The sequence below is a fragment of the Siphonobacter curvatus genome, assembly GCF_002943425.1.
GTDB classification, from domain to species: Bacteria; Bacteroidota; Bacteroidia; order Cytophagales; family Spirosomataceae; genus Siphonobacter; species Siphonobacter curvatus.
Map to the genome: position 1 here is coordinate 1 of NZ_PTRA01000011.1, position 57,671 is coordinate 57,671.

Genomic DNA, 57,671 nt, shown 5'->3' on the forward strand with positions numbered 1-57,671 from the left:
CATAACTAGTACTTAATATAACGTTAGAGATTACCAACAAATGAAATTAGAACTTAGAGATTCTCTTAGAGGAGGGGTTGATAAAACTATTAAGCAAATCTGCTGGGTAAACTTCGACGATGGCTCGGAAAAAGGGGCAGAGCCTTCAGAACAAGTATTGATTAGTTTCGAAGATTCCGAAGTACTGCTGGTGATTGAAGATGCTCTTGATGGGGAACGTATAGATGTATGCTTAGAAAAGACTTTGATGGCAAACAAAGTAAAAGAGTTAACAGTACTGGGTCGATGTAAAGTCTGTGAAGTTTCTGGTAGTGAGATGGAGTATCAATTAATTGGAAAGAAAGTAGATCAGATCCTCTATGCTAAAGACCAAAAGGAGTTTGTTATTAATGGCCATACCATAAGCGGTAATTTAGACAAATTTGTAGGAATACAGATTCTGTGCGGGTCTCTAAGATGGATGATCTTCAATAATGGAGTGGGCATATACTCAGGTATCAACGCTCCATATGTCCCATGTTTTGAAGAGACTTACGAATGGTTTAATNATTTTACAAACGACCCTCGGCCAAATGTGAAGTGTCTGCACTCGCACGCAAGTACCTACCCGAAAATCCGGCATTTCTCTACCTTCTCACTCAAGCCCTCTTTGTCGAGGCACAATATATATTAGATAGCTAAGTCAGATAGATGGAAGCCTTTTCAAGGGCAGAATTGGGTGTAAACAGGGCTCTCGGGAGACAAAACAACCCACCCGTCGAGCAAAAACGACTTAGCTATATAGTCCACTGTGTCTATCAATTATAAGAAAGCCTACTCGTTATCACGGGTAGGCTTCATCATTGGATGAATAGTCAGATCAGGGTAATGGTTTTTTAGAGATATAGATGACGCCACGGTGGCCATTGCAGAAGCTTATATTGCCTGGTCCGCCACAAACGGCTGCTGATCCAGACAAATAGAGCCGTTGCTGTGAATCCATATAAATGCTTTGAAGCTGATGCTTCTGGGGGAGAAGTATTTTTTGTCCCTGTGGGGTTTTAAAGCCCGGCGTCTCCAGATAATAATTCGGGCAGGAGGTGCATACCGCCGTAAGTTCCTGATCAATGCTGTAAACTAGTCCATTGGCAGTTTTAGTTTGATTGCGAGGAACGGCTATGCTTTCATAGGCTCTCCTGCTAAAGCTTTGGGTCCAGGTCTTTCCTCCATCTATGCTTTGGAATTGCGGGTTCACGGCGTACGCAATACTGTTGAGAGCATATCCCCTTTGAGCCGTAAGTGCATACAGAGTATCTGCAGAAGAAGTAATACCAAACACCCCACTTCCTGGTTTGTAATCGCTTTCCTGCCAGGAATTGCCCCGGTCCTGCGTATAATAGATCTTATAACCCGTAGTGATAAGCAACGTACTGTCAATGTTGCCAAAGACACCCCACACTTCCCGTTCTTCGGGAGCGGTCAGAATCAGCCAGTCTTCCGTTTCACGAGGTTTAAATTCGGGTTCAGGCTCGGCGGGTGCGTTGCGTTTGCAGGCAGAAAAGGTTAGCAAAAGTAAGCTAAAGAGGTAGAGTCGTTTCATGAGTAGAGCGGTTGAATGATTCAAGGCCAGAAAGCTACTGCTCAACCTCTAATCAGCCAAGCGGGCTATACGTTAAAAGAAGTTAAGGCCTTATGATGAGCTAGAAACGCAGCTTTTGAAGAGAGTGAAAAATATTTCTTGATTTATTTGTATGGTATTCATACAAATAGCATATCTTTGACATATGCAAACATTTACAAGTGTTGAGGAGGCCTTCGAATGGTTTCTTGAGAACATCTACAAAAACCTTCCCCCTGATGAAAAGAAAGGCGAGCTAACTGCAGCCTGGAGAAATTATACACACAAGTTAGGAATCTCTCAAAAGAAGATGGTGTCGATTCTTGAGAGATATGGGTTCAGTATTAACGTTAGAACCATCGTCACCTATAAACCCGACTAATTTTTTTTGACCTGTTTTTGTATGAAAATCATACAAATTAAATCTTAAACAACTTACCATCATGTACAACAAATTCCATTTCACGTTTCACCTCCGCACCGACGGTATTGCTGACAAGGGATTTCCCTTCATCTACGCCAAGGTGATGCTCACTGGTACCCGGGTAAACCTAGGTTCCATGGGAATCCGTGTTACCAAAGAGAATTGGGACACCCGCTCCCGTCGATTGAAGTCCAGTGATGTTACTTCCATCGCTCATAATGCAAAGCTGGATACCCTCGAAAGTCAGGTACGCTCGGTTGTATTATATGCTGAATCGCGGCAGGAACGGGTGACCCTGAGCAACTCAAGAGAGCTCTTCGTCCAGCCTCAGCCCGTCAGTCTGACGTCTTCACGATGATAGACAAATACCTGGAATGGTCGGAAAAGTCAACCGAGAAAGGGCATTATGCGGTATTGACTCACAAAACCCGCAAGGAAAAGCTTACCCTATTGAAGTATTTCCTGGAAGATGAAAAAAAGACCAAGCTTCTGGTAGAGGAAATTAAACCCGTTATCATGGAGCGGTTCGTTAACTGGATGCTCTTGAAACGTAATGCCAAAAAGGTCTACGCTCAGAAAAGCCAGCAGTTCATTAAAACCTTCGTGCTATGGTGCTGGCGAAACGGGCATATCGACATCAACCCGCTCGATAGCTACGCAGTCAAAGTAGATAAGACCCCTAATCTAGAGTACCTTTCCGAGAAAGAGCTTACGCTACTGGCGACAATGGAGTTTCCCGTACGCCTGCAAGAAACGGTCGATTGCTATCTGTTTGCCTGTCATACGGGCCTCGCCTACGTAGACATGAAGCTTTTAAAGGAGGCTAGTATCGTCGAAGAGGGCGGTCGGCAGTATCTGAAAGGATCTCGGGAGAAAACGGACACGAATTACTTCGTTCCCCTATCAAAGGTGGCCAGAAGTATTATTGAAAAATATGGTAGCGTAGCTAATCTGCCCTTACGCTCTAACAAGGAAGTTAACCGCATGCTCAAGGTGGCTATGGCACAGATTGGGGTTGATCGCCGGATCTGGTTCCATACAGGACGCAAGACCTTTGCGATGCGGATGCAAAACCAATTCCTTTTGTCCGACGAGACCACTGCGGCTATGCTGGGCCACAAGTCTACGAAGGAGCTCAAAACCTACCGCAACATTACCAAAGAGCGTGTCATGAATGAAGTAGCCAACATTGATTTCTAGTATCTCTTTTCCATTTTACCACTCCAAACCACCCATGGCCACGAAAAACGCCTCCCTTTCAGCTGAACAGTCTAAAGCTGCCGAAGTCATCTTCCAGAAAGCAAAGACCATGCGGGAAGACTATGACTTTCCTTCCCTGCAGCGCCACCTGAACCGGGCTCATACCTGGTACGCGGCCTCAAACCTGTATGCAAACCTTGAAGACGACGAAAGACAGCATGCAGCCGAGTATCATCTGGCGGTAATGGATCTAATTGAAATCATCTGCCGACACGTTGAGGACCCAATGACGACTAGTCACGTATAATACTTCCCGTTCAAAGTAATCCATCTCTTTTTCAACGCTTTCCCTCATCACTGCCCTGCGGTGATCCAGGCAAGCTATGCTCTAAACAATTGTAAATCCTCTCTAATACCATGAAAAACCAAGCTAAAGTATTCCGCTCCATCTGCCCCCGTATCGTCGCTCTCGGTGGCTTACAACAACCCTTCGCTTCATATCACCCGGGCCGTGTAGCTAACAGGCCACATCAGCCTTCCAGCCGAGTTCTATGAGAAGTACAAAGACGCCGAGGTCTTTCAAAAGGGAGTGCCCCGGGTAGAGTTTCACCACGCTGAGGGCATGATCCATTTGACAGCCGGCGAAGGGGAAGAAGCGGTTTGGGTGGTGGGCCATTTAACGCGGCACCGCATCTTCGATGATCTCAAGCTTTATACTTCCGAGTGGATGACCTGCCAAGAAGCCGATGAGTACTTCACTAATCATCAGGAGTACTTCGGCCCCGAGCGGGAAGGCTTTGATCTGGTCTCGGATATGCTCAATCGCAAGAGCCTATCTGATCAGTATGAGTTTGATGACGTCAAGTTGCACCTGCCGATCTTTAACGAGGTGCCGGTAGACATGAAAAAGGGCTGGCATTTGTGGCTGGAGATTGAGATCCGGCCCGATCTTAAGGATGTACCCCACGTGCGGTTTATGTCATCTTCTTTTTCGGATACGGCTACCCGTTTGAAGGCCCAGGTGTTCGCTGAGCAAAAAGAGCGATTAAAAGACCTCGTCTGCATGGACCTCTACTAAATCATCAATGATCAGCCTTTTAGGGCTTCTCTAGGAGGCTGATCTTTCTTAAACCTCATAACTACTTACTTCAATGGAAAACATGCCGCTTAGCCAGCAGGAACAGCAGGACGCTGTCAAAGTCTATCAGATTGCCAAAGCATTTATTAGTAGTCACGCCTCCCGGGAAGTGCAGGAGCATTTAGGACAGATGTTTGGCTGCTATGTAGCCGCTACCCCTACTGTATACCTTCATGAGGTTTCAGCCCATGACGTTGCCCAGACGTTTATGGACGTGAGTCATCTCATCAAGCAGCTTACGGACTGGATCCCGGACCTGCACGCAGAGGATTACAGGGAGATGGGACAGAGTCAGGTCCAGGCTGCCGCTTAGATTTTATAGTGGGGAAGTTACCTAAACCCGTCTGGCATTGCTGGGCGGGTTTTATGTTTAACGGTAGATGTTTCTAGATCCCCAGGTAGTCTTTGGCATACCACCGGGAAGAATGGTAAAGTGATAATGATCCGTCTCCGCCTGAGGATTGGCTTGCTCTACGGCTTTGATAAAACGCTCGAAACGATCATTATAGATGTTGGGTAGTACGCGCACCGATCTGTTTGATTGGTGAGCAGAAGAAGAAGTGTAGACAATCTTCCAATAAGGCACGTTCTTGTTGTTAGCTGTCTCAGTGAGTCGAATAGCCTGGACGAATGACAAGGGAATCTTCTTGTTCTTTACATAAAAGAAAGTCTCATCAAAGCCAATGTAAGTGTCGGAGAGAGCATATAGATAACAGGCGATTGCTATAATCAACGGAAATAAGGTAGCATAGGTTTCTATACCTAAAGGCAAAAAGAGTAGTTTAATCAGAAAAGTACAGATACTAGGAAGGGCGACAAGGAGAGCTGTGAATTTGAAATGCTCTCTAGATCGGTTAAGCCGAAATGGCATAGGTTTGGATCAAAATAGGTACAACAGCAATACGTCTGGCAAAGATGAGATTCCTAGAAGCCTTTCTATACTATTTTACACCAGTGGCTGTTTCAATGTTAGACTACGCGGTGGATCAATCTGGTGAGCGGTTGATCTTTGAATACCCAGGCATTGGCGTAAGCTTCAATATTGTCAGGTATGCGGGTCTATATCTGGTCCGAGTAGACGGTCAGGAAATCTTCAACAATCCAGATCCATTAGAAGTCGTGGATTTTATCATGGTCACTTAAGTCATCAGCCGACATTAGAAACGGATGCTATATTGCGTTCCCAACTCTAATAAGACTCATGCGTAAGCCTTCAGCGATTAAGTACTTCACCCTTTCATTACCAATTCTAATCAGCTTACTCGTCTCCTGTGGGAAGGGCAGTAAGCCAGTCATCACGCCAGAAAGGCCCGATCCAAGCTCGACCACTACTATTCTAGGTTTTCCCTCTCAAAGCACCGAGGAGGCTTCGGTATGGACTGCTGAGCAGCTTCTCATTAAAAAGGAGTATACGGTGTCTTATCTGTTGCAGAAAGGTATTCCCCGCTGGGTGGGCTGGCACTTGCAAACCTCGGACCTGGGAGACGTAGACCGTCAGGATGATTTCCGCCTGGATGAAGAGCTGCCCACTACGGCGGTACGCGTTAGGCCTACGGATTATACCGGCTCCGGTTTTGACCGTGGTCACCTCTGTCCATCGGGTGATCGGACGTCTAGTGTAGCGGCTAACTCGGCTACTTTCTTAATGACGAACATGATTCCGCAGGCTCCTGCTTTAAACCGGGGTGTCTGGAATGATTTGGAAGAATATTGCCGGACCAAGGTGAAGCTAGGATATGAAGCTTATATCTATGCCGGGGGACATCAGGAGGGCGGGACGGGCTCGAATGGAACCGCCAATACGATTGCTAATGGCAAGATCAGCGTTCCTCAGTTTTGCTGGAAGGTAGTCCTCATCATGCCTGAGGGTACGGACGATCTTAAGCGCATCGCTAGTGAAAAGGTTGAAGTCATTGCCGTTCTCATTCCGAACAGCCAGGACGTTGCTGGCACCGGGTGGCGGAGGTGGCAACTGACCGTGAGACAGCTGGAGCAGGTGGCCAAGCTTAACTTCTTTTCGGAGCTACCTCAGGCAGTGCAGGATAAGATTGAGAATTAACCATATACCCATTTTAATAACCTAACCTTTCCCATGAAGAAAGTATCCCTTCTACTAGTACCCTTTGCCCTTTTCCTTCTTTGGTCATGCAAAAAAGATAAGGAACAACCTGTCTCATTTCCTAAATACTGGATCGTTAACTCTGTCACCCCTAAAGGTATCTATAGACTTTTCTATGACAATAAGGAGATTACCGATCAGGCAGCAATTAACAAGTTTCTAAGCGACTCATCTACCCATTTAAAGGGCCAGTATCTGAACCGGAAAGTCTATATGGAAACGCATCGAGCCCTAGGAGATACAATTTTTACTATGCCCAAAGCAGACTCCATGGTTTTAAATAAGTTGGTAAAATATAATGTGTCTCTTCATAACCATACCTATACATTTAAAGGCAAAGAAGTGATTGTGATCAACCCAAACGAAGATGTTGCGAAATCGTTAAGCTTTTTAAAATATAAGAATATCACGAATGGTTGTGTCCCCAATAAAATTTGTACGGGTCACGAATCATTCATTTCTACAGGCGACGATAAAGTAATGCAATTGCCTGTCATAGCCTTCACGCTTAAGTATTCCGAAGGGGTATTCAGTCAAGCTGGAATAAATGCATTTGATGAAACGTTCCCGCTCAAAATGCCAAAGAGAGATACGTTACTAATTCGAGAATACGTCTATGAACTCAAAGCCAAATAGGGTCTCCTCAAAATTGAGGGCTCTGATAATGAGGCGGTTCACCTAAAGGTGAAGGCCCTCGACATCAGGTCAAAACTCTATCAAGCAAGCTCGGCAGTAGTCGGGCTTGTTTTGTTTAGGGAGCACTACGGAGATTTTCCGTTATGGGATTATTACAGGACAGACACTGCCTACAATATACGTATGATTGAGGATGTAATGGACTTCCTACTATCTTTGCTTCAACCCGTTGTCCACTACTGCTCTTTATGAAGTTCTTTTCCGCCGTTTTCTTAGTTATAGCTCTGTGTTGCGCATTCAGTGCCTGTAAAAAAGACAATTCTCCTGTTGAAGTCGAAGCCGAACCTGCTACCAATCAAACGGTTTTCATGTCTGATTTCGATGGTGGAATTTATGCGTTCAATGCCCAGACCGGAGAAGCCTTGTGGGAAAAACATGTTGATAATGCAGTCCGTGATGGTTTTGTGGTCACCAATAAGCTAGCTTATGTGCCTAAGCATGATGATTCCATTGAGGCTTATGACGTGAATACAGGTGAGATGAAATGGCAGGTGAAGCTGGAGGAAGCCAGTTTCTTTTCAAACAATGTGATCGTTATTGACGGCATCCTCTGTACGAGTGGACATAATTACTTAATCGGATTGGATGCTACTACGGGTCAGCAAAAGTGGCGAGTCAATTCGTTTTCAGGGGGGAATCTTTACGCGAAGGACGGCATGCTCTATGTGGAATCAGGCCCCGAGTTAACGGCCATCGAGGCATCCAGCGGCTCTATTAAATGGCGGCTGGCTCATGAGAAGTACCCTCAAGTACCCTATTGGATGGATGAAACCCTCTACGGGTATGCTACGGTAAGTGAGAGAGACTCTTCCAGCTACCAACATCCCTTTAAGATTCATCCGTTCATTATTTCATTTGATTTAAAGAAAGGAACGCTTGCCTTAAACCAAAGAATTCCGGATAAGTATCATCCGGGTCGACTATTTGCTACCTCTCCTGATCGAGTGTTTATTAGTTACGGAGCCACCTCACCGGGCCGTCTGAGCTCCTGGTCAAAGAAAGGAATGGAACTGATGTGGGATGTACCCATAACGCTAGCTATAGGCTTTCCTAGCCCTTTCTATTCCCAATCCTACTTATATACGGGAAATGAACAGGGCATTCTGTATCGAATCAGTGAGAAGTCAGGCGAATTCCAGGAACTATGTCGGCTCCCTGGTAGAATTGGATCGAGCCCGGTGGTTGCTAACGGTGTAATCTATGTAGGGAGCGGTGATACAGAAACCGTAGTAGAGCAATTGTATGCCATTGAAGAGGCAACTGGTAAAGTCAAGTGGTCTGTTCCTATCAAAGGGTGGATCGCCAAGGTATCTCCGGTAGTGCTTGATTCCAACGGTAAGATGCATTACTATTCCGCGTCTGCAATGCCAAAATGATAGGATCGAGTGACGCAAGTGCTGAAAGTGACGCTCAAACAAAATCTTTTTTCGTGGAGCTGATGAGGCAGTAGGTCTATACTAAAAGGGTTATTGCCTGTAAATCAAGCGTGTAACTTTTAAGTGAAATGCTTAATGGTGGGGTGTAGCCAAAATTGGCGACTCCCAGAGTGTCAAAAGTGCCACAAATGCCATACACTATTTATGATCGTAGTTTATGGGAATGACAATAATGCCAGGAATGCCAATAGTGTTACACCTTTTGATAGCAAGAGGGAGATAGGTCCTATTCAAACCAATATTTTCTGACGTGAGCAATTGCACCAGACGACTTTTGTCAGTTTAGTCGGCACCCCCTTGGCGTATTTTGATGAAATTTCCCGACTCTTCTCCCCTCTTCCTCTCGTTCGCAGATAAGCCTCTAAAATCGGATGTTATGCAAATAAAGCAAAAAGCCACTTACGTGTGACCGTAAGTGGCTGACTTTGAAGCTCCCGAAGCTGGGCTCGAACCAGCGACCCTCTGATTAACAGTCAGATGCTCTAACCGACTGAGCTATTCGGGACTGCGTTGAAAGCGAGTGCAAAACTAAGGCATCAAACAGCCGAACGCAAGTATTTTGTGAAAAAAAATTAATTAAATGTTCCGCGAGCGTGTGTATACTGGTCGTATTGCTCCTGGTATTTTCTTCTAAACTCCAGAGGATCACTGATTCGCGTGAAAACCTGGCGGGTTTCTCCCGTACCGTGAATTGAAACCGTTCCGAAGCCTAGCATCCGTCCCCAGATGCTCTGATCGACCTGAATGCTTTCTACTTTGTTCAAGTTTAACTCAATCGTTTCGCGAGAGATGAAACCCGTTTTAATCACCAACCGTTTGTTGGTAATTACAAATTCGTCGGACGAACGCTTGATCCAGGCTGCGATAGTAAGTGTAAATAACGAAGCCCAGGTAAAGAAAATAGTCCAGTGATAAGTGGTTTCAAACACAACCTGCTCGTCTTTGATCAGGTGATTGTTTACGTAGCTACCCATACTATTCTGTTGTTTTTTGTAATGAGGATGTTTGCCCTACAAAAGTAGAGGGGAATGCTTCTGGTTCAGTACGTTGCCTAAAAATCTAGTGCTAGAAAGGTACGTATACGACTTTCTTGGTCTCAAAAAACTCTTCCGTGAAATAATCGGACAGCTCATAGACCGTCGTTTTCTTTCCCAGTTCCTGAAGTTCCTCGGTTAAGTCTCCCCCTTTCAGGTATAAAATTCCGTTCTTGAGATCGTTAAACTGGTTTTTATGGACTTTCGTCTTCACCCAGCCGTAGAAAGGCTTTAGTCGTGTTACGGCCCGGCTCACGATAAAATCGTACGCCGCCGCGGGGACCAGTTCCGCCCGTTTTTGCTCCGCCCGCAGATTGGTCAGTCCAATGGCCTTGGACACTTCTTCTACAACGCGAATTTTCTTGCCAATACTGTCCACCAGATGAAATTGCGAATCGGGGAACAGAATCGCTAGCGGAACACCCGGAAAACCGCCTCCCGTGCCTACGTCCAGAATCTCGGTCATGGGCTTGAACGGCATCACCTTCGCAATGCCTAGTGAATGTAGAATGTGCCGTTCGTAGAGGTTATCCACATCCTGCCGGGATACCACGTTGATCTGTTCGTTCCAGAACCGATACAATTCACCCAGTTGCCCAAATTGTTCTTCCTGCCGGGGCGTCAGGTCAGGAAAGTATTTTTTTATGATTTCCATGAGATTAATAATCAAAATATAGATCGTAAAATGCGTCAGGACTTAGCCTAAATCCGGCCTTCCGCTCATTTCCAGGTAATTTTCTTCTTGAAAAAAGTAGATACAAAGCCCATTCCAAGTAGATACCACGTTAGCAGGCCGTCCATAACTGGAATCATACCGGAGCTAAGCCGATTGCCTAGTCTTTGGTTAACCCGGCCCCAAAGGTACCAGACTCCCAGCGTACGCAAAGCAAAGATACCACCCGTCCAGGCCAGCATTTCGGTATTTCGCTCCCATAGGAAATAAACGAAATTTCCCAGAAACAATACCCAGCAGGCCAGATGGGAGAAAGCCAGTAAACCCAACAGCAACTGATCCCGTCGTTTGTAGTGCCCGCCTACCGATACATGTCGCCGTTTCTGGTGAAACCACGCCGCCCAGCTCTGCTTGGGAATGGAGTGCGTAAAACTGTCGGGATGTAGGCATACGGCTGTGTTGGAAGCCGTGGCCGCTTTGTTGATAAACAGATCATCGTCACCTCCCAGCACGTTCAGAAATCCGTTGAAACCCTTATGCTTCAGAAAGAGCGATTTTCGGTACAACAGATTTCGGCCTACCCCCATATACGGATGTCCGGCCAGAGCGAAGGAAACGTATTGCAGAGCCGTATAAAAGGTTTCAAACTGAATGAACGTATTGAGAAAGCCCGGCTCCTGCTGGTAGGGAGAAAACCCCAGTACAATTTCTTTGTCCGCACGCAGTTGCGAAACCATATGCTGGATCCACCGTGGGGAGGCTGGACGGCAATCCGCATCCGTTAGTAAAATGATTTCGTGCGTAGCCGCCTGGATGCCCCGCGTAAGGGCGTATTTCTTCGAAGCAATGTGAGCGGGCGTATGGTCGATATGGATCACCCGCAGGCGTTCGTAAGCCTCACATTCGAGCTTCAGAAACGGAAAGGTCCCATCGGCGGACTTGTCGTTGACAATAATGATCTCAAACGTTTCGTACTGCTGGGCATGTAGGATCGGAATCAGTTCCCGTAGATTCTCCAGTTCATTCCAGGCACAAACGACCACCGAAACGCCGGGAAGGCTTTCAGAGATAGCATTTGGTATCATATAAAAGGCCGTTTTCGAAAAAATCAGCAGGTAGAGCAACTGAATTCCAACGGCAATACCCAAAAGAATGAAAGCAATCACGGGAGGGTGTCTGTCAAAGCGGCCGCAAAAATAAGCGTTTCTTACGGAATTCGTAAGAAACTAGGGTGGCCCCCTGATTGTTAGTACCTTTGCGTTTTTTTAGGAAGAAGCATATGCAGTTTGAAGTCATAAAACAGGATCAAAAGGCTCGGGCCGGAACGATTCAGACCGATCACGGTACGATTGAAACCCCGATTTTTATGCCCGTAGGAACGGTGGCGAGTGTAAAGGCGGTGCATCAACGGGAATTGAAGGAAGACATTAAGGCCCAGATCATTCTGGGAAATACGTACCACCTGTACCTGCGACCCGGCTTGGAGGTACTGGAACAGGCGGGCGGTTTGCATAAATTTAACGGTTGGGATCGGCCCATCCTGACGGATTCGGGTGGTTTTCAGGTTTACTCGCTGGCGGGTACGGGACGCAAGATTGACGAAGCGGGTGTGAAATTCAAATCGCACATCGACGGTTCTACGCACGTCTTTACGCCCGAAAGCGTTATGGACATTCAGCGGACCATCGGGGCCGATTTCGTGATGGCCTTCGACGAGTGTACGCCCTATCCCTGCGATTACGGGTACGCCCGCCGCTCAATGGAATTGACGCACCGCTGGCTGCAACGCTGCTGCGATCGCTTCGATACAACGGAGCCCAAATATGGTCACTCGCAGGCCCTTTTTCCAATTGTTCAGGGTAGTACGTATCCGGACTTACGACGACAATCGGCGGAGTTTATTGCTTCGCTGGGACGGGAAGGAAATGCCATTGGTGGGCTTTCGGTGGGTGAACCCGCCGAGGATATGTACGAAATGACCGACCTGGTTTGCTCCATTCTGCCGCAGGACAAACCCCGCTACCTAATGGGCGTGGGTACGCCGGCGAACATCCTCGAAAGTATTGCTCTGGGTATCGATATGATGGACTGTGTACTGCCCACTCGCAACGCCCGGCACGGCATTTTGTACACGACGCAGGGAATTATCAACATCAAAAACGAGAAGTGGCGGAAAGATTTTAGCCCCATCGATGAAGGACTGGGTGGATACACCAGCACGTTTTATTCCAAAGCGTACCTGCGACATTTATTCAAATCCGACGAATTGCTGGGACCACAAATTGCGAGTGTGCATAATCTTACCTTTTATTTGTGGCTGGTGAAAGAAGCCCGCCTGCAAATCTTAAACGGTACGTATCTGCCCTGGAAAAACCAGATGGTAGAACAGATCATGCGGCGTTTGTAAGGGTGAATCTTTTCCCAAAACGAAACAGGAAGGATGCATTCATCGTATATCTGCTAACGTCTGCCTCCTTTCTATAAAACGGTTGAGCAACGGAATTAACTTCTATTTTTGCGACGCCTGATGTTAACTTATCAACCTGGGAATTGTCAGCAATTCCATTAAAATGAGCTTATGAGAAGTATACGCTGTCTGTCTTTAGTCGTACTTACGGGAATGCTAGCCGGGAACGCCGGAGCTCAAACCGACCCTTACCGTCCCAATGCGTTATACGAAGGTCCAAATAAGCTGAATACGTGGTCCATAAGCGTACGCGGTGGATCGCCCCAGTTTTACGGAGACTTACGGGAGTACGATTTTTGGCCAGCTCCGCACCCGAAAGAATACCGCCCAGCCTCGGAACGGGGGGCCGTAGGTTTTGGACTGGATGTGAATAAACAGCTTTCGCACCTATTTGGAGCCAGTCTGAAGCTCGATGCGGGTAATCTTCGCGGAGCTAAAAGCCGGATTTATAACTCGTATTTCCGGGCCGAATACTTCCAGACCGCTTTGGTAGGAAACATCAACATGAAAAGCCTGCTGTTTGGTCCCCGCAAACTGAATCGCTGGAAGATTGACCTGCACGCTGGTTTTGGGGTGTTATGGTTTAAATCTACGGCTTACGAAATCGGAACGGGTCGCATCAAGCGGATGTCGAATATTACGCAGGAAATCGTCGATAGGGATGGGCCCAACGGACCCTACGCGGGTCTGGACGTATCTCCCAAGAAGCGCTCCAATGCGGTGGTATTTCCCGTTGGACTTGCCATTGCCTACGAACTTTCGCCCCGATTTGATATTGGTATTGATTTCGTCCTGAATAACGTCAATACGGAAAAACTGGATGCTACCGTTGGGGGCGACAACACCAGTATGTACGATCGGGCGGGTAATCGCGGAAACATTCAGGATTACAAACGCGGAAATTCCGACCTGGATAAATTCGCCACGCCTTACCTGACGCTGACGTACAAGTTTGGAAAAAATGCGATCAAGGTAGGTCGTGACAAGGTTTGGGATTCGGCGAAAGGCACTTATAACCTGCGGTACACCGATCCTCGCCTGCTGTATAAGCCGGAGAGAATTCTTAGCATGTCGGAAATCGATTCGATTGCCAAAGCCAACCGGCCCAAGGACATCGATCCTCGCCTGTTGATCGATTCGGATAATGATGGCGTATCGGATTACTTTGACAAACAACCAGATACGCCCGCAGGTAGCATCGTTTCCGGAGCGGGGGTTGCCATTGATTTCGAGCAAATCGTTAACTCACTGACGCCGGGTCAGGCCTGTCTGGAAATTTTTGCCAACGTGAATTTTGATTCCGACAAGAGCGTCATTCGACCCGAGTATAACGAAATGTTAACGCGTATCGTCGAGCTGCTCAATCGGACCAACTGTCGTCTGCAACTGACCGGTCACGCGGATCGTCGCTCTTCAGATCGCCATAACATTACCCTTTCTGAACGTCGGGTACAGGCCGTGAAAAACTACCTCATCAAAGCAGGGGTAGCGAATCCGAGCCGCATCCTTACCGAAGCGTACGGTGCCTTCAAACCGATTGGAGACAACACCACCAAACAAGGTCAGGAGAAAAACCGTCGGGTGGAATTACGATTCTTACCCTAAAAGTTATCCACATTACAACTGTGGATAACTGAAAAAAGGAAGCCTTTCGGGCTTCCTTTTTTTGTGGATAAGTATAAACAATACTACTGAATGGTATCGAACCCGCAGTACGGAACCAGTACCTCAGGAATGCGGATGCCTTCCGCAGACTGATTGTTTTCCAGCAAAGCAGCCAAGATACGTGGCAGAGCCAGAGCAGAGCCGTTCAACGTGTGCAACAATTGAGTCTTTCCATCCACCTTATACCGCAGTTTCAGACGATTGGCCTGGTAGTTTTCGAAGTTAGACACAGAGCTACATTCCAGCCAGCGTTGCTGAGCCGCAGACCATACCTCGAAATCGTACGTCAATGCAGAGGTAAAGCTCATATCACCGCCACACAGGCGAATAATCCGGAAAGGTAAATTCAGCTTCTGTAACAAACCTTTTACGTGTTCCACCATTTCCTCCAGAGCCTGATAAGATTCTTCGGGCTTGCGAATCTGTACCAATTCCACTTTGTCGAACTGGTGCAGACGGTTCAGACCGCGTACGTGGGCTCCCCAGCTACCAGCTTCCCGACGGAAGCAGGGCGTATAGGCCGTGTTTTTAACCGGAAGCTCCTGATCAGCTACAATGGTATCGCGGTAGATGTTCGTAATGGGTACTTCAGCCGTCGGAATCAGGTACAGATCATCGTCGCTGGCGTAGTACATCTGACCTTCCTTATCGGGTAGCTGTCCCGTACCAAAGCCTGACTCCTTATTGATCAGAATGGGCGGTTGAATCTCCAGATAACCAGCGTCCGCGGCTTCGTTCAGGAAAAAGTTAATCATGGCCCGTTGCAAACGAGCGGCTTTGCCCTTATACACCGGAAAACCAGCTCCGGTGATTTTATTACCCAGCTCGAAATCAATGATGTCGTACTTCTTGATCAGCTCCCAGTGGGGCTGGGCATCATCGGCCAGTACGGGTTGCTCACCCCAGGTGTACACTTCTACGTTTTCTTCGGGTGTACGGCCTTCCGGAACGCTTTCGTGAGGTAAGTTGGGCAACTTGACCAGTTCATCCTGTAACACGGATTCCGCCTGCCGCAGTTGTTCTTCCAGTTCTTTGGAACGGGTTTTCAACAGAGCCGTCTGTGCTTTCGCAGCCTCGGCTTCGTCTTTTTTGCCTTCTTTCATCAGGCCGCCAATCTGTTTGGCTAGGGCATTGGACTGGGCCAGCGTAGCATCGAGATCGGCCTGCGTTTCGCGGCGTTTCTGATCCAGCGTGAGCAACTGCTCAATGGCGGCTTCGGGTTCTTTGAAGTACTTTTTCTTTAAACCGGCAATCGTTACTTCTTTATTTTCCCGGATGAAGTTGAGTTGTAACATAATCAAGTCGGCACAGGGCCATTAAAATCGTTTGGAATGACGAACAAAAACAACGCGGATGACACTGAATGCACTAAACGAATCTACGTTTAGGTTCGGCGTCATCCGCGGTTGCTGCGTATCGCCTTAAAGGATCAGGGAGCCGTAAAAATACCCTTCATCGCGTCTTCGTAGTGAAAGAGACGCTCATTGAGTACGTTCAAAGCTTCGTTTTTGTATTTACCATCCACTAAAATGGTAATGTTATGCTCGGAGCCACCGTACGAAATCATCCGGATTGGGATGTTTTTCATGGCTTCGAGTACTTTCAGGGCCACGCCTTCTTTGTCAGCCGAGAAATTTCCGACGATACAGATGATCGTCTGGTTGTAATCGTGGTCTTCCAGATCGGCAAACTGCTTCAGTTCAGCCGTGATTTTCTCCAGGTTTTCTGGGTTATCAATGGTAACCGAGACGGATACTTCCGAAGTAGTTATCATATCCACGGGTGTTTTGTACTTTTCAAACACCTCGAATACGCGACGCAAAAAGCCGTAGGCATTCAGCATACGCGTCGAATGGATATAGATGGCTGTAATACCATCTTTGGCCGCAATAGCCTTGATTTCCCGCTCGCTCGACTTCGTCGCAATCAGCGTACCGAAGGCGGCTGGCTCCATCGTATTCTTCAAGCGTACCGGAACGCCGCGTAATTTGGCGGGCGTGATGGTACTGGGATGGAGGATTTTGGCACCGAAATACGCCAGTTCTGCGGCTTCTTCAAAGGTCAATTCCCGAATCGGGAACGTCTTCTTTACGATCCGGGGATCGTTGTTGTGCATGCCATCGATGTCCGTCCAAATCTGAATTTCATCCGCCCGGATGGCTCCACCAATCAGGGAAGCCGTATAATCCGAGCCACCGCGTTTGAGGTTATCGATTTCACCGCGAGGGTTCCGGCAGATAAAACCCTGGGTAATGATGAGCTGCTTATCAGGATGCTGGTCGAGCATTTGCCCCAGAGCTTCTTCCGTATGCGAAAGTACGGGCTCGTTATCGGCATCGATCAGCATGAAATCCAGAGCCGGAAAGAGTACTGAGCTTTCTCCCTGCTCCTGCAAATAGGCTTCGAACATCTGCGTCGAAAGAATTTCTCCCTCGGCCACGAGTTCTTTTTCCTGCTTGAGCGTAAACGGACGAATCGACGTAACCGACTGGATAAACGAAAATTCTTTTTCCACAATCGCCTGACCGTTGGCTAAGCCTTCGGGCGTTTGGTAGAGTTCCTCAATGAAGGCGTCGTAATGAGCCCGCAGTTCGGCGATTTTCTGGGCCAGTTCTTCGTCGTTACCCACTTTGGCCAGTTCTCCCATCGCAAGCAGGGCATTGGTCGAGCCGGATAAAGCGGAGAGAACAACAATTTTTTTGCCGTTATCGGCTGTAATCAGGTTTCGAATCGAGTGCATCCGTTCGGGTTTCCCGACGGAAGTACCACCAAATTTCCAGACTTGCATGAGGTACGTATAGTTAAAAAAGGTTTTGTTGTAAAGTTTGAACTGGATTGAAGGCTTACGTAGGTTTGAGGTAGTTTAAAGTTTGAAAGGGTTCAAGGTTTTCAAAGCCTTGCCAAACGTGAAATCACTGAAACGTTCAAACCTCAGACCCGCCTAAAAAGAAACCCCCAGCATTTTAATGGCCGTGATGGCAGCTTCGTCGCCTTTGTTGCCGTGTACACCACCCGCCCGGTCCAGGGCCTGCTGTTGATTGTTGGGCGTCAGCACACCGAAGATGACGGGTTTGTTGTATTGAATACTTACATTGGTGAGGCCCTGAGCGACGGCGTGATTGATGTAATCGTTGTGTTTCGTTTCACCCTGAATCACACAACCCAAACAGATTACCGCATCAATGTGCGAGGCCTGAGCCGCCAAAGCCGCTCCAAAACTGAGTTCGTAGCTACCGGGTACGGTGCGTACGTGGATAAACTCTTCGTTGGCTCCGTAATTGACCAGCGTCTGGTATGCTCCGTTGAAGAGAGCATTGGTTACTTCACTGTTCCATTCGGCCACCAGAATGGCAAAATGTTTTTCGCTAATATCGGGCAGGTTTTCAGTTGAGAAAACGCTCAGGTTTTTAAGTTCAGAAGCCATTTGTCACAGAAAGAGAAAGTGATACACTAACGATAGACAACAAAAAAGGGATGCGACCATATGGCCTCATCCCTTTCATTTTTAGTGCGATATCGCCCCAAATTACTCGGAAGCCGGCCCTTCTAAGATGGCCTTGTATTTCTTCGCAGTTACATACTCAGCCGATTGAGGGTAGTTCTCAATAATCTTCGAGTACGAATCGATGGCTTCCTTGTTCTGATTAGCTACTTCGTATGCCGTAGCCAGTTTCAGCAGATACGTCGGGGTAAAGAATTTGTTCGGCTTGTAATCAGCCGCTTTTTTGTAGTAATCAATGGCGTTTGACGCGTCCTTTTTCTCCAGATACGCATCACCAATCAGAGCATACGCCCGAGCCTGAATCAGGAGGTCGTTGCTGCTAAAGTCTTTCAATTGCTCAATAGCCTGGTCGTACTTGCCTTGTTTCAGCAGAGCTACACCAGCGTAAAAACTCGCCAGTTTACCAGCTTTCGTAGAGCCATATTCATCCGCAATGGCCGTCAGTCCCTCTACACCAGGACCGCCTTTCAATGCTTTATTCAAAGAATCTGCTTCAAATTCATTGACTGCCGGATACAGGATGGCAGAAGCTTCTGCGTTTTGTGTATCCTGCCAATACTGATAGCCAAAAAATAGCCCGACTGCTGCAATGGCTGCAGCAATAATGCCGTATACTACTTTCTGATTTTTATCAAAAAAAGACTGGGCTTTTCCGAACTCGCCCGCTAGTCCTTCGGGGCTTTCCAGGAACTCCAAGCCACTGTTTTTCTTTGCCATTGTTAGGTGCTATTGAAATTGGAACGCAAAAGTAAGCAACCCAGCGGATAGCTCAAACGATTACGTCTAAAGATTTAGGCGTATCTGCAAAATAGTTCCAACAAGATGTAACAGTTTAGCGTTTAGTACTTTCTACGCTAGTATTGCCATAAGCCGGGCAATTGTTCTTACGAGCACACGAGGCCAGCGATACAAGTGTTAGAAGAACCAGCAGGTAAGCGGATTTTTTCATGGAATTGGATGCGGATAAATACGTTTGTGAATGCTTAAACCTCAGCAAGTTACAAATTATTTTGAATAAATACGGCAGGAATCGTTTCCGGGTTTCCTGCCGTATCATTTTCCTATTTTTCCTGTTGCTCGACCAGTTCCGGATTTTCCTGGGCCCGAGCCTGCATTTCAGCGGATTCGGCAATGCCTTCCTTCGGCTTCAAGCCATAGCCCAAAATCTGTAGCATACTTTCGTGCGTTTGCTGGGGAGCAAACAAACGGCTGGTGATGTTGCCATCTTCGTCCAGGTCTACAATGACGTGTTTGGGGGCTGGAATCAGGCAGTGCTGAATACCGCCGTAGCCACCCAATGATTCCTGGTACGCTCCGGTATGGAAAAAGCCGATGTACTGATCCTCTTTGTCAATATCGAAACTAGGTACGTACAAATCTTCCGAATGAGCTTCGGTGTTATAGAAATCCTGCGAGTCGCAGGTTAATCCCCCGAGGTTCACTTTTTCGTAGGGCGAATCCCAGTTGTTCACCGGCAACATGATGTATTTCTGACCAATACCCCATGAATCAGGTAGTTGCGTAATGAAGCTACCGTCAATCATGTACCACAGCTCACGGTCGTTTTGCTGTTTTTTGTCGATGACTTTGTAAATCACCGCTCCACTTTCGCCGACGGTATAACTACCAAATTCAGTGAAAATATTCGGAACCGGTACGTTATTCTTGTTACAAATCCACTGAATATTTTCAATGATTTCGTCGATCATGGCCTGGTAATCGTACTTAAAGAATACCGAGGTTTGGATGGGTAGTCCACCGCCAATGTCGATCGAGTCCAGGTCGGGACATACCTTTTTCATCTCGCAGTATTTGAACATAAAGCGAGTCAATTCCGACCAGTAATAGGCGTTATCTTTAATACCGGAATTGATGAAAAAGTGAAGCATTTTTAGCTTCAGCTTCGGATTAGGCTGGATTTTATCTTTGTACAAATCCATGATATCCGAATACCGGATTCCCAGACGTGACGTATAAAACGAGAAATTGGGTTCTTCATCCGTAGCAATCCGAATGGCCAGGTTTACGGCCTCGGTGTGCGTATTTTCGATGTAGTAATCAATTTCTTTCAGGTTATCGAGTACGGGAATACAGTTGAACCCATCATTGATCAGGTTGGTGATGTATTTTTGGTACTGTGGAAGTTTATAACCGTTACAGATGATGAACGTATTCTTCGTCAGCTTCTCCTGCCGGTACAGTTCCCGGATAATGGCGATGTCGTACGCTGAAGAGGTTTCTAAGTGACAGTTATTACTCAGCACTTCTTCCAGAATGAAATGGAAGTGCGAAGATTTCGTACAATAACAATACGTATAGCTGCCCTTGTAATTGAATTTCTTCATGGCGTTCCGAAACAGCAACCGGGCGTGCTCGATATGCTCTTCGATTTTAGGCAGGTACGTAAGTTTGAGCGGCGTACCATACTGACGAATAATATCCATCAGCGGGACATTATTGAAGAGTAGCGTGTTCTTCTCGTCCACACCGAATTCCCGGGTTGGGAATTCAAAGGTTTGCTCAATAAGATCAATGTAGTTTTTCATCCTTTGGGACGGAAATACATTTTAAAAGGTGAATTAGATCGAAAAACTTGAACTCACGCGGCTTTAAAGACCTACGCCTGCAAAGACCGATTGAAAACAAGCGTGCGAAATTGCACGGAAATTATAACCTTTGCAACCGAAAAACCGTCGCAATAATTGCAGGCTCGGTCATTTTTTTTGTCCGTGGCCCTAAGATTGGCTTTTCAACGAAAGGAGCCAGGAAAGTAAAATTTTAAAAGCTGATTTTGAATGACTTTATCCAGTGAAATAACCCCGTCTCAACGCATTCACTTTATTGCGATCGGTGGAGCAGCCATGCACAACCTGGCTCTCGTGTTGCATCAGAAAGGAATCCTCGTAACGGGATCGGACGATGAAATTTATGAACCGGCCCAATCGCGTCTGCAACAGGCGGGCCTTTTACCGGATCAGATGGGTTGGTTTCCCGAAAAAATTACGCCAGAACTCGATGCCGTTATTCTCGGCATGCACGCCCGGGCCGACAATCCCGAGCTATTAAAGGCTCAGGAGCTGGGCATTCGAGTCTACTCCTACCCAGAGTTTGTCTATCAGCAAAGTTTGAATAAACAACGGGTGGTTATTGCGGGTAGTCACGGAAAAACGACGACTACGGCCATTATTCTGCACGTACTGAAGTTTTTCAACCGGAAGTTTGATTATCTGGTAGGAGCCCGGGTAGCGGGGTTTGATACTATGGTCAAACTTTCCGACGACGCTCCGGTGATTGTGATTGAGGGCGATGAGTATTTTTCTTCACCCATTGACCGGCAGCCGAAATTCCTGCATTATCATCCCCACATTACCCTGATTTCGGGAATTGCTTGGGACCATATCAATGTGTATCCGGAATTTGAGGAATACGTTCGTCAGTTTGAACTGTTGGCCGAAGATTCCCCCAAAGGCGGCATGCTTATCTACGATGATACAGATGATGTAATATCGGTCATCTGCAAAAAAGAACGTCCTGATGTACAACCCTTTGGCTATGGCCAACACCCCCACGTAATTCGTGATGGTTTGACGTATCTACTTAAACCGAACGGGGAAGAAGTGCCGCTGAAAATCTTCGGTGGGCATAACATGAAAAACTTGAACGGAGCCCGAATCGTACTGGAGAAACTGGGCGTGGAAGACTTCATGTTCTACGAAGCCATTCAGTCATTCACGGGTGCCGCGAATCGGCTGGAGCGAGTAGGTGAGAACGAGCAGACGGTTATTTTCCGGGATTTTGCTCACGCTCCGTCTAAACTAGAAGCTACGTCTACAGCGGTGAAAAGTCAGTTTCCCGAACGCAAATTGGTCGCAGTGGTGGAATTACACACGTTCAGTAGTTTGAATAAGTACTTTTTGCCGCAGTACAAAGGCAAGTTCAATACGCCGGATGTGGCCGCGGTGTACTACAGTCCGCATACGATTGAACACAAAAAACTGACGCCGATTTCACCCGAAGACATTATTGAAGCCTTTGGAAATCCAGCTCTGAAAGTGTTTACGGACAATCAGGCGTTAAAAGAATTTTTGTTGAGTCAGCAGTGGAACGAATCTAACTTGCTGCTGATGTCATCCGGTACGTTTGATGGGTTAAATATTCCCGAACTGGTAAAAGAGGTGCTGGGGTAAATTTTTAGCGAAATTTTTACGTTTGTAAAGCGGACGCCAAATGACGTCCGCTTTTTTATGCGACTGGATATGAGAAGGTTACTGATATTATGCGTACTTTTGTGCCTCGTTTTTCAAAATCAGGCTCAAACCACCCGCCTGACCTCGGGGATTCGGGGACAGGTCATCTGGAAATCTGGTAACCAAATGCCCTCGCCCGACCGGCCGGCATCGGCGGCCAAGGGCGTAAAGCGGGAAGTCTGGATTTATCAGCTGACGAATCAGAACCAGGCCGAACAGCAGGAAGGTTTTTACCGGAACATCCGAACCAAACGGGTCAGGAAAGTAGTTACCGATGCCAGCGGTCGCTTTAAAGTCAAGCTTGCCCCGGGCCGCTACTCGCTGTTTACCAAGGAGCCGCAGGGCTTATGGGCGAACCTTACGGATGGACAGGGAAATATTTTTCCAGTAACCGTTCGAAAAGGGAAATACGAAGAGATTCAATTTGAAATTAATTACGCAGCCGTTTTTTAGAGTTCAGAAGCAAGAAACCGGAGACAGAAGATGACGGCCTTCGTTCTGGTTTCCGGTTTTAAAGACTTGTTTCCATTCGCATGAAAACCAAGACATTACGCAAGAATAAAGTAAACATCGTTACGCTGGGCTGTTCCAAGAACCTGGTTGATTCCGAAAACCTGTTCACGCAGCTCAAGGGTAATGGCTACGCAGTAGCTCACGAATCCGAGCGGGACGATTCCCAGATTGTAGTGATCAATACCTGCGGCTTCATCGACAATGCCAAGCAGGAATCCATCGATACCATTCTTCGCTACGTAGACGCCAAGGCCGAAGGTATGGTGGAGAAAGTGTACGTAACGGGCTGTCTGTCGCAACGGTATAAGGACGAGCTGGAAGTCGAAATTCCGGAAGTAGACGCTTGGTTTGGCAGTAATGAAATGCCCCGCCTGCTCAAGACGCTGAAGGCCGACTACAAGCACGAACTTGTGGGCGAACGCTTACTGACTACACCCGCTCATTACGCCTACCTGAAAATTGCGGAAGGTTGCGACCGTCCCTGTAGCTTCTGTGCCATTCCGCTGATGCGGGGCAATCACGTTTCCCGTACAATTGAAGATCTGGAAACCGAAGTCAAATCGCTGGCTCGGCGGGGTACCAAAGAGCTGATTTTGCTGGCTCAGGACCTGACCTATTACGGTCTGGATATTTACAAAAAGCGAAACCTGGCCGAGCTGATCGACCGTCTTTCGGACGTTGAAGGCATCGACTGGATTCGCCTGCAATATGCGTACCCTTCTGGTTTCCCGATGGACGTGCTCGACGTCATGAACGCCAAGCCTAACATCTGTAAATACCTGGATATGCCCCTGCAAACGGGCTCGACGGAGTTGCTGAAACTGATGCGGCGGGGCATTACGCGGGAAAAAACCGAAGAACTCATCCATACCATCCGCGACAAAGTGCCCGGCATTGCCTTGCGTACCACGCTGATTGTGGGCCACCCCGGGGAGACGGAAGAACTGTTCGAAGAAACGTACCGCTTTGTGGAGAACACACGCTTCGATCGCTTGGGGGTGTTCCAGTACTCGCACGAAGATCAGACGCACTCGGCAACGATGGAAGACAGCGTACCGGCGGAAGAAAAACAGCAACGGGCCGATGACATCATGGAATTACAACAGGGCATTTCCCTGGAGTTGAACCAGGCCAAAATCGGTCAGATCTATAAAGTACTGTTTGATCGGAAAGAGGGCGGTTATTTTATTGGACGTACCGAATTCGATTCTCCTGAAGTAGACAACGAAGTACTCGTCGCTGCTAACCAGTACGTACGTCAGGGTGATTTTGCTCAGGTACGCATTACGTCAGCGGAAGAATTTGATCTTTACGGGGAGTTGGTGTAGGGTTTGATTGGCGTTTAAGGTTTGAGTGAGTCTCAAGTTTGAAAAGGTTTGAATGGGGTTTGAAAACGCCTGTTCAAACCTTTGCTTTTTTGATACGGCTGATGGTTTTCAACCTTCAGTCAACCGAGCTTAAACAGCCATCAAACTCGAAATCTTTTCAAACGAATCAAACCTGAAACGTCCTCTAATCAGCCTCTGCTCTCCCCCTCTGACTAAACTTTCACCACCTTTTGAACTAAGCCGTTGGCGAACGAGTTTGTTTGCCAGTCCCGTTTTACGAACTTCGGGCTCCAAATCCCGGTATTATGCAGGTTAGCTGTATTCCTTTGGCCCATACGCGGCAGTTTTCTTCGTTATTTCAAGCGTTTATTTCCGGTCAGGAAAATTTAAAACCTCTTTACGGTGAATTCCCTGATTTAGTAGGATTTAGAAAGCAGATTGAGCAAAAGAAATTCGACGTAAAGAAGCGGCAGACGCTGGTTTCGGTGCTCGAAAAACAATACGCAGAACTCGATTCCAAGCCTGATTTTCGGGTTTTACTGGATGAAAAGACATTTACGGTAACCTCTGGTCACCAGTTGAATATTTTTACGGGACCGTTATACGTTATTTTCAAGTTAGTAACGGCCATCAATCTGGCCCGGCGACTGAAACAGGAGTTTCCGGAGTATACGTTCGTACCCATGTACTGGATGGCTACGGAAGATCACGATTTTGAGGAAATCAATCATTTTCGGCTTTCGGGGAAAACCCATATCTGGCATACGCAACAAAAAGGAGCCGTGGGTCGGATGAATCCCAAGGAGCTGGCGACTCTGTTCAAGGAAATTCCCGAACGACTGCCCCTCTTTGAGCAAGCATACCTCCAGCATAATACTCTGGCTGACGCGGTCCGCTATTACATCCACGAATTACTGGGAGCCGAAGGATTAATCTGTATTGATGCGGATGATCGGGAATTGAAAGCCGAATTCCGTCCCGTAATTGAAGATGATCTCTTCAATCATACGGCGTTTAAACTCGTTCAGGAAGCTTCTGAAAAACTGGAAGCTCTGGGCTATAAGCAACAGGTCACGCCCCGCGAAATCAACTTCTTTTATTTGAACGAAGGGATTCGCGAACGTCTGGTGCCGGATGAAAACGGGGTTCGGGTTAATGATACGCGATTGACTTTCAAGCAGGATAAAATTCAGCAATTATTAGATCAGTCGCCGGAAGTATTTAGTCCGAACGTTATTCTGCGGCCCGTATATCAGGAGGTGATTTTGCCCAATCTGGCGTACCTCGGTGGGCCGGGAGAGTTGGCGTACTGGTTGCAACTCAAGCCCGTATTTGATCACTACCAGATTCCCTACCCCATCCTGATGCCGCGTAATTTTGCCATGATTATTAGTCAGGCTACGCAGCGGCGGATTCAGAATCTGAGCCTGACGCCAGAAGAACTCTTCGAAGATGAAGCAACGTTACGCCGGCAGTACGTAGAAAAACACGCGGCTTACTCCCTAGATATTCAGCCAGATCTTCAACAGATGCTGGATGCTCTGGAAGCGATGCGAACAAAAGCCGTACAAGTCAATCCGACGCTGGACGGGCACATCAAAGCGGAAGCTCAAAAGCTTAGAAACTGGGCCGACCGGTTAGACCGCCGGTTGGTTGCTTCAGAGGCTCAGAAGCAGGAAACGGGGGTACGGCATTTGAGTGAATTGAAAGCGTATTTGTTTCCGGGCGGCGGTCTACAGGAACGTACGGATAACTTCCTGAATTTTTACCTAGCCAATCCGGCCTTTATCAGCCAACTACTGGATTTGTTCGATCCGTTCTGTTACGAATTTTATATGCTTACGGAGGCCTAAGCAAGGTTAGGCTAGTAAAAAGAACCGCTGATCTGAGTCCATTCAGATCAGCGGTTTTTAGTTTTTGATGGAGCCGCATACCTTGATACCCTGCCTTGCATACGGGGCTATGTATAATTGAACTCCTTCGGGGTTGGGATGTTTGGTTGGAAAGGAAACGGGTGCCAATGGTTTAAATGTATTTACCCTTTTGGAGCCCTATACTCAGTCTTCCCGTTTTTAGTAACTCACTAACGTTAGCAGGACGTAAACGTTGGTAGGTACAGCCTACCGGGCTTGCCAGGCCTCTCGCATGGCATCAAGTGGAAAGTAAGGGCAAAAACAGTTTGATCCGCCGCATTGCCCCTACCCGGTCATTTTTTCGGATAGTACGTATCCACTAAAAAGTAATAGGGTGTCAGCAAATGGTGCACGAATACGTTCTTGCCATCTTCGGGAAAACGTTTTCGATACGCATCATTCGGTTGCAGGATGATGGGCGAACCAGCCCGCATGTAATTATTCACAGCGGCATAGGTAGGTTGCGGCAGGTTGGGTTTGTACTTCTTCACCTGTGAATACACCATTTTCCCAAGGGTTTTCCGGAAACGTTTTTCGGCTGTACGCGTCGCTCGGTCCATCCGGTTATAAATGCGTCTCGCAAAAATTCGGATCAAAAAGGGCTGTTTTTTAAGGGCTGGTTTAACGTCTTTAAACGGGTTGACCGGATTAAAATCCCGGAGCGTCTGAATCGAAAAGGGCGTTTCGGGTACCCAATCGGCGGCATTCAACACCGTATGACTCCAGCCATCCCGCGTGAGAAACTCATAATCATAGGCATAATACAGATTACCTGGTTTGGGAGCGGCACTACAGTACGTTTTGAAGACCAGATCACCGGGAAGCTCCTGGCGTCGCACCAGATCCGCCAGGTACGAACGGGTCAGGTAAGCCAGTGCCCCACCCTGACTATGACCCATAATCAGAAATTCGCGGGTGCCCTTGCCGTAAAGTTCCCGTACCTTTTCTACGATGGTCGGAGCCAAATCCGCTAAACCCAGCGTCCAGCCGACGTGTACTGTGGCTTTAGAATCCTGGGCCAGTTGATAACGGAATGTTCTCCCGCTACCCAGATCCAGTTCGCCCGTAGCCGGAACCATGGCAGCGTAGAAGTTTTCAAGCCAGCTGGGGGTCGCCTGTACCGTTCCCCGAATACAAATTACCGCGACGCCGTCCGTGCGTTGCCAAAGTTCCCAGAGGTTTTTGAGTTCGTATTCAGGACTACGGTAGAGCCGTTTATACTGCGTGGGAATTGGAATCAGGTCGGATTTGGCCGTATCCACCTGCTGCATAAACAGCCCCAGCATGTCACGGTATTCGTTGGAATCAAAACCAGCTTTCAAGTGTTGGCTCACACTGTCAGAAAAGCTACAGAGAAGTAGAATAAACAGAACGTAAGGTTTCATAAAGGTTGATCTTAAGAAAGGGTAAGTAAAAAGAATTACCTGATTTCTGAATCGATCTGAAAAAGATTGCTTAACCTCGCAGTCACTTCGCTAGAGAAGGATGCACAAATCGTTAGCTGAACGTTGGGTCGGCTAACGTACGCTGTGACACGTTTAAAACTTCGATTGTTATGCGTTTTGCCACGAAAGCTATTCATGCGGGCGTTGAACCGGACCCGTCTACGGGAGCCATCATGACACCTATTTACCAAACTTCCACGTACGTACAGCAGGCTCCGGGGGTGCATAAAGGGTACGAGTACTCCCGAACGCATAATCCCACCCGAACGGCCCTTCAGAACGCTCTGGCAGCCCTGGAAAATGCTCAACACGGCATTTGCTACGCTTCGGGACTGGCCGCCACGGATGCCTTACTGAAGCTATTCAAGCCCGGCGATGAAATTGTGGCGACGAACGATTTATACGGAGGAACGTACCGGATTTTTGTACGCGTGTTCGAAGACTTTGGGCTAAAATTCAAATTCATTGACTTAAGTGACCCGGCCGCCGTTGAAACGGCTTTCACCGAGCAGACCAAAATGCTCTGGCTGGAAACACCGACAAATCCACTGCTGCGTATTTTAGATATTCGTTCCCTGGCTGCTCAGGCTCGTAGTCGCGGCATTCTTACGGTGGTGGATAATACATTCGCCTCGCCCTACCTGCAAAATCCGCTGGATCTCGGAGCCGATATTGTCATGCATTCCGTGACGAAATACCTCGGCGGACACTCCGATACCGTGATGGGAGCATTGATGCTCAATGACGATGAGCTGGCCGCTCGTCTACGATTTATTCAGAATGCCTGCGGAGCCGTACCTGGTCCACAGGATTGTTTTCTGGTATTGCGGGGAATCAAAACGTTACACATTCGCATGAAACAGCACTGCGAAAACGCCCGGCAGGTAGCGGAGTTTCTAAACAATCATCCGAAGGTTGGCAAGGTGTACTACCCCGGCTTGGCTACGCACCCGGGTCATGCACTGGCGGCGGAACAGATGCGGGATTTCGGGGGAATGCTCTCCTTCGAACTTAAGGGTGATGATTACGAAGAAGCCGTTCGGGTCATGTCGAGCTTTAAGGTTTTTTCGCTGGGCGAATCGCTCGGTGGTGTGGAATCGCTCTGTACACACCCAGCGAGCATGACGCACGCTAGTATTCCCAAGTCCGAACGCGAAAAGTCAGGGCTCAAGGATACGCTGATTCGGTTAAGCGTAGGAATCGAAGATGTGGAGGATTTGATTGAAGATTTGACGCAGGCAATTGAAAGTTAACTCTACTCACGGTCCATAAAAAAAGAGCCTCCGGTATTCCGGAGGCTCTTTTCATTCTGGTGTACTACGCCGTTAGTCGTACGCGTACCTGTACGGGAATAATCGTTTCGCCATTGTCTAGTGTGACTAAGAACATGAAGGCGATTTCACCGTTGGCCGTGACGAGACGAGCATTAGCAGCTGATTTGGATTTAAATTCAACCAGCGTCGTGGTGAATTTAACCGAAGTTCCATTGCCCGCAATGGGTTGGGCAATGTACGTAGCGGTCGCTACTGAACCCGCGTTAATGCTACTGCTGCCAGCCGAAACCCGGGTGATTTCCTTGATGGTACGTCCGCTACTTTCTGGGATAGACAGCGTGAACTCAATGGCCGAAGTAGAATCCTTAACGGACTTCGTGATGTAGGGATTGAATCCGTAGGTAGTCGTACCAGGGAACGTTACGGGTACCGCTGGTCTGTTGTCCTCGTAAAACGTGCCAAAATCATCCTTACAAGACGTAAGCAGGATGGGAAAGCACAGGATCATTAAAAGAAATATGTTTTTCATCTGTGTCGATAATTAGAAGTGTGTTTAGTTCACATCCCACCAAACCCGTACGTTCTGAAGTATGTTGTTCGGGAAATTAGGGTTTCTGGCAATTTCCTGATCAATGTAACGAGCCCGAACCGGACGCGTTCCATCCACGCCAACCGCGTTCTGGTGCTGAGCTAACGTAGGGTAACCCGTTCTCCGCCAGTCATTCCACTGCTCAAGACCATTGCCGTACAACGAAATATACTTCTGGGTAATGATCTGTTTGATCTTCTCTTCGTTACTACCCGCTAACGTTACGATCGTAGGGTTCGCCGTGAAATAAGCATTGATGTCCGCGTCAGAAATACCAGCCGATGACATAGAAGTCCGAATGCCTTCTTCGTACAGTTTCTGAGCATCGCCTGCCGTGCCTAAGCGGATAGCAGATTCGGCTAAGATGAAGGCACGCTGCCAGTTGGTAATTAATCGAACCGGACCTTCTCCGTTTTCACCCGTTACGTACGAGCTGAACATGGAGCGGTTCGCCGCAGCTGGAGGGGTACCGGCAAAACCGTTATCAATGGTCACGTAGTTGCCGGTAGGCCGGGTTACGAATAATGGAAGACGGGGGTCTTTCAGCCCTTGCAGCAACGTTACAAACCGGGTACTGATTAACTGATCCGTACTGAAGGAAGAGTTGTACGTGTAGGTGTAAATCGGACTTTGACTACCTACCTGCGACCCGAAATTCACGGCCAGGTTCTGAGCATTCGTTGTAATGTAGTTATTGCCTTGAATGACTTCATCAATGATTGATTTCGCCTTCGCGGGCTCTACGCTACTGATTTGCAGAGCAAGCTTCAATAACAAAGTATTACCAGCTTTTTTCCAGTTAGCGATCGTACCGCCATAAACGATGTCGTCGCTACCAGGCGTGGTGCTACTGGTTTTTTCCAGATCAGCCAACCCTTCTTTCACCAGATCAAACAGGCTTTGAATGCCCTTGGCGTTATCGCCCAGATAAATCTCTTTCTGCGTATCCAGTCGAGGCTGCGTATTGGCATCTCCCTGCAGGGCTTGCGAATACGGAACATCACCCCATACGTCCGTTGCGATAGAAAACGTATACGCTTTCATGATTTTGGCAATGCCAACATAAGCGTTGGAATTGCTCGTCTGGGCTACTTCGATAAGTTTCTGATAATTGATCAGAGCACCACCGTAGAGTTCAAATCGCCACTGGTTTCCGAAGTCAGATCCATCCGTATTGTAGCGATCCCAGGTAAAGGGGCTACCGTTGGCTCCGGCCGTTACGCTCATGATCACACTGGCAAAGCGGTTCAGATCATTGGCATTGGAGAACGCAGAACCAGCCAGTCCACTGGGTAACAGGGTAGCGGGAGGTACGGTAACCGGGTTATTAGGGTTCTGGTTAATGTCCAGATAATCCGAGCAGGAAGAAAGAGCGACCACCGAGCAGGCCATCGTTACTCCCTTTATCCATTTTTTATGTATTGCTGAGAACTTCATCTAAGTACAGAATTAGAATGTTACACGAAGGTTAACTCCATAATTGCGTGTAGTAGGAATACCGTTCAGGTCTAGACCTTGAATGTTACCGGCTCCTTGCGTATTGATTTCAGGATCGCTGGGGAAACCAGGAGCGTACATCCACAGGTTCCGGCCACTGACGCCAATGCTGATGTTGCCAAAAGGCGTACGGCTCAACAGCGAGCTGGGAAGGGCGTAGTTCAGAGCAACCTCCCGAAGACGATACGCCGTTGCATCAAATACGGCTCCTTCGGAAGCTAAACCACCCAGGCTCTGCCAGTAACTTTGAGCGGAGATCTGAATGTTATTCGGACGGGTTGTACCATCCGCATTGCGAATAACGCCGGGTAAAATGCGAGGCTGGTTACGGTCAACACCAGTAATTTCCGTCTGGCCGGCATTTCGCATATCTACCTGAGAGAAGGAATAGATTTGTCCTCCTTTGTTGACATCCACCAGTGCGGATAACGTAAAACCTTTGTAAGAGAAGTTGTTGGTTAAACCAGCTACCCAGTCTTTCTGCGGATTCGAGATTACTTGTCCGGCAATACCTGGCATAAATAAGCCCGTATTGGGGTTGATCAGTAATTCACCACTTTCGGTACGGGCATTGGCCGTTCCAATGATTACGCCATAAGGATAACCGACTGCAATTGAAGGAGCAATACCGGAGAAACTGTTACCCGTAATATTGGAGTTATTAACACCTTCTGAGATCGCAATCACTTTATTACGAATACGCGTGAAGTTCAACAGAACATCCCACTTGAAGGAAGAGGTACGAATGGGCGTAGCCGAAAGCTGTAGCTCAATCCCTTTGTTCTGCATTTCGCCGATGTTCGTCGTACGAGTGTCATAACCGCTGGCGTTGGAAATCGCTACGTTAAAGATCTGGCTGGTACTTCTGGTATTGAAATACGTGAAATCAACGCCCAGACGATTATTGAAAAAGCCTACGTTCAAACCTACTTCAAACGAGTTCACAAACTCAGGCTTTAAGTTCGAAGAACCAATCCGACCATCGGGTTGAAAACCGGGGAGACTAGTGCCGCCCACGTTCAGAGGGAAGGTTATATCCGCTACGTTGTTACCGAAAGTCGCCGAAGTGAAGAAGGACTGTAAGCGATACGGATCGGCATCACGACCTACCCGGGCAATGTTTCCTCGCACCTTCAAATAAGAAACCGCATCCGTTTTCACGTTAAATGCTTCAAGCGGCACAAAACTTAAGGCAGCTGAAGGATAGAAATAGGCATTTTGATTCTTTGGTAACGTAGAAGACTGATCTACCCGGCCCGATAATTCCAGGAACAGATACGATTTGTAATCCAACGAAAGTTGACCGTAATGACCGACGAGGCGACGTCGGTTGGTCGATGCATAGGAACTGGTAAATACAGAACCTACGCCCACGTTATCAAAACCAGGAATCGCCAAGGATTGCGAAACAACCCCTGATTCTCTATACGACCGTTGATTCAGGTTTTGTCCTAATAACAGGTTTGCGTTCAGGCCTTGTACAAACAGATCATTTTTCTTGGCGGTGATCAACAGGTCACCGTTTAGCTCCGACCGGAAACGCAGATCTTCATCAATCTGGCCCTGGGGGGCACGGGCAGCTCCTACGCGTTGAACCTGCTTTCTGTTGTCCGTATACGTATCCGCAGTAACCCGGTAGCTAACGTTTAACCAATTGGTGATGTCGTATCCTACAGAAAGGTTACCGAAAACCCGGTCAACGTTGCTGTTAAAGAAAGTATTCTGGATGCTCCACAAGGGGTGATTCTGACCATTCACGAAGTAAAAATCTTCACCCGTGAGGGGATCCAGATACGGGGTGTTTACCAGGTCGTAACTTCTGGGAATACGCGTAATCTGCCCAAAGGCACTACCGCCATTACCCATCAGCGTATTTTTCTGAGCCGATTTTACGTACGTGATCGTTCCACCCAGTTTAATGCCGTTCTTCAGCTTGCTGTTGCCACCTACCTGTACGCTGTGACGGTCGAAATCACTCTCCCGAACGACCCCATTCTGAATGGTACTGGAAATCGTAGCGGCGAAGTTGTTGTTCTGATCGCCGCCCGCAATATTCAGGGCGTTCTGGAACATGGTACCCGTTTTATAAAAATCCCGGATGTTGTTCGGATAAGCCCGGTAGGGAACCGTTTCTCCCCGGAAGTTCTGTACCGTTTCGAAACCAGGCGTACCAAACGCAGGTCCCCAGGAAGCCGTATTGTTGTTTACGTAGTTGTTCTGGGTACCCTGTCCGTACTGATTCTGAAACTTAGGCAGATAGGCTACATTTTGCCAGTTTACCGAAGAGTTAAACGTAACCTCGGTTTTACCATTTAAGCCTTTTCCGCTTTTCGTGGTAATCACAATTACCCCGGCGGAAGCTCTGGAACCATACAATACCGAAGCAGCAGGGCCTTTCAGTACGTTAATAGACTCGATACTTTCGGGGCTAATGTCAGAAAGACGGCTAGAAGGTTGCGAGCCGAAAAGCGTATTCTGGGAGTTGTCTACGTCATTGTTGAAGATGATACCATCCACAACGATGAGCGGCTGGTTACTACCATTGAAGGAAGTAATCCCGCGGATGTTGATGTTCGTAGAAGCACCCGGAGCTCCCGAAGAACTCGTAATGTTAACCCCGGCTACCTTACCTTGTAGGGTGTTGAGAACGTTGGGCTCTGAACGTTGGGCCAAGGCAGAACCATTTACATTTTGAGTAGCGTATCCCAGCGAACGCGTATCTCTTTCGATACCCTGAGCGGTGACGACCACTTCGTTCAGCGATTCAACACTCGATTGAAGAACGACATCAATCGTCGTTCGGCCATTGATTTCCTCTTCTTTACGACCAAAGCCGACTGCACTGAATACCAGGGTAGTGCCATTCGAAGGTAGGGTTAACCGGTAGGTACCTTTCGCGTCTGTATTGGTTCCGGTGTTACTGCCTTTGACAACAACAGTAACCCCAGGAATGGGTGCTCCATCTTCGGAAGCCGTAACGGTACCCGTTACGATGCGATCCTGTGCCTGGGCGATCCACCCGAATAGCATCAGAAAAGTGAAGAATATAAGTTTCTTCATGGTTGTGGATGAATTGGTTAAGAAATAAACAAAAAGAAAAACAAGAGAAGCGGAGCCCTATTTACCCGAGAATCCAGCGAATGCTAGCAGATAAAAAAGGGTGATGAAAGCAGAATCTTTCTCGAAGATGAAAACGTGTAGTAGTTAGGCATAGCTTGAATAAATGATGAAGTGAGAAATGACTAAATACTTATATTATTGTTTTTGGATGTGAGTTATTGTACTTAAAAATCAGCCTTCACGAGGAGGTCGTTTAAAAAGGGGCTACAAAATTAGCTGTTTGCTATATATATCCGAATAAAATTCTGTAAAATATTATTTGCGTAGTTATAAGTTGGATAAAAAGGCCAGGGCTGATTTTTTCCAAAATGTCAAAAAATAGCCTTTAAACGCAGAATTTTTGAAAAACTGATGGCTAGATCACCTTAAAACAGACTATATTTTAAAATTTTTAAAGAAATTAAATTTTGATACTGCCGAGGTTGTCCAATGTTTCTTGACTTCAGAAATGCATAAAAAAGCAAAAATTGCTCCTCCAATATGGGTTGAGTATTTAATACTATAAATCAACAATATGCCTGATCTTACGCCTTGGCAGAAAGAATAAGATTCACAGGCAAAAGAAGACGCCACTAACAAGAAAAAAGGCGGCCTGTTCCGAAGAACAAGCCGCCTTAATCAAAGGGAATAGGAAGTAAATTAGTTATCCTTCGCCAGCGGGTTCAGGGCTAATTCAGAAGATGAAATAGGCCAGATGTATCCATTTTCGGACGAACTTTTCGCGGGCACTGTACCCTTGGCCGGAATGGTTTGTAACAACCGCATCAGATCATTGTTGCGTAAGCCTTCACCCAGAAACTCAATTCTTCTTTCGAGCAGAATGGCATCGATAAGCTCTGTAGCTGAGGCAAAACTTGCCGTTGTAAATGTAGTCGTTGCATCCGAACGGTTGCGAACGGCATTAAGTAGAGCTACCGCCTGCGGATCTACGCTGTTTGTCGTACGCGTGCGGGCTTCGGCTAGGTTCAGCAGTACTTCGGCGTAACGAATGACCGGTACATAATCCGTATACGGGCTGGGGGCTTTGTACTTCGTCAGCCATCGTTTTCCATTGCTGGTAGTCGCAACAAATGAACGTCTGGTGTCACTCGCTTTCCAGTTCGTATTTGCAATAATGCCACTTGGATTAAGCGAATACTCCTGGTTCCCAACTCCACCGTTTGCTGCCGTAGGTGAAAAATAGTACCCCAATTGGTTTTGCGTTCCTGGATTATCTCCTCCCGTAACCGTCATGGGTAGCGAGAAGATGGATTCCGTGGTGGTATAGTTCGTGAATACCGTCGTAATGTTCGACTGTAAGGCATGAGCTACACCCGTTGGAGATGTAAACGGAGCGGCGGACGTCACAATCTTATTCGCTTCCGTAACCACTTTCGCGTAATCCTGCATGCTTAAATACACCCGGGTTTTCAACGCAATCGCCGTGTTTTTGTGAGCACGGGTTGTATTAGTAGCCGCAGGAGAATACGAAGCAGGCAAGTTGGCTTCAGCCTCGTTCAAATCAGCTAACACTTGCGTATATACTTCGGCTACCGAACTTCTGGCCAGAGCGGACGATCCCGAGGTCGAGATCCCCGTTAAGCGTAAAGGCAAGCCTGGGTTATTCCCTTTATTATCGGCATAAGGACGGGCATAGAACTGCAAAAGGCTGTAGTAACTCAAGGCCCGAATCAACTTGGCTTCGGCTAGGTACTGAGCAGCCGTTTCGGCTCCAACCAGAGCACTTCCGCCAGCATTCATACCATCAATAAACAGGTTACACCGGTTAATAGTCAGGTACGCATAGGACCAGAGGTTCGTAACTGCCGTCGTACTGTTGGTCGCGTTGAGAGCCCATACGTCAGAGCCCGTAATCAGGTTAGACGTTTCGTTGATAAAGTCTTCCCCCCGAATGTCTCCGTAAATAACGTACCGGCCGCCATAGAAGTTACCTGCCTTCAGGGCTGCGTATAAGGAGAGTAACTGCGTATTAACCCGGCTGGGCGTACTCAACGATTCGTCAATAGCTACCGACGTTTCGGGTGTAGGGGAAAGATAATCTCTATTGCAGGCACCTAATCCGGTCAGGCAAAGAATAGAAGCGTATATGAAGTGCTTTTTCATGAAAGTCTCGTCTGTTGATAATTAAAAACCAGCTTTAAGTCCAATCGTGATGGTACGGGCATTACCCACGGTGTTCCGGTCAACGCCCTGACCCGTAGTGCTGTTACCGTTCGAAGATACTTCCGGATCAGGACCAGGATACTTCGTCCAGATGGCCAGATTTTGTCCGCTGGCGTATACCCGCAGGCTGTTCATTTTTAGTTTCGTGGCCAGTGAAGAAGGCAGCGTATAACCTAAAGTCAGGTTACGTAGTTTCAGGAAGTCACCTTTGAAGACGTTGATGTCCATGGGCATCGCTGAACCGTTGGATACGTTATCACCGTATACCGGACGGGCGTATTTTTTACCTGCGTCTCCTTCCTGCATCCAGGCATCGGTCAGAACGTCTGAGTGATTATTCCACCAACGCTGATCGTGCAGACCTGCATTCGTACCGTAGTATACGTTGAAGCCTAACTGATACGTCAGCATGACACCCAAATCGAAGTTTTTGTACTTGAAGTTGTTATCCCAGCCGCCGTACTGCTTCGGTACTACGTTCGCGTACATTACCCCGTCCGCTGCCTGCGTAATCGACGTTCCACCGGTTGGGCTTACGTAACGGGTGCGTCCATCGGGAGTAGTCGAGTAATTGAACTGGCCCGAAGGAGCGTAGTACTGATAGTAAACTTTGTCTCCCTGCGAGTTCAGGAAAATACGCTTACCCGTAGACGGATCTACGCCTGCTGTACGTACTACCCACAAGTAACCCAGTGAATAGCCGGGAGCCGTTTGGTTGACCGTTTCAGAGCCACTCGTTCCGGTTTGCAGTACATTGATTCCCGGAGCTAAGGCCGATACTTCGTTTTTATTGAACGTGATGTTAAAGTTGGAGTTCCACTGGAAGTCCGGCGTATTAATGATACGGGCGTTCAGGGCTACTTCCAGACCTTTGTTGTACATGGCACCTACGTTCAACGGAGGACCTACGTTGGGTCCAATGTTTGAACTGGTCGGCAAACCCGTCGAAGGAGCCTGAGCTACGTACAGAATCAAATTGTCAATATCATTCTTGTAATACGCGATTTCTGCCGTGATACGGTCATTCAGAATACCCAGGTTCAGACCAACGTCGGTTTTCGTACTGGTTTCCCATTTCAGATTCGGGTTTCCTACGCTGTAAAAACCTAACGTAGCCAGTCCTCCGTAATAACCAGAGGTATACGTTGAATACGGGCTGTAATCACCAATACCACCGATATTACCTACTTTACCGTAGCTACCCCGAATCTTGAAGCTGCTGAAAATCCGATCGAGTTTAGCGGCTGACCAGAAGCTCTCCTGCGTAATTTCCCAGCCTGCCGAGGCTCCCCAGAAGGTACCTTTTTTCTGACCAAGAGCGGAGTATTCGTCCTGACGAAGGTTACCACTCAGATAATATTTCTCTTTGTAGTTGTAAGATAAACGGCCGAAACCTGACAGCAGGTAATTTTCACCGTAGGTCAGACCTGCCGTGTTGTTATTCACCCAGCCCGCCTGAAGCTCCGTATACGAAGCATCTGACAGCCCCTGACGGTTCAGACCGAAGCCCCTTGACGTTGTACGCTGTTGTTCCTGACCAATCAACAGGCTGAAGTTATGCTTGCCAAACGAGCGGTCGTACTGAGCGGTGTTGGTCCACAACCAGGTTTTGTATTTAGCGTAAATACCGGTGCCGTAGCCATTGTAAGAGTAGCCATCTCCCGTAACCGGAGACCAGAATGTATCATTATCTATCAGCATGTAATCAATACCGTAGCTACTTTTCAGCGTCAGTCCTTTCACCGGATTAAACTGAATGTAGGCGTTGGATTGAATGTGGCTGTTTTCGGAGTTCGAACGGTTCAGGTTGAGCAAAGCAACGGGGTTGTAATACGACAGGTTAGAAATACCGGCGATGTTACCTGCAGAACCAACCGCTGCTCCGTTAATATTGAGGGTACCGTCATTGTTGTAAGGAGCAATGATCGGAGGCAGTACAATAGCCAGACGTCCTAAACCAGAGGTGTTGAACGCTTCGCCACTGAGGGAACCAGAAGACGTAGCAGCCAAGTTTCTTTCGTTGGAATAAGAGATTTTACCACCGATCGTAACTACTTTGTTGAGCTTGCTATCGACGTTGAACAACGCATTCAGACGCTCGAAATCGTTTTTACGGATGATACCCTGTTGGGACGTGTAACCCGTTGAAAAATAGTAGTTTGTGTTTTCACTACCCCCGGATACGTTCAGGTTGTGGCTATGCGACACCCCCTGACGGTACACCTGATCCTGCCAACGCGTATCGATTGGGTTTCCGTTCGCGTCGTTCGTTTGGGTATATTTGATTGCAGAGGCCGTGGGGTTGTTGGCAACCGCTCTCGTTTTGAAATCAATGTATTGCTGGGCATTCAGCATGGAAGGCAGACGATACGTATTATTGAAGCCTACCCATCCATCGTAGTTCACCCGTACTTTGCCGGATTTACCGCGTTTCGTAGTGACGAATACTACGCCATTGGCAGCCCGGCTTCCGTAAATAGCGGTAGCCGCCGCGTCTTTCGCTACGTCAATACTTTCAATATCATTAGGGTTGATACTAGCCAGTGGGTTACTGGGAGCATTTGTGGAGCTATAGTCGCCCGTAAACGTAGGGACACCATCCACCACTACCAGCGGATAAGAGCTCAACGAAATCGAGTTTGTACCCCGAATCCGGAATACGGGTGGAGCGTTCAATACGCCACTGGGTACTGTAATCTGAACTCCAGGGGTACGACCTCCAAGTGCTGATTCGAAGCTCTGGTTAGGCAATTGAGCAATTTTCGAACCAGATACGGAGCCAATACTACCCGTTGCATCTCGTTTGGTTTGTGTACCATAACCAATGACCACCACTTCTGAAAGTTCATTGGAATCCGTGGTCAATTGTACATCAATGACGCTTCTGGAGCTGATGGCAACTTCCTGTTTCTGGAAGCCAATGGAGCTGAAAACCAGCGTCGTACCGCTCGATGGGATACTCAGGCGATACTTCCCATTTGCATCCGTAGTCACTCCCTGAGAAGTTCCTTTCACCGTTACACTTACACCTGGCACAACACTGCCATCGTCAGAAGTAGTGACTACACCAGTCACCACCCGGTCCTGTGCATAGGCCGTCAGGGTTACGACGGTTAGCCACAGTACGTTTAGAAAGAGTACAAATCTCTTCATTGTTGTAAAGGAATTGGTTAAGAATAGATAGTGGGTAATCAATTGTTTTCGGGGAATCGCCAGAGGGACAACCTAGCTCCTGTCGGTAAGCTTGGAAAATAGAATCCTTGCTCAAGCCGAAGGAGTGCCTGAGTAATACTAAAAGAGCTGACGACGATTAGAGGACCAAACAGCCGCGAAGACTCGGCTTTGGTTTAGTATACGTAACGTAAGAGGTAATCATGATGTTGATGAAGTTTTGGTTAAGGAATATTGCAATGGACTGCAAAAGTATAAGCTTTATTTTGCCAAACAAGAGGAAAGTGTTTTTTTTACTAAAAATCATGTATTTTTTTGTTATAATTCCTGTAAATACCTGATTTCATTGGTGAAAAAGCAGGTAAGGCGAAATTATATTTTGTATTCACTGTTGAAATTAAGCGTATTCTGATCGAAGAAAACTATGAAAAATTCTATTTTGGCCGCTTTGTTATTGATCTCTTTTGGGAGTCACGGTGCTGTAGATCCCGTTAAGAAACGGATGGACCAGATGGCCAAGGAGATCGAGAAAAAAGTGATTACTTGGCGTCGGGATTTTCACGAACATCCGGAGCTTGGAAACCGGGAATTCCGTACGTCCGAGAAAATAGCGACTCACCTGAAGGCTCTGGGACTAGATGTGAAAACGGGCGTTGCCAAGACGGGCGTCGTAGCGATTCTGAAAGGCGGCAAACCCGGCCCGGTCATTGCCTTACGGGCGGATATGGATGGCTTACCCGTAACGGAACGTGTAGACGTTCCCTTCGTATCAAAGGTTACGACGGAGTACAACGGCCAGCAAACGGGGGTCATGCACGCCTGCGGTCACGATGGCCACGTGGCCATTCTGATGGGCGTAGCCGAAGTACTGGCCGGGGTAAAGAGTGAGGTGAAAGGAACCATCAAATTTATTTTCCAACCCGCCGAAGAAGGAGCTCCGCAGGGCGAAGAAGGCGGAGCGGCTTTGATGATTAAAGAAGGCGTACTGGAAAATCCTAAAGTAGATGCCATTTTCGGCTTACACCTCAATGCTCAGACACCTATTGGGCAGATCAAATACCGGCCCGGCGGTACCATGGCTGCTGTTGATTTCTTCAGTGTAAAAGTAAAAGGGAAACAATCGCACGGAGCGTACCCCTGGTTAAGTATCGATCCGATTGTAACGGCTTCTCAGATCGTTAACAACCTGCAAACCATCGTTAGTCGTAAATTGGATCTGACCAGCGGAGCAGCTGTGGTCACGGTCGGGGCCATTCACGGAGGCATTCGGCAGAATATTATTCCCGAAGAAGTGAATATGATGGGAACCATTCGCTACTTGGATGCTCCGATGCAAAAGGTGATTCATGACAACCTTCGGCAGGTGGCCGAAAAAACGGCCGAAAGTCAGGGAGCCAAAGCGGATGTAAAAATTGATGTCATGTATCCCGTTACCTACAATGATCCGACCCTGACGGATCAGATGGTTGGTTCGCTGGAGGAAGTAGCCGGGAAAGACAACGTTCTGCTGACGCCCGCGGTAACCGGAGCCGAAGATTTCTCCTTTTTCCAGCAAAAAGTACCCGGACTGTTTTTCTTCCTGGGCGGAGCTCCGCTTAACAAATCCCAGGCTCAAACCGCTCCACACCATACGCCGGACTTTTACATTGACGAAGGTGGATTTGAACTCGGCATTCGGGCTTTCTGTCATTTGGTCGTAGACTACGCCGAACAGCACAAGTCGGCTAAAGTCAGCAGTCGTTAGGAGTAAATTTTGTAGTTACGAATCATCAACCACAACAGGCCGGGTGCGTATCGTTTAAGATAAGCCCCGGCTACTTCTTTTAGTCCTCCGATGTATACTTCCCGTTTTCGGGAGCGGAGGGCTTTTAGGATACGTTTGGCACATACATCGGCGGGGATGCCCCGGGCTTGGTTTTCGTCCATTCGGTTATTGGCTTCACCACGACCGTTCAGAGCATTAAGTGAAATAGCGGTTTTGATGTAACCCGGACAAATGATGGTTACCCAAAGTCCTTCCCGCCAGACTTCGGCCCGTAGTGAATCAAAGAAGCCGCGGATGGCGAATTTAGAGGCGGCATAACTCGTCCGCATGGGCGTTGCGACGTACCCGGCAATGCTTGAAATGGGTACAATCAGGCCACTTTTCTGAGCTAGTAGTGTAGGTAATACCGCTTTGGTGAGAGCAACGACGCCGAAATAATTGACCTCCATCAGCCGACGATCAACATCAATAGAACTTTCCAGAGCCAGTGACCGCTGACTAATTCCCGCATTCTGTACCAGAACATCGATACGGCCAAAGGTTTGTATGACGTCCTGAACGCAAGCCGTAAACGTATCCGGCTGACTCATGTCCATCACCACAATCCGGATGCGGTCGGCGGGCAGGGCCAGCTCCTGAGCTACCCGCTGTAATTCGGTTTCTCGCCGGGCTGAAAGTACCAGCCGACTCCCCTCGCGGGCGAAGGCATGAGCTAAGGCTTCGCCAATGCCTGAAGAGGCTCCCGTAATCCAGACGACCTGATCCCGAAACGTTGACATACCGTAAAAAAGGTTTGTATGAAAGCGGTAAGTTAGGTACAAAAAAGAACCGTCGCTCCAAAGAAGCGACGGTTACTCTCACCCCAAAACTTAAACTACCCACAAGGGGATTTCTTTTTCGGCTCTTGCTCGTAGCAGTTGCCGGGCTATGAAAATCAGCGAATAATCGAATTTGAAAAGGGCACGCCCGTAAGAGGCTGCGGAATCCTAAATCAAATAAAAATCAATCTGAGCGGAAAGCTACTAGCGTAAAAATCGGAAATATACTCCCTTCAATTTTCTGCCGATCAGATCGTATAAAAGAGAGATAAGACGAAAACTTTTTCAGTCTTATCAAAAGCGAACTCATTCAACTTTACCCGCATTGATGGCTTTAAATAAGGCCTCTCCGTACGATTCACTAATGGGAATATGAACCTGACCAATTTTGATTCGTAGGTTACGAATCGATTCAATTTTATCAAATGCAATGATGAATGATTTATGAACGCGTAGAAAAGGACCGCTGGGTAACTTTTCTTCCATGGCTTTCATGGTCAACCGCGTAATTACCGGACGACTCTGTCCTTCAAGATAAATTTTCACGTAGTCCTTTAATCCTTCTACGTAAAGAATATCGGCAATACGGATTTTTACTAACGAATAATCGGCATTGACAAACAGGTATTCCTGAGCGGGAGCGGGCGTAGGCTCGACTACCGCTGGTGTTTCCTGATGACGTAAATTATGGAGTTCGTACGCTTTATTGACTGCTTTTAAAAAACGTTCAAAAGATACGGGCTTGAGCAAATAATCAAGTACATCGAGGTTAAATCCTTCCAAGGCAAACTCTTCGTAAGCCGTTACGAAAATGACCATCGGAGCCTGCGTCATGCTCTGGACAAACTGTACACCGCTGATGCCCGGCATCTGAATATCCAGAAATAAGAGATCAATCGGTTGCTGTTGCATCACCTCCTGAGCTTCGAAGGCATTTTTACAACGCTTCACTAAGTTCAAAAAAGGTACTTTGCGTATGTTATCTTCCAGTAAGTCAAGGGCTAAGGACTCATCGTCAACGGCGAGGCAGTTCATCATGGTTTCGTTTGTTTTGGGTACACCGCAAAGGTAAATACTTCGATCCACTACTGATTCATTTCGAAAACGAATCCGGCTAGTGATTCACGACTTCTTTCCAGGAGCGGTCTTTGAGGGGATGGTCGTTGGTAAAGTGCAGGGTAAGTTTTACTTCGTACCAATCCGAATTCTCATCAATAACCAATTCATGCGATTCGGGGTACAACAGGCTTAAGCGGCGTTTCACATTCGGCAAACCAATGCCCGAACTGCCGTCTTTGACTTCCTTAAACCGACGATTTACCTTGTTTCGTACCGTAAAGATCAGCGTATGATCCTTGGAGTCGAGTGATACTTCAATCACCGGATCACTAATGAGTCCAACTCCGTGTTTAAACGCATTTTCAACGAAGGGAATTAGCAGCATGGGCTCAATTAGCTGGTGCGTGAGCTGATTATCCGCGTGGAAATGAATCTTTACATCGTTACCAAAACGAATTCGCTGTAAATCGATGTAATTGTTGAGGTACTTGATTTCTTTTTCTAACGAAACCCGCGAACCATTCGACTCGTAAAGCATATACCGCATCAAATCCGAAAGTTGAATGACTACGGGTTCAACCATATCCGATTTCTTGCGAGAAAGGGATACGATACTGTTGAGCACGTTAAACATAAAGTGCGGACTAATCTGCGAGCGCAAAAAACTTAATTCAGACTTGAGCCGTTCATTTTCCAATTCTTTCCGCTCTTGTTGATCCGAGAGATAATCACTCAGTAGCCGATAAATCGTGCTAATGGCTAGGATGAAAAAAACCGGGAAAAGGGTGTAGAAGGTGATACGGGCGGAAGGAAGTTCGGGAAAGAAAACGTAATTGCGTAAGCTTAGATTAATGGACAGAACTGCCGTTACTGAAAGCAAAATATAGGCGAGGTAATACCATACGCCCTGACGCTGTAATACGCGGGGAATGAGAAAATTGGCGTTAATGTAAAACAGCGGAATGGTGAGCATCTGTAATAGAATCACCACCTCATCCGGTACCTTTACCTTGGGCGTACCCGGCGGGTTTTGGGGCGAACGAAGCAGAAATGGCAAGGACATAAAAAATGCCCAGAATGCCAGGTGCATCAGCCCGGTCAACGATTGAGTAAAGGTTTTATTCTTAAATTCTCGCACAAGTCGTCCGTGTGTTGTTGTACACTAAAGTACGAAAGTACATTTCGTATCAAATTTCAAAGCGGCGAATATGCTGATTACCGGGATAAAGTTCGCATTTCGAGCGATGTTAAAATAAACCAGTAAAGGCCCTTTAGCTCAGGGGTAATCGAACGGTAAAGGTACTCCCCTGCCCCAGGGTACTTCGGAGGGAAATACTGCCTCCGTGCCACTCGACAATGCGTTGACTTACGGCCAGTCCAATGCCGTATCCACTATAAATTAACGCGTTATTGGCTCGGAAAAAAGGTCCGAACACGCGTTCCTGATCTTCAGGGGGTATGCCGATGCCTTTATCTTCAATGTCTATCAGACAATGGCTAGCATCACTTCCGATCCGAATGAATGCTTCGTGCGTAGGCGAGTACTTGCAGGCGTTGTCAATCAGATTCGTAAAAAGAGTCTTCAGTAAGGCTTCATCACCAGGTACCAGTAGCTCCCGGCGTTCATCGAGTATGGGCTCAAAGACCAGCTTTTGAGCTTTTCGCAAAGAACTGAGTTCGGCATAAATGTCCAGCAATAATTCAGGAATGGAAATCAGTTTCCGGCGAAGTACCGGGTCCAGCGGACGGGCCAGTTGCAGGAGGCCATTGGTCAGCCCAATGAGACGTTGCGTATCCTGAAATAAATCCCGGAGGATCAATCGATATTCTTCCGAGGATAAAGCTTCTTCCAGACCCGACTGAATATCGGTTTTCATGGCCGCCAGGGGCGTTCGAAGCTCGTGCGAAGCGTGGGATACAAAGCTCTTCTGTTGTTCAAAAGACAGATTAAGCCGGTTGAGCATCTGGTTGAAGTTGATCGCCAGCTGAGCCATTTCGTCCCGCCCATTGCCTTCCGGAAGACGCTCTTTCAAATTCTGGGCCGTAATCTGCTGAATCTGGGTATTGATCGTGGCGATGGGCCGTAGAAACAAACCCGCCAGCAGGCCACTGACAACTACAGTCAATCCTACGCCTACGACCCAGCAGATCATCAGCGTGTTTCGTAGATAAATAAGTTTGCTTTTGCCGAATTTGTCGTAGGCCGAAGCCATCACGACGTATTCACTGCCCGAAGCTTTCAGACTTGAGGGCAGAGCCAGAGCAATCAGGTCAATTTTAGCCGAACTCTGCTCCACCCGCTTTTCCTCGCGTACTTCAGCCAGTAAGGCGGGATCATACTGGGGCGGTTGATCATCCAGACTCGAATACAGTAACCGATTATGCTCGTCGAAAACGAGAACCTGTTCTTCGAATAAGGATGTCAGCGAATTCTGATCGATGATTTTCAGCAAATCATTATCGATTTCCTTGACATCCATCAGATAGCGGGCCGTCGTACGAGCCTTATTTTCCAGCCGGCCCAGAAACTCTTCTTCGCGGTACGAAGCGGAAATCTGATAGATCACGGCCGAAAATAAGGTCAGTAATCCGGCTACGACCAGTGAAAACAGCAGAGCCAGTTTGTAGCGAATGAACATGATTAATACTCGGGCCGGAGAATGTATCCCTGGCTGGGTTTGGTATGAATGAGCTTGGGTTCGTAGGGACGATCGACTTTCTTCCGCAGGTAGGCAATATACACCTCAACGATGTTGGTACCCGGATCAAAGTTCAGGCCCCAAACTTCTTTCAGCAGTTCCATTTTGGTGATAAGCTGATTCTGATGCAGCAGCAAGTATTCCAACAACGCGTATTCCTTGGCGGTCAGCTCCAGCTTTTCGCCATCCCGGGTGACGGTTTTGCTCAACAGGTTCATTTCCAGATTGGCGATCTGAAGCCGGGTTTGCATCGGAATCTCGTCCATAAACTCATTCCGGCGAAGCAGGGCCAGCATACGGGCGTGGAGTTCACGAATATCGAAGGGCTTCGCCAGGTAATCGTCCGTACCCTGCTCAAAGCCCCGCAGGCGATCTTCTGTATCATCCAGAGCCGTAAGCATCAGAATGGGTAGTCGCGGGCGTTGCCGACGGAGTTCACCGCAAATGGCATAGCCATCCATACCGGGCAGAACTACATCCAGAATAACAAGATCGTACCGCTGGCCCAGGGCCGCCTGTAAGCCGGCCGTGCCGTCAAAAACCGGCGATACTTCATAACCCTTACGGGTGAGCGTTCGCGAAATGCTTTCGGATAAACGCTGATCATCTTCGACTAAGAGTATTTGTTTGGCAGACATAGTGGACATCGGTTTGGGGTGCTTCCTTTTTTCTGGAACGGCCTGCGGTACTTTCGCCGTATCTTTGCCGTTCATTCATTTCCATTCATTCAGAAGAAATCCGAACGCAGGTATCGCGATTGCCTTCTTACTTAGAGCCCGACCCATGGATCAGCGTTTGAGGAAAACGGAACGATTGAAAAGCAAAAAAATGCTTGATCAGCTGTTTGCCCGGAAAGACAACACGAGTATAGCGGTATTCAGTTATCCGTTGAAAGTGAATGCCTTGCCGGCTTCCGGTACGGCTCCGCTTCCGCAGATTTTGGTATCCGTATCCAAGCGAAACTTCAAGAAAGCAGTTGATCGAAATCTAATTAAACGCCGGATGCGGGAAGCGTATCGCTTGCATAAAGCCCTCATTACGGAGGTCGAATCGGTACCCGTGGCGATTGCTTTTGTGTACGTAGCCAAAGAAATCCTGCCTTTCGCTGACATCGAGAAAAAGATGAAATTCGTACTCAAACAACTCGGAAAAACCAGTACGCCGACACTTTCCTAACTCGAAAAAGGGCTTTATCCGCCGACGAATTTGCAAATCTCGCCCTTAGATAACCGAAAATTGAAAAAAAATCGCTAAATTGTTCTTAAAAACAGGATTTCATCGCCAGCCCTTATTCGCATGAAACGTACCGCTCTGAAAGTCGGCATTCTTACTACCTGCCTGGTCGGAGGCCTCGGATTGTTTTCCTTCACGGACCCGGGAGAGCGGACCTTCGAGATCATGAAGAATCTCGACATCTTCGCTACGTTGTTTAAAGAACTCAATACGTATTATGTAGACGAGGTGAATCCGAATAAAACCATTCGGACGGGCATCGACGCGATGCTTAAAAATCTGGATCCCTATACGGTTTATTATCCCGAAGACGATATTGAGGATTATATGACCATGACGACCGGCAAATACAACGGTATCGGCATCCTGACGCAGCAACGACAAGGCAGATTTACGGTACTCATGGTGTACGAAGGAACGCCCGCCGAAAAAGCAGGGATTCGCATTGGGGATGAGATTCTGAAAATTGATGGCCTGGATATTAAAAAGCCCGGCATGAACGTCGATAAGCTGATGAAAGGGCAAACGGGTACGACCGTGAAACTGAGCATCCGGCGATACGGCCAGCAAAATACCGAGGAAATCAGCGTTGGACGGGATGTGGTGAAAATGACGAATGTCCCCTACTACGGCATGATTGATCAGGAAGTGGGCTACATTGACTTGAAAGATTTTACCGGAACGGCTTCCAAGGAAGTACGCCAGGCCTTCACCGATCTCAAAGGAAAAGGAATGAAAAAGGTCATCCTGGACTTGCGGGACAATCCGGGTGGGCTACTGAATATGGCGGTCGATATTTCGAATATCTTCGTCAATAAAGATTCTGAAATTGTTAGTACTAAGGGGAAAGTCAGCGAATGGAACAAAACCTACACAGCCTTAAATCCACCCATGGATGCCGAAATTCCGCTGGTCGTATTGACGAATAGTCGCAGTGCGTCGGCCGCTGAAATTGTAGCCGGCGTGATCCAGGATTATGATCGGGGTGTACTGGTCGGGCAGCGAAGCTTTGGGAAAGGTCTGGTACAGATCACGCGTGATTTGAGCTACAACAGCAAGCTAAAGATCACTACGGCCAAGTACTACATTCCATCGGGCCGCTGTATTCAGGCCATTGATTACGGACACCGGAACCCGGATGGATCGGTGGGGAAAATTCCCGACTCCCTGCAAACGGCGTTTAAGACCAAAAAAAGTGGTCGTACCGTGTATGACGGCGGAGGCATTGCTCCCGACGTTACCGTCGATCGCCCGGCTCAGTCCGCCATTCTGGTGAGTCTTTTGCGGAAAGGATACATTTTTGATTACGCCAATAAATACCGGGCGGATCACCCCAGTATTAAAGACGGCCGTGAGTTCAGCCTTTCGGATGCGGAGTATCAGGAATTTGTGAAGTGGCTGAGCGACAAGGATTACGATTACACGACCGACGTGGAGCGGAAATTCGAGGAACTGGAAGCGTCCGCCCGAAAGGAAAAGTACTACGACGTGGTACAGGAGCAGTTGAAGGCTTTGAAAACTAAATTTGCTCACAGCAAAGATTCGGATCTTCTGAAATTTAAAGATGAAATCCGCTACATGCTGGAACAGGAAGTAATCCTACGGTACTACCTGCAAAAAGGGGTACGCGAACATTCGTTCAGTAAAGATCCTGAAATCCGGGAATCACTTAAGCTTTTCAAAGACATGAATCGCTACGAGTCTTTACTGAAATCTGGAGCTGGTAAATAATCCATGTACCGTGTACATCTACCGCAGAAGTTTGCTCAGGCAATTTCTGCGGTATTTTTTTTCGTATAGTTGGGTGCGTTCAAGGAAAGCTAAAAGGAATGTGTTTATATATTTTAAACATAACCTTATGTAATACTATCCAGAGTATATAGATTTGTTAAACCAAGGATCAAAATCATACAAGATGAAGCCATCTTTTGAACATATAGATGCTTTACCTGACAGTTCTTTCACCTTTCGCGAGCACGTGCTGAAAGCTTTCGATGCTCCCTATCATTTTCACCCTGAAATTGAGTTAACACTGATTCTTTCGAGTCGGGGGAAACGGTTTGTGGGCACGAATGTATCAGATTTTGAAGCGGGAGATTTGGTACTGATTGGCCCTAATGTGCCTCATTACTGGAAAAACGAGAACAATACGGACCCCGCTCATTCCATCGTTATTCAATTCAAGGAAGAGTTTTTAGGACCTGAATTTTTTAGAAAACCCGAGTTTTTACCGATTGCCCGCTTGTTACAACGGGCCAAATCCGGTTTACATTTTTACGGTAAAACGGCGGAACGGGTCACTAAGGAAATTCAGTATCTGTTGAAGGATAACCATTTTCACCGCTTGCTGGGCCTGCTGGATTTGCTACATACCCTGGCCGATAGCCAGGAGGTACATACGCTGGATACCAGCCAGTTTTTTGCCCAATTGCCGAAAACGGACTACGAACGATTGAATAAAATTTACGCGTACATGGCCGAGCATTTCCGGCAGGAGATTCGTCTGGAAACCATCTCCGAGCTAATCAATATGACGCCCCAGTCCTTTTGTCGCTATTACAAAAAAGTTACGAAAAAGACGTTTATCGATTCGCTAAACGAGTACCGCATTCGATACGCCAGTCAGCTCCTGCTTTCGGATGGCGATTTGACGGTTTCGGAAGTCTGTTTCCAGAGTGGATTTGGGAATATTTCGCATTTTAACCGACAGTTTCGACAGACTACGGGGCTAGCTCCGCTGCAATACCGGCAGGAATTTTTACGTTCCTGATTTTGCGAATTCTCGCCAGAGATCGTACCTTTGCCCTCCGAAATTAGCTAAAACGACAATATTTCGGTCACATCAGCGGGATGTGGAGCAGCTGGTAGCTTGCCACGTTCGGGACGTGGAGGTCGTGGGTTCGAATCCCGCCATCCCGACTTCAAAAGACAAAGTAGCCATCGGTTGCTTTGTCTTTTTTGTTAGTGATTTGTAATCAAGGGTTAACCGTTTTAGTCTGGCAAATCGTTTTCTACTAATTCAGTACATTTATTCCTTCACTTTAGAATAATCCGTTATTCCAAGCTTATTACCAAACGGATCATGGAATTCGACCGCAAACCCAGTCGCTATTTCGAAAGGTTCACTTAGGAAGTGTACTCCTTTTTGCTGGAGTGCCTCATATGCCTTTTGAGCATCGTCTACGGTAAACCAGATCGCAGGCCTTGCATTCGGCATACTACTAAGAATGATGGCAGGCTCGTTTTCTCCTACTTTGAAGGCCGTCATCCCCTTGTCGGAAAAGTCGAACTTCGTTTCAAGTCCTAGTTTCTTTGTGTAGAATTCTTTTGCCTCCTCCAGGTTGTCGGCCGGGAGAAAGAAGTTATCAAAATCATGGATGAGATTCATGGTGTTCAGGATTTAATGGATGATAAGTCGATACCCAGTTTAGTAAACTCCAGGGTTCCTTTTTCGGTCATAAAAAAATGCTTATCGCCAGCGTCGTCTTTGGTAAGCCAACCCTCTTTTAGAAACTTTTCCAGTAGAAGCTTACCGAGCTGCCCACCGAGGTGTTCGTAGCAGCCTTTGGCCAATTTTCGGTCCGATGTTTTCGTCATGAATTTATGCTTTACGGTTGTGGTGAAAGATTACAGAATTCAAGGAGATAAAGTACCCGAATGCTGCAGGTAGTGAAAGCAAAAGTAGAGATGGTTTTACGAGGATTCCATGACATTCCTCATGCTTGCGAATAAGCTTTGTCGTTCTGAGAAGCCAAGCGTAAAAGGACGAAGAGAATCAGGTAAGTGGGACTCGGTTTAAGGAATTCCTAACAAAAGAGCCTCTGATTTTCAGAGGCTCTTTTGTTAGGAATGGAGCGGTAATCGGAAGGCAAACAAGCTGCCGTATCCTAACCCCTCGCTTTGAGCCCAGATGTTGCCGCCCTGAGCTTCGATGAAATCTTTGGCGATGGCCAGACCCAGGCCCGTACCCGTTTTGCCCTGGCCATTTGGGATCTGGAAATACCGTTCGAAGATCTTGTTGAGGTACGATGCCTCAATGCCCCGGCCCTGATCGCGTACTGAGAATTCCGCCCACTGATCCACTTTTCGAATGACGATCTGGACGGTTCCCTGTTCCGGACTGTACCGAATAGCATTGGTAAGAAAATTGACCAGCACCCAGGCCGTTTTTTCAGGATCCGCCAGTACGGATAAAGGAGTGGTCGGTACCTCAACCGCCAGTTGCACGTGTCGCTGATCCGCCGTACTCCGAACGCTTTCTTGAGCGAGTGAAAGAATCGTTTCAGCGGAGACGGGAGCAATCTGTAGCTGAATATTGCCCGTTTCTACCTGTGAGAGTTCCAGTAGTTCACCCGTAATCCGCAGGAGCCGTTGGGCATCACTCTGAATACTCGAGACGAGTTGCTGCTGGTCGTCGTTGAGATCGCCCACCCGCTTGTCCGTGAGCAATTGCAGACTCATCTTAATGGCCGAAATGGGCGTTTTTAATTCGTGAGATACCGTCGCAATAAAGTTGGTTTTCGCCTGATCGAGATCGTGAAAGCGAGTAACGTTCCGGAGTACAATGACTTCGCCAATCTGCGTATCGCCGTTTTTAACGGGTTGCGTTTCGCGACTGAAATAACCCTCCTGCCCTTCCGTGACGATTTTCAGTTCATCGCGGTCACCCTGCAACAGCGTACGGAGTAAATCATTCCGTACGGCTACGTCGGGGGCGTATTTGCCTACCAAATCAGATTCTTTCATACCCAGCAGCGAAAGTCCCAGCGGGTTTACAAACAAAATCGTCCGTTTCTCATCCAGACCAATGATGGCTTCTGGCATGGAGGCGATCACCGTTTCCACGCGTCGCTTCTCGAACTGAATTTTCGCCAGATTACTGTTTTCCCATTGGTCGAGTTTCTGGGCCATGGTATTGAAGGCGGCGGCGAGTTCGCCAAATTCGTCATCCGAACGAAAGCCCAGCCGGGTCGCGTAATTACGGGCGGCAACCTCCTTGATTTTTCCGGTTAGTTCCCGAATCGGATTGGCAATGAAGGAAGGAAAGTTAATGGCAAACGAAAACGTCACCAGAAGGCAGAACGTAGCAATACAACTGAGCAGCAACAGAGCGGTATCGGCCGTCTGGCGGGCCGTTTGGCTTTTACGAAAAATAGCCTGTCGGTTCAGTTCGGAGATTCGGTGCAAGGGTTCGCGTAAGCTTTTCAAGGGAAAAAACTGGCTCGTATCCCGTTGCCATTGCGTATAGCCCAATCGAAGCTGATGGGTAAGGTTCCGCTCGCCTACTTCGGTTACGTTTTGTTCCTGTTTTCGCAAAGCCGTTTCAAATTCCTGCATATCGGTTACGCGTAAGCGGTCTTCGCGGCCATCAATGAAGCTGGTCATCTGCTCTACGTAGCTAAGGGATTCGTAATTGGCTTTAAGAATGTCCTGAGAATCCTGAGCCAGCTCCCGTAAGAAATACAGGCCGAGTCCACCCAGCAGGGAACTGACCAGAAACAAAAACCATAATCCCAGCGAAAGCTTTGCCTTCAGTTTCATGATAAAATGATCAAATCAATGTCCGACTCGCTCAGTTGTTTGAGCAGTCGGCCGAATATATTAGTACGCCAGATCACCTGCAGTAAGCTCAGGTGCGGTTTGCCGATGCATACCGTCGTAATCTGGTGTTTTTCGGCAGTCGTTGTAATGGCCTGGGCAATATCGTCTTCGTGCAACTGAATGACTTCGGCTCCCAGTTCGGTTGCAAGTTTGAAGTTATTAATCAGATGACGTTGCAAGGCCAGGGAAATATTATTCTGATTTTCCTTCGGTGTATGCACGTACAACAGCACCCATTGGGCATTGTAGTACGAAGCCAGTCGGGCCGTTTTGCGGATAATCCGGCGGGCGGTGTCTGCCGAGGAGCTAATACAGGCCATAAACCGCTCAGGTTCGGCGGTACCAGGAAGTTCTTTCTGAATTTTTCGTTCGACCTGCGTGGCTACTTCCCGCAGGGCCAGTTCGCGAAGCTGAAGTATTTTCTCGGACTGAAAAAAGTTACGCAAAGCCTGCTGAACCTTGTCCCGATGGTAGATTTTCCCTTCCTGCAAACGGGCAATGAGTTCGTCCGCTGTGAGGTCAATGTTGACGACTTCGTCAGCCAGTCTCAACACGTGGTCGGGAATTCGTTCGGTAATGGGTACGCCCGAAATGCGTTCGACGTCTTCATTCAGACTTTCCAGGTGCTGAATGTTGACGGCGGAAATGACACTAATGCCCTGGTCCAGAATTTCAAGGACGTCCTGCCAGCGTTTTTCGTTTTTGCTGCCGGGGATATTGGTATGAGCCAGTTCATCGACCAGTACTACTTCGGGATGGACGGCCAGTACCGTCGCCAAATCCATCTCCTCCAGTTCCTTTCCTTTATAAAATACCTTCCGGCGGGCCAGCATCGGAAGCCCCGTTACCAGGGCTTCCGTTTCGGCTCTTCCGTGGGTTTCGACAAATGCAATCTGAATGTCTACGCCGTTGCGGTGCAGAGTATGGGCTTCCTGTAACATCCGGTAGGTTTTGCCCACGCCCGCACTCATCCCGATATAAACTTTAAACTTTCCCCGCCGGGATTGCTGAAGGAGTTCCAGAAAATGGCGGGTGGAATTTTCCATGATCGTATGGATGAAAAGGATTAAAAATTGTCATTTTTTTCTGAGGGAAAGCAAGTTCTTCCCTCGGAAAAGTAATTAGCTTTCCATGGATACACCTTCCGAAAATGTCAGAGCTTTCGGGAGGCTCAAAAGCTACTAAAACGCAATCGAAATCGACGTTTTAATACTGGTACTCTGATTCGTATAGCCCCCGTTTTTCTGGAATACGTTTTCCGAACTGCTCAACTGGCGAGCTTCCAGCCGAGCCAGTACCTGATCCGAAATTCGGTAATCAGCGTTCAGCGAATATCCGTATACCTGAAACGGAGCGGGCGAAGCAATGATCACGCCTTTTTTATCTTCATAATACTCAAAGCGAGCGGCCAGAGCGAAGCGATCCGTCGCCGCAAACCGCAGAATCCCCACGGGGGAGTACCAAAAGTTGTAATCGCTGGAGCCTTTCGATGCTTGCTCCCAGCCGCTGTCAAATCCGGCAATCAAACCCCATTTGGAACTCAGCTGGAAAATGCCGTAGAAATTGTGGAAATACCGCATCTGCCGGGTCGAGTCGGGCTTGTCGTTCCCGATAAAGCTGCTGGAATTAAGCGTTACCCGGTCGGAAGGTTTGTACTGCACTTGCCAGCCCAGGGCGGGCGTCTGGTTGCCATCCACCCGCCGGATTCGCTGCCATCCGTTCAGGACTAAGGCGGATAGTGACCACTGGCCCGTGGCGTAGGAAAGTTTGGCTCCGGTTTCGTAGTAGGGCGAGTTTTCGGCCAGTAAACTACGGCTCAGCGTCCAGTTGTCTTTACCAATGGCACTTTCAAAGCCAATGTGCGAAGGCATGATCCCGGCATCCAGCCAAAGGTCTTTCGCCAGTTTTACGCCCACATTCGCTTCAAACACATGACGCAAAAGCTCGGGTTCGGCCGCCAGGTTATACTGGGCGTAGGTACCCGCCATCAAAGCCAGGTTGCCCCGAACGCGGTCGGTCTGGTAAGCGGCTTTGATAAAACCCAAGTTCAAATTGAATTCATTATGACGATTGTGATTATACAGAAAGCCATCGCTAAGGTGATTGGCGGGACGGTTGAAATCGTAATTATAGTATACTTCGGCGTAGCCACTGATGGTCAATGCTTTCTTGGAGTCCGACTGGGCCTGAACGGTCAGGGCGGTGGCACTAAGTACGAAAGCAGTAAGAAGAGTTTTCATAGGTACTGGAAAGGGAGTGAAAGAAAAATTCGATGTCTGGTCTGCGTTTTCCCCGCATGGCACACGGGGCTATTGAGATTGAACGCATTAACCATCGTATCAAAGGGTTTGTACCAGACACCAGGAAAAGAAATTAAAGGGCTGCGTTGAGTTGAAGTACGTTCACCGTTTCGACACCCCCGATTAGTGAACGCTGCGTATGGGTTTTAACCAGTTGCTGGAGTTTTTCCTCGGAAATCTGCCGAAGCCGGGCAATGCGGGGAATCTGTACTAAGGCTCCCGGTACGCTGATGTCAGGGTCGAGGCCGGAACCCGAAGCCGTAACCAGATCGGCAGGAATATCGGCTTTCTTTACGCCGGGATTATGAACCAGAAAGGTGTCGATGCGAGCCTGTACATCTTTCAAATAGTCGGGGTTAGACGGGCCTTTGTTCGAACCGGCGGAACTGGCGGCATTGTATCCGGCCGCCGACGGACGGCCCTGAAAGTAATCATCCTGCGTAAAAGACTGACCGATTAAGGCCGCTCCTACGACTTTGCCTTTATGCTCGACCCAAGCTACGTTACCCTTCGTCGGACTTAGTTGAGCAATGCCCCAAACGAGGGCGGGATAAACGATACAGAAAAAGAGAATCGTGAGTATAGTCAGCTTGAGGGCTGGGAAAAGATGAGATTTCATGGTTTTACTTTTATAATGATCCATTTAATAAATACTAGGGCTTCCCGTATTGCAGAGTCACTGTTTCGTCCCGCAAACACGGCTGGTTATTTAGTCCGTATCGCGAACGCCGCTCACTTCCTCTTGCTCTAGGCCACCGCATTGCCGAGGAAGTAGGCGACTTATCGCGATAGGACGGGATGCGGTTTTATTGCGTCCATGCAGAAATCGGCTAATTCCAAGCAACAACTATCAATAAATGCTCGAAGATGCTCACGGGCTAGTCATTGGCTGTTTCTAAAGGATGAGGTTCGGCTAGGTAAATCGCTTGCCTCCCCAACCATCCACTCAACTTCTATTAGAAAAACAGTGATACGCCCAGATCTATCAGTTTGATGCCGATGAAGGGGATGACCACCCCACCCAGACCGTAAATAAACAGGTTGCGGCGAAGCAGAGCACTGGCTCCGATGGGTTTGTATGCTACGCCTTTCAGAGCCAACGGAATCAGCATGGGAATGATGATGGCGTTGAAAATAACCGCCGAAAGAATGGCCGATTCAGGACTGTGTAACCGCATAATATTCAAACTCTGCAAGCCCGGAATACTGAGAATGAACAGAGCTGGTACGATGGCGAAATACTTGGCGACGTCGTTAGCAATGGAAAAAGTCGTGAGGGTACCGCGAGTCATCAGTAACTGTTTTCCGATTTCCACGATCTCAATCAGCTTCGTCGGATCATTGTCCAGATCGACCATGTTTCCCGCCTCTTTGGCGGCCTGCGTACCTGAGTTCATAGCTACGCCTACGTCAGCCTGAGCCAGAGCCGGGGCGTCGTTGGTACCGTCACCCATCATGGCGACGAGCTTGCCGTTCGCCTGCTCGGTCCGAATGTACTGCATTTTATCTTCGGGCTTGGCCTCGGCGATGAAGTCATCGACCCCCGCTTTTTTCGCGATGTACTCCGCCGTCAGGGGGTTGTCACCCGTTACCATTACGGTTTTTACGCCCATTTTCCGTAAACGTTCAAAACGTTCCTGCATACCGGGCTTGATGATGTCCTGTAATTCAATCACGCCCTGTACCTCATCATTTTGAGCAACTACCAGGGGCGTACCTCCATTTTTCGAGATCGCTTTCACTCGATCTGCAATCTCCGCCGGCACCGTATTCCCCTGCCGAATCACCTGATTACGGATGGAATCCTGGGCTCCTTTCCGAATCCGAACGCCCGAAGGAAGATTGACACCCGAAGAACGGGTTTCCGCCGTAAAGCGAATCAGTTCCACACCCGCGGGCAGACTCGCCTTGATTCCCTGCTGCTGGGCCAGCTCCACAATGGATTTTCCTTCCGGCGTTTCGTCGGCCAGCGAGGACAAAAGGGCGGTTTCTACGAAATCATTTTCCGCTACTCCATTCGCGGGCCAGAAGTGCGTCGCCCGACGGTTACCCAGCGTAATCGTACCCGTTTTATCGAGTAGTAGCGTATCGACGTCGCCGGCGGTTTCCACGGCTTTTCCTGATTTAGTAATCACGTTCGCCCGCAGGGCCCGATCCATACCGGCAATACCAATGGCTGAAAGCAAACCGCCAATCGTGGTCGGAATCAGACAAACGAAGAGCGAAATGAAGGCCGCAATGGGAATGGGTGTGTTCGCGTAGTCGGCAAAAGGCTTCAGAGTAATACACACGATGACGAAGACCAGCGTGAAACCCGCTAGTAAAATCGTCAGGGCAATTTCGTTCGGGGTCTTCTGGCGAGAAGCTCCTTCGACGAGGGCAATCATTTTATCCAGAAAACTCTCGCCGGGTTCGGTCGTGACCAGTACTTTGATCTGATCAGAAAGCACTTTTGTACCCCCCGTGACGCTCGAACGGTCGCCACCCGCTTCCCGGATGACCGGGGCCGATTCGCCCGTAATGGCCGACTCGTCGATGGTCGCAATCCCTTCAATAATTTCGCCGTCGGAAGGAATGATGTCACCGGTTTCGCAGATAAAGACGTCTCCTTTGCGAAGTTGCGAAGACGGTACGGTTTTGATCTCGCCCACGTACATCTCACCAATGGGTTGTACCAGTCGGGCGGGTGTTTCTTCGCGGGTTTTGCGTAAGCTATCGGCCTGAGCTTTGCCACGGGCTTCGGCCAGAGCTTCGGCGAAGTTGGCAAAAAGCAGGGTCAGCAACAGCACGATGAAAACAATCAGGTTATAGGCCAGCGAACCCTGGCTTTGATCGCCCGTTGCCACGATGTACACCGTAACGAGCAACATAACGATCGTACCCAGCTCCACGGTAAACATCACCGGGTTACGAAATTGACTACGGGGATTCAGCTTCACAAAAGCTTCCCGAATGGCCGTCTGCACCAACGCAGGTTCAAACAGC

General features: G+C 48.0%; 48 protein-coding genes and 2 tRNA genes (1 of these 50 running past the window's edge). 21 read left to right on the forward strand and 29 right to left on the reverse strand.

Annotation, left to right across the window (positions count from 1 at the left end):
• Positions 1-859 precede the first annotated feature (859 nt).
• Positions 860-1,579 carry a beta propeller repeat protein gene (locus C5O19_RS25220; protein ID WP_104716146.1) on the reverse strand — a complete coding sequence of 240 codons (720 nt, stop codon included), beginning with the start codon at positions 1,577-1,579 and terminating at the stop codon, positions 860-862.
• Between the two features lie 461 nt (positions 1,580-2,040).
• Between C5O19_RS25220 and C5O19_RS25230 the strand changes: the two genes are divergently transcribed.
• From C5O19_RS25230 to C5O19_RS25250, 5 genes are all read left to right on the forward strand, one after another.
• Positions 2,041-2,379, forward strand: coding sequence for a hypothetical protein (locus C5O19_RS25230; protein ID WP_104716148.1), 339 nt, complete (start codon positions 2,041-2,043; stop codon positions 2,377-2,379).
• Positions 2,376-3,221, forward strand: coding sequence for a site-specific integrase (locus C5O19_RS25235; RefSeq protein WP_104716149.1), 846 nt, complete (start codon positions 2,376-2,378; stop codon positions 3,219-3,221). Before C5O19_RS25230 ends, C5O19_RS25235 begins: the two co-directional genes overlap by 4 nt.
• 34 nt (positions 3,222-3,255) lie before the next feature.
• Positions 3,256-3,528: a hypothetical protein gene (locus tag C5O19_RS25240; protein WP_104716150.1), complete on the forward strand. Its 273-nt coding sequence runs from the start codon at positions 3,256-3,258 to the stop codon at positions 3,526-3,528.
• Positions 3,529-3,843: 315 nt separating this feature from the next.
• Positions 3,844-4,299, forward strand: coding sequence for a hypothetical protein (locus C5O19_RS25245; protein WP_104716151.1), 456 nt, complete (start codon positions 3,844-3,846; stop codon positions 4,297-4,299).
• Between the two features lie 73 nt (positions 4,300-4,372).
• Positions 4,373-4,672, forward strand: coding sequence for a hypothetical protein (locus C5O19_RS25250; RefSeq protein WP_104716152.1), 300 nt, complete (start codon positions 4,373-4,375; stop codon positions 4,670-4,672).
• Between the two features lie 57 nt (positions 4,673-4,729).
• Here C5O19_RS25250 and C5O19_RS26140 read toward each other — a convergent pair whose 3' ends face one another.
• Positions 4,730-5,230 (reverse strand): hypothetical protein, encoded by a 501-nt coding sequence (locus C5O19_RS26140; protein WP_104716153.1) that lies wholly within the window; start codon positions 5,228-5,230, stop codon positions 4,730-4,732.
• Positions 5,231-5,325: 95 nt separating this feature from the next.
• On the opposite strand from C5O19_RS26140, the gene C5O19_RS26145 reads away from it, so the two are divergent.
• The 4 genes from C5O19_RS26145 (at position 5,326) to C5O19_RS25275 (ending at position 8,550) form a co-directional block, all read left to right on the forward strand.
• Positions 5,326-5,502: a hypothetical protein gene (locus C5O19_RS26145; protein ID WP_165796129.1), complete on the forward strand. Its 177-nt coding sequence runs from the start codon at positions 5,326-5,328 to the stop codon at positions 5,500-5,502.
• 58 nt (positions 5,503-5,560) lie between these two features.
• Positions 5,561-6,418, forward strand: coding sequence for a DNA/RNA non-specific endonuclease (locus tag C5O19_RS25265; RefSeq protein WP_104716155.1), 858 nt, complete (start codon positions 5,561-5,563; stop codon positions 6,416-6,418).
• Positions 6,419-6,451: 33 nt separating this feature from the next.
• Complete coding sequence (locus C5O19_RS25270; protein ID WP_104716156.1) at positions 6,452-7,114, forward strand: hypothetical protein; 663 nt, start codon at positions 6,452-6,454, stop codon at positions 7,112-7,114.
• Positions 7,115-7,362: 248 nt separating this feature from the next.
• Complete coding sequence (locus C5O19_RS25275) at positions 7,363-8,550, forward strand: outer membrane protein assembly factor BamB family protein (RefSeq protein ID WP_104716157.1); 1,188 nt, start codon at positions 7,363-7,365, stop codon at positions 8,548-8,550.
• A gap of 491 nt (positions 8,551-9,041) precedes the next feature.
• Here C5O19_RS25275 and C5O19_RS25280 read toward each other — a convergent pair.
• The 4 genes from C5O19_RS25280 to C5O19_RS25295 form a co-directional block, all read right to left on the reverse strand.
• Positions 9,042-9,115, reverse strand: a tRNA-Asn gene (locus tag C5O19_RS25280).
• 67 nt (positions 9,116-9,182) lie between these two features.
• Positions 9,183-9,584, reverse strand: coding sequence for a PH domain-containing protein (locus tag C5O19_RS25285; protein ID WP_104716158.1), 402 nt, complete (start codon positions 9,582-9,584; stop codon positions 9,183-9,185).
• A gap of 91 nt (positions 9,585-9,675) precedes the next feature.
• A complete protein-coding gene (rsmG, locus tag C5O19_RS25290; protein ID WP_104716159.1) occupies positions 9,676-10,299 on the reverse strand; it encodes a 16S rRNA (guanine(527)-N(7))-methyltransferase RsmG in 624 nt (207 codons plus the stop codon).
• Between the two features lie 65 nt (positions 10,300-10,364).
• On the reverse strand, positions 10,365-11,402 hold the full coding sequence (locus tag C5O19_RS25295) for a glycosyltransferase (protein ID WP_165796130.1): 1,038 nt from the start codon (positions 11,400-11,402) through the stop codon (positions 10,365-10,367).
• Between the two features lie 194 nt (positions 11,403-11,596).
• On the opposite strand from C5O19_RS25295, the gene tgt reads away from it, so the two are divergent.
• Positions 11,597-12,724 carry a tRNA guanosine(34) transglycosylase Tgt gene (gene tgt, locus C5O19_RS25300; protein WP_104716161.1) on the forward strand — a complete coding sequence of 376 codons (1,128 nt, stop codon included), beginning with the start codon at positions 11,597-11,599 and terminating at the stop codon, positions 12,722-12,724.
• Between the two features lie 171 nt (positions 12,725-12,895).
• Positions 12,896-14,389, forward strand: a complete 1,494-nt coding sequence (locus tag C5O19_RS25305; RefSeq protein WP_104716162.1) for an OmpA family protein — start codon at positions 12,896-12,898, stop codon at positions 14,387-14,389.
• Positions 14,390-14,472: 83 nt separating this feature from the next.
• On the opposite strand, the gene serS is transcribed toward C5O19_RS25305, so the two are convergent.
• The 5 genes from serS to C5O19_RS25330 form a co-directional block, all read right to left on the reverse strand.
• Positions 14,473-15,744, reverse strand: coding sequence for a serine--tRNA ligase (gene serS / locus C5O19_RS25310; protein ID WP_104716163.1), 1,272 nt, complete (start codon positions 15,742-15,744; stop codon positions 14,473-14,475).
• Between the two features lie 134 nt (positions 15,745-15,878).
• The gene (locus C5O19_RS25315; protein WP_094811145.1) at positions 15,879-17,237 is read right to left on the reverse strand and encodes an aspartate kinase; all 1,359 of its coding nucleotides are present in this window, start codon (positions 17,235-17,237) and stop codon (positions 15,879-15,881) included.
• Positions 17,238-17,390: 153 nt separating this feature from the next.
• Positions 17,391-17,873: a 6,7-dimethyl-8-ribityllumazine synthase gene (gene ribH, locus C5O19_RS25320; RefSeq protein ID WP_104716164.1), complete on the reverse strand. Its 483-nt coding sequence runs from the start codon at positions 17,871-17,873 to the stop codon at positions 17,391-17,393.
• 102 nt (positions 17,874-17,975) lie between these two features.
• Positions 17,976-18,668, reverse strand: a complete 693-nt coding sequence (locus C5O19_RS25325; protein ID WP_104716165.1) for a tetratricopeptide repeat protein — start codon at positions 18,666-18,668, stop codon at positions 17,976-17,978.
• Between the two features lie 344 nt (positions 18,669-19,012).
• Positions 19,013-20,497 (reverse strand): type III PLP-dependent enzyme domain-containing protein, encoded by a 1,485-nt coding sequence (locus tag C5O19_RS25330; RefSeq protein ID WP_104716166.1) that lies wholly within the window; start codon positions 20,495-20,497, stop codon positions 19,013-19,015.
• 249 nt (positions 20,498-20,746) lie between these two features.
• On the opposite strand from C5O19_RS25330, the gene C5O19_RS25335 reads away from it, so the two are divergent.
• From C5O19_RS25335 to bshC, 4 genes are all read left to right on the forward strand, one after another.
• Positions 20,747-22,138 carry a UDP-N-acetylmuramate--L-alanine ligase gene (locus C5O19_RS25335; protein ID WP_104716167.1) on the forward strand — a complete coding sequence of 464 codons (1,392 nt, stop codon included), beginning with the start codon at positions 20,747-20,749 and terminating at the stop codon, positions 22,136-22,138.
• Between the two features lie 99 nt (positions 22,139-22,237).
• Positions 22,238-22,651 carry a carboxypeptidase-like regulatory domain-containing protein gene (locus tag C5O19_RS25340; RefSeq protein ID WP_233207854.1) on the forward strand — a complete coding sequence of 138 codons (414 nt, stop codon included), beginning with the start codon at positions 22,238-22,240 and terminating at the stop codon, positions 22,649-22,651.
• Positions 22,652-22,731: 80 nt separating this feature from the next.
• Positions 22,732-24,039 (forward strand): 30S ribosomal protein S12 methylthiotransferase RimO, encoded by a 1,308-nt coding sequence (gene rimO, locus C5O19_RS25345; RefSeq protein ID WP_094811154.1) that lies wholly within the window; start codon positions 22,732-22,734, stop codon positions 24,037-24,039.
• 305 nt (positions 24,040-24,344) lie between these two features.
• Positions 24,345-25,892 carry a bacillithiol biosynthesis cysteine-adding enzyme BshC gene (bshC, locus tag C5O19_RS25350; protein ID WP_104716168.1) on the forward strand — a complete coding sequence of 516 codons (1,548 nt, stop codon included), beginning with the start codon at positions 24,345-24,347 and terminating at the stop codon, positions 25,890-25,892.
• Between the two features lie 353 nt (positions 25,893-26,245).
• On the opposite strand, the gene C5O19_RS25355 is transcribed toward bshC, so the two are convergent.
• The gene (locus tag C5O19_RS25355; protein WP_104716169.1) at positions 26,246-27,337 is read right to left on the reverse strand and encodes a lipase family protein; all 1,092 of its coding nucleotides are present in this window, start codon (positions 27,335-27,337) and stop codon (positions 26,246-26,248) included.
• 170 nt (positions 27,338-27,507) lie between these two features.
• Here C5O19_RS25355 and C5O19_RS25360 point away from each other — a divergent pair, with 170 nt between their 5' ends.
• On the forward strand, positions 27,508-28,650 hold the full coding sequence (locus tag C5O19_RS25360; RefSeq protein ID WP_104716170.1) for a cystathionine gamma-synthase: 1,143 nt from the start codon (positions 27,508-27,510) through the stop codon (positions 28,648-28,650).
• A gap of 64 nt (positions 28,651-28,714) precedes the next feature.
• On the opposite strand, the gene C5O19_RS25365 is transcribed toward C5O19_RS25360, so the two are convergent.
• The 5 genes from C5O19_RS25365 to C5O19_RS25385 form a co-directional block, all read right to left on the reverse strand.
• Complete coding sequence (locus C5O19_RS25365) at positions 28,715-29,179, reverse strand: hypothetical protein (protein ID WP_243406515.1); 465 nt, start codon at positions 29,177-29,179, stop codon at positions 28,715-28,717.
• Positions 29,180-29,224: 45 nt separating this feature from the next.
• The gene (locus C5O19_RS25370; protein ID WP_243406516.1) at positions 29,225-30,652 is read right to left on the reverse strand and encodes a SusD/RagB family nutrient-binding outer membrane lipoprotein; all 1,428 of its coding nucleotides are present in this window, start codon (positions 30,650-30,652) and stop codon (positions 29,225-29,227) included.
• Between the two features lie 57 nt (positions 30,653-30,709).
• A complete protein-coding gene (locus C5O19_RS25375) occupies positions 30,710-33,817 on the reverse strand; it encodes a SusC/RagA family TonB-linked outer membrane protein (RefSeq protein ID WP_104716173.1) in 3,108 nt (1,035 codons plus the stop codon).
• Between the two features lie 699 nt (positions 33,818-34,516).
• The gene (locus C5O19_RS25380; protein WP_104716174.1) at positions 34,517-35,980 is read right to left on the reverse strand and encodes a RagB/SusD family nutrient uptake outer membrane protein; all 1,464 of its coding nucleotides are present in this window, start codon (positions 35,978-35,980) and stop codon (positions 34,517-34,519) included.
• A gap of 21 nt (positions 35,981-36,001) precedes the next feature.
• Positions 36,002-39,193, reverse strand: a complete 3,192-nt coding sequence (locus C5O19_RS25385; RefSeq protein WP_104716175.1) for a SusC/RagA family TonB-linked outer membrane protein — start codon at positions 39,191-39,193, stop codon at positions 36,002-36,004.
• Between the two features lie 442 nt (positions 39,194-39,635).
• Between C5O19_RS25385 and C5O19_RS25390 the strand changes: the two genes are divergently transcribed.
• On the forward strand, positions 39,636-40,955 hold the full coding sequence (locus C5O19_RS25390) for an amidohydrolase (RefSeq protein ID WP_104716176.1): 1,320 nt from the start codon (positions 39,636-39,638) through the stop codon (positions 40,953-40,955).
• On the opposite strand, the gene C5O19_RS25395 is transcribed toward C5O19_RS25390, so the two are convergent.
• The 5 genes from C5O19_RS25395 to C5O19_RS25415 all read right to left on the reverse strand — a co-directional run bounded on the left by C5O19_RS25395 (position 40,952) and on the right by C5O19_RS25415 (position 46,190).
• Entirely contained in the window at positions 40,952-41,755 is an 804-nt protein-coding gene (locus C5O19_RS25395; RefSeq protein WP_104716177.1) for an SDR family oxidoreductase, read from the reverse strand. The two genes, C5O19_RS25390 and C5O19_RS25395, sit on opposite strands and share 4 nt — an antisense overlap.
• Before the next feature lie 345 nt (positions 41,756-42,100).
• The gene (locus tag C5O19_RS25400; protein WP_317046544.1) at positions 42,101-42,832 is read right to left on the reverse strand and encodes a LytR/AlgR family response regulator transcription factor; all 732 of its coding nucleotides are present in this window, start codon (positions 42,830-42,832) and stop codon (positions 42,101-42,103) included.
• A gap of 76 nt (positions 42,833-42,908) precedes the next feature.
• Entirely contained in the window at positions 42,909-43,916 is a 1,008-nt protein-coding gene (locus tag C5O19_RS25405; protein ID WP_165796131.1) for a sensor histidine kinase, read from the reverse strand.
• Between the two features lie 208 nt (positions 43,917-44,124).
• Positions 44,125-45,492 (reverse strand): HAMP domain-containing sensor histidine kinase, encoded by a 1,368-nt coding sequence (locus C5O19_RS25410; RefSeq protein WP_104716179.1) that lies wholly within the window; start codon positions 45,490-45,492, stop codon positions 44,125-44,127.
• Between the two features lie 2 nt (positions 45,493-45,494).
• Positions 45,495-46,190 (reverse strand): response regulator transcription factor, encoded by a 696-nt coding sequence (locus C5O19_RS25415; protein ID WP_104716194.1) that lies wholly within the window; start codon positions 46,188-46,190, stop codon positions 45,495-45,497.
• Positions 46,191-46,335: 145 nt separating this feature from the next.
• On the opposite strand from C5O19_RS25415, the gene rnpA reads away from it, so the two are divergent.
• The 4 genes from rnpA (at position 46,336) to C5O19_RS25435 (ending at position 49,704) form a co-directional block, all read left to right on the forward strand.
• Positions 46,336-46,728 carry a ribonuclease P protein component gene (rnpA, locus tag C5O19_RS25420; RefSeq protein ID WP_104716180.1) on the forward strand — a complete coding sequence of 131 codons (393 nt, stop codon included), beginning with the start codon at positions 46,336-46,338 and terminating at the stop codon, positions 46,726-46,728.
• A gap of 120 nt (positions 46,729-46,848) precedes the next feature.
• Complete coding sequence (locus C5O19_RS25425) at positions 46,849-48,516, forward strand: S41 family peptidase (RefSeq protein ID WP_104716181.1); 1,668 nt, start codon at positions 46,849-46,851, stop codon at positions 48,514-48,516.
• Between the two features lie 184 nt (positions 48,517-48,700).
• Positions 48,701-49,555, forward strand: a complete 855-nt coding sequence (locus C5O19_RS25430) for a helix-turn-helix domain-containing protein (protein ID WP_104716182.1) — start codon at positions 48,701-48,703, stop codon at positions 49,553-49,555.
• 76 nt (positions 49,556-49,631) lie between these two features.
• Positions 49,632-49,704: transfer RNA gene (locus C5O19_RS25435), tRNA-Pro, on the forward strand.
• Between the two features lie 109 nt (positions 49,705-49,813).
• Here the strand turns inward: C5O19_RS25435 and C5O19_RS25440 are convergent.
• The 7 genes from C5O19_RS25440 to kdpB form a co-directional block, all read right to left on the reverse strand.
• On the reverse strand, positions 49,814-50,173 hold the full coding sequence (locus C5O19_RS25440; RefSeq protein WP_243406518.1) for a VOC family protein: 360 nt from the start codon (positions 50,171-50,173) through the stop codon (positions 49,814-49,816).
• Positions 50,174-50,178: 5 nt separating this feature from the next.
• On the reverse strand, positions 50,179-50,382 hold the full coding sequence (locus C5O19_RS25445; RefSeq protein WP_104716183.1) for an ArsR family transcriptional regulator: 204 nt from the start codon (positions 50,380-50,382) through the stop codon (positions 50,179-50,181).
• A gap of 246 nt (positions 50,383-50,628) precedes the next feature.
• A complete protein-coding gene (locus tag C5O19_RS25450; protein ID WP_104716184.1) occupies positions 50,629-52,326 on the reverse strand; it encodes a HAMP domain-containing sensor histidine kinase in 1,698 nt (565 codons plus the stop codon).
• Entirely contained in the window at positions 52,323-53,432 is a 1,110-nt protein-coding gene (locus C5O19_RS25455; RefSeq protein WP_104716185.1) for a histidine kinase, read from the reverse strand. The genes C5O19_RS25450 and C5O19_RS25455 overlap by 4 nt, the downstream gene beginning before the upstream one ends.
• A gap of 135 nt (positions 53,433-53,567) precedes the next feature.
• Complete coding sequence (locus C5O19_RS25460) at positions 53,568-54,626, reverse strand: porin (protein WP_104716186.1); 1,059 nt, start codon at positions 54,624-54,626, stop codon at positions 53,568-53,570.
• A gap of 133 nt (positions 54,627-54,759) precedes the next feature.
• The gene (locus C5O19_RS25465) at positions 54,760-55,305 is read right to left on the reverse strand and encodes a K(+)-transporting ATPase subunit C (protein ID WP_104716196.1); all 546 of its coding nucleotides are present in this window, start codon (positions 55,303-55,305) and stop codon (positions 54,760-54,762) included.
• 337 nt (positions 55,306-55,642) lie between these two features.
• Positions 55,643-57,671, reverse strand: partial view of a potassium-transporting ATPase subunit KdpB gene (gene kdpB / locus C5O19_RS25470; protein ID WP_104716187.1) — the 3' portion only. 20 nt of this gene lie beyond the right edge of the window; only the last 2,029 of its 2,049 coding nucleotides appear in the window; its start codon lies off the right edge, out of view — the gene reads right to left on this strand; its stop codon occupies positions 55,643-55,645.

Bases quoted from the DNA above. Each gene is read 5' to 3' on its own strand.
- C5O19_RS25220 (WP_104716146.1), bottom strand. From the start codon at position 1,579: ATGAAACGACTCTACCTCTTTAGCTTACTTTTGCTAACCTTTTCTGCC.
- C5O19_RS25230 (WP_104716148.1), top strand. From the start codon at position 2,041: ATGTACAACAAATTCCATTTCACGTTTCACCTCCGCACCGACGGTATT.
- C5O19_RS25235 (WP_104716149.1), top strand. From the start codon at position 2,376: ATGATAGACAAATACCTGGAATGGTCGGAAAAGTCAACCGAGAAAGGG.
- C5O19_RS25240 (WP_104716150.1), top strand. From the start codon at position 3,256: ATGGCCACGAAAAACGCCTCCCTTTCAGCTGAACAGTCTAAAGCTGCC.
- C5O19_RS25245 (WP_104716151.1), top strand. From the start codon at position 3,844: ATGATCCATTTGACAGCCGGCGAAGGGGAAGAAGCGGTTTGGGTGGTG.
- C5O19_RS25250 (WP_104716152.1), top strand. From the start codon at position 4,373: ATGGAAAACATGCCGCTTAGCCAGCAGGAACAGCAGGACGCTGTCAAA.
- C5O19_RS26140 (WP_104716153.1), bottom strand. From the start codon at position 5,230: ATGCCATTTCGGCTTAACCGATCTAGAGAGCATTTCAAATTCACAGCT.
- C5O19_RS26145 (WP_165796129.1), top strand. From the start codon at position 5,326: ATGTTAGACTACGCGGTGGATCAATCTGGTGAGCGGTTGATCTTTGAA.
- C5O19_RS25265 (WP_104716155.1), top strand. From the start codon at position 5,561: ATGCGTAAGCCTTCAGCGATTAAGTACTTCACCCTTTCATTACCAATT.
- C5O19_RS25270 (WP_104716156.1), top strand. From the start codon at position 6,452: ATGAAGAAAGTATCCCTTCTACTAGTACCCTTTGCCCTTTTCCTTCTT.
- C5O19_RS25275 (WP_104716157.1), top strand. From the start codon at position 7,363: ATGAAGTTCTTTTCCGCCGTTTTCTTAGTTATAGCTCTGTGTTGCGCA.
- C5O19_RS25285 (WP_104716158.1), bottom strand. From the start codon at position 9,584: ATGGGTAGCTACGTAAACAATCACCTGATCAAAGACGAGCAGGTTGTG.
- rsmG (WP_104716159.1), bottom strand. From the start codon at position 10,299: ATGGAAATCATAAAAAAATACTTTCCTGACCTGACGCCCCGGCAGGAA.
- C5O19_RS25295 (WP_165796130.1), bottom strand. From the start codon at position 11,402: ATGATACCAAATGCTATCTCTGAAAGCCTTCCCGGCGTTTCGGTGGTC.
- tgt (WP_104716161.1), top strand. From the start codon at position 11,597: ATGCAGTTTGAAGTCATAAAACAGGATCAAAAGGCTCGGGCCGGAACG.
- C5O19_RS25305 (WP_104716162.1), top strand. From the start codon at position 12,896: ATGAGAAGTATACGCTGTCTGTCTTTAGTCGTACTTACGGGAATGCTA.
- serS (WP_104716163.1), bottom strand. From the start codon at position 15,744: ATGTTACAACTCAACTTCATCCGGGAAAATAAAGAAGTAACGATTGCC.
- C5O19_RS25315 (WP_094811145.1), bottom strand. From the start codon at position 17,237: ATGCAAGTCTGGAAATTTGGTGGTACTTCCGTCGGGAAACCCGAACGG.
- ribH (WP_104716164.1), bottom strand. From the start codon at position 17,873: ATGGCTTCTGAACTTAAAAACCTGAGCGTTTTCTCAACTGAAAACCTG.
- C5O19_RS25325 (WP_104716165.1), bottom strand. From the start codon at position 18,668: ATGGCAAAGAAAAACAGTGGCTTGGAGTTCCTGGAAAGCCCCGAAGGA.
- C5O19_RS25330 (WP_104716166.1), bottom strand. From the start codon at position 20,497: ATGAAAAACTACATTGATCTTATTGAGCAAACCTTTGAATTCCCAACC.
- C5O19_RS25335 (WP_104716167.1), top strand. From the start codon at position 20,747: ATGACTTTATCCAGTGAAATAACCCCGTCTCAACGCATTCACTTTATT.
- rimO (WP_094811154.1), top strand. From the start codon at position 22,732: ATGAAAACCAAGACATTACGCAAGAATAAAGTAAACATCGTTACGCTG.
- bshC (WP_104716168.1), top strand. From the start codon at position 24,345: ATGCAGGTTAGCTGTATTCCTTTGGCCCATACGCGGCAGTTTTCTTCG.
- C5O19_RS25355 (WP_104716169.1), bottom strand. From the start codon at position 27,337: ATGAAACCTTACGTTCTGTTTATTCTACTTCTCTGTAGCTTTTCTGAC.
- C5O19_RS25360 (WP_104716170.1), top strand. From the start codon at position 27,508: ATGCGTTTTGCCACGAAAGCTATTCATGCGGGCGTTGAACCGGACCCG.
- C5O19_RS25365 (WP_243406515.1), bottom strand. From the start codon at position 29,179: ATGATCCTGTGCTTTCCCATCCTGCTTACGTCTTGTAAGGATGATTTT.
- C5O19_RS25370 (WP_243406516.1), bottom strand. From the start codon at position 30,652: ATGGCCTGCTCGGTGGTCGCTCTTTCTTCCTGCTCGGATTATCTGGAC.
- C5O19_RS25375 (WP_104716173.1), bottom strand. From the start codon at position 33,817: ATGAAGAAACTTATATTCTTCACTTTTCTGATGCTATTCGGGTGGATC.
- C5O19_RS25380 (WP_104716174.1), bottom strand. From the start codon at position 35,980: ATGAAAAAGCACTTCATATACGCTTCTATTCTTTGCCTGACCGGATTA.
- C5O19_RS25385 (WP_104716175.1), bottom strand. From the start codon at position 39,193: ATGAAGAGATTTGTACTCTTTCTAAACGTACTGTGGCTAACCGTCGTA.
- C5O19_RS25390 (WP_104716176.1), top strand. From the start codon at position 39,636: ATGAAAAATTCTATTTTGGCCGCTTTGTTATTGATCTCTTTTGGGAGT.
- C5O19_RS25395 (WP_104716177.1), bottom strand. From the start codon at position 41,755: ATGTCAACGTTTCGGGATCAGGTCGTCTGGATTACGGGAGCCTCTTCA.
- C5O19_RS25400 (WP_317046544.1), bottom strand. From the start codon at position 42,832: ATGATGAACTGCCTCGCCGTTGACGATGAGTCCTTAGCCCTTGACTTA.
- C5O19_RS25405 (WP_165796131.1), bottom strand. From the start codon at position 43,916: ATGTCCTTGCCATTTCTGCTTCGTTCGCCCCAAAACCCGCCGGGTACG.
- C5O19_RS25410 (WP_104716179.1), bottom strand. From the start codon at position 45,492: ATGTTCATTCGCTACAAACTGGCTCTGCTGTTTTCACTGGTCGTAGCC.
- C5O19_RS25415 (WP_104716194.1), bottom strand. From the start codon at position 46,190: ATGTCTGCCAAACAAATACTCTTAGTCGAAGATGATCAGCGTTTATCC.
- rnpA (WP_104716180.1), top strand. From the start codon at position 46,336: ATGGATCAGCGTTTGAGGAAAACGGAACGATTGAAAAGCAAAAAAATG.
- C5O19_RS25425 (WP_104716181.1), top strand. From the start codon at position 46,849: ATGAAACGTACCGCTCTGAAAGTCGGCATTCTTACTACCTGCCTGGTC.
- C5O19_RS25430 (WP_104716182.1), top strand. From the start codon at position 48,701: ATGAAGCCATCTTTTGAACATATAGATGCTTTACCTGACAGTTCTTTC.
- C5O19_RS25440 (WP_243406518.1), bottom strand. From the start codon at position 50,173: ATGAATCTCATCCATGATTTTGATAACTTCTTTCTCCCGGCCGACAAC.
- C5O19_RS25445 (WP_104716183.1), bottom strand. From the start codon at position 50,382: ATGACGAAAACATCGGACCGAAAATTGGCCAAAGGCTGCTACGAACAC.
- C5O19_RS25450 (WP_104716184.1), bottom strand. From the start codon at position 52,326: ATGAAACTGAAGGCAAAGCTTTCGCTGGGATTATGGTTTTTGTTTCTG.
- C5O19_RS25455 (WP_104716185.1), bottom strand. From the start codon at position 53,432: ATGGAAAATTCCACCCGCCATTTTCTGGAACTCCTTCAGCAATCCCGG.
- C5O19_RS25460 (WP_104716186.1), bottom strand. From the start codon at position 54,626: ATGAAAACTCTTCTTACTGCTTTCGTACTTAGTGCCACCGCCCTGACC.
- C5O19_RS25465 (WP_104716196.1), bottom strand. From the start codon at position 55,305: ATGAAATCTCATCTTTTCCCAGCCCTCAAGCTGACTATACTCACGATT.